Raw genomic sequence first — 52914 nt, forward strand, 5'->3', positions numbered from 1 at the left:
TCTAGTGACGATGGCGAAGAGGTCACACCCGTTCCCATGCCGAACACGGAAGTTAAGCTCTTCAGCGCCGATGGTAGTTGGGGGATCTCCCCCTGCAAGAGTAGGACGTCGCTGGGCAAAGAAGAAAGGCGAGAGACCAAACGGTTTCTCGCCTTTTTTGTATGGTTTTACGGATGCGGTTTTACTAGCTGAAAGCCCTCATTTAGCGCGTTCGCGGAATTAGTCATGAAAAGCGCGGAATAAATTCATCTTTCGCGGAATACTCCTCATACCTTCTCACGAATCCCTCAGCTTCAATATCTATTCCTATAAAATTTCTCTTTCTTTTCGTAAATCACAGACACGGGATAAGTTAGAGGCACATATCCTTAGAAAGAAGCGAAAAGTCAGCTTGAATTGAATGAAACTGGTATAGATCCACTATAATTGGGCAATGCTTTTACCATGGAGGTGGGAAGATGGAGAAGGCAATCAAGGAGATCTTTAGTGAGTGTTGTCTTGTTTGCGAGGAGCATAGTTTCAAAGGTATCCATATTTGTGAACGTTTTATCTGTTATGAATGTGAACGCAAGGTGATACAAACAGATACAAGTCATGAGAACTATCAATTTTATCTTGAAAAATTACGCAAACTACGACTAAGTCGATTAGCATAGGCAGATAGCTGCTCCATAAGCTACCTGCTTTTTTACATGTTCTAAAAAGGAATAGTTAAACGAATTAGCTTACCCCCTTTACTTCTCCGATAGTCTAGAAAATGATAGAATACGAGTATACGTAAATGAATCTTCGATAGATAGAAGTGGGTTTAATGAGCAAAATAGATCAAGCACCATTATATGAGGCTCTGACCGTGTGGAAGGATCAGAACCCTTTTTCTTTTCATGTTCCAGGGCATAAGAATGGAACGGTTTTTTCTTCTTATAAACGTGCCGATCATTTGTATAAAAAATTATTGAGAATAGATGCAACAGAGCTTCCGGGACTAGATGACCTTCATCATGCAGAAGGTCCCATTAAAGAGGCAGAACGGCTGACAGCAGATCTCTATGGAAGTGTTGAAACTCGCTTCTTGGTCGGTGGTTCCACAGCTGGTAATCTTGCGATGTTAATGGCAGTTTGTTCTGAAGGAGATGGTGTTCTCGTTCAGAAAAATTGTCACAAATCGATTTTGAATGGACTTCGCTTAGCGAAAGCACAACCTGTGTTTCTTACTCCATTTATTGATGAAGAAAGCCAGGTACCAACTGGAGTTTCGATTGAACTTATCAATCGAGCACTTTCGAGATATAGCAATATCAAAGCAGTTGTTCTGACAAATCCCAATTATTATGGAATGACTTTGGACTTAAGGCCAATTATCGATTACGCACATCAGCACGGAGTGGCGGTACTGGTTGATGAAGCGCACGGGGCGCATTTTATAAGAGAGCGTTTTTTCCCTGAGAGTGCTTTAAAGCAAGGAGCAGATGTCGTTGTTCAATCTGCTCATAAAACACTTCCCGCTATGACAATGGGCGCTTACTTGCATCTAGGGAATGAAGATCTTAAGAGTGCAATAGATGACTATTTACAAGTCTTTCAATCAAGTAGTCCGTCTTATCCAATTATGGCTTCCCTCGATTTAGCAAGACACTACCTCTCTTCTCTTACAGATCAGCAGCTAGGTCAAATTTTAGAAGAGATTCGTCAGTTTAAGAAACGATTGAGTGAAGTTCCTGGTATAAAAGTTATTGGAGATGTAAGTCGTGCGTATCATCACCTTGATCCGCTCAAAATAACGGTTCAGCTAGCTGGGCTATCAGGATATGAGTTAGCAAAGAAGCTTGAGAATGAAGGTATATTTGTGGAGCTAAGTGACCCGTTAAACGTCTTACTCGTTTGCCCAATTGCTTTTAATGAAGAGGTTTATACGCGAACGCTACAGGCATTTAAAAAGATTGCTCTTTATAGAAATGAAGTCAATTTTAATAAAATTCTATATGAAGTGGATCATGAAGATATGACTTCTCCTGCTTATTCCTTTGCGAAATTGGAGACGATGAATACAAAGAGGGTTAAGCTAACGGAGGCCACTGACATGATAGCTGCAAGAGGTTTGATTCCATATCCCCCAGGGATTCCTGTTGTGCTACCGGGTGAACGAATTCCATTAGAGAAGGTAAAACGTTTAGAATCGATTCTGCTTTCTGGGGGACATATACAGGGAATAAATGATGAGATGATTGAGATTGCAATAGAAGAGGAGTAGAGCATTGAAAGGATTATTTATCACATTTGAAGGACCGGATGGGGCGGGGAAATCGACCCAGGTTCAGAAATTAGCCGATTATTTAAATGAAGAAGGTATTCAATATATTCATACAAGGGAACCAGGGGGTACTGCGATCAGCGACCAAATTCGATCGCTTATTTTAAATCCGGAGCATAAAGAGATGGTGGATGAAACAGAGGTTCTTCTTTATGCTTCATCGCGTGCACAGCACGTAAGAGAGAAGATCATCCCGGCATTAAATGAAGGGTACCTTGTCATTTGTGATCGCTTTGTTGATGCATCGATTGCTTATCAAGGAGTGGGCTTAGGATTAGATGTTGAAACTGTAAAGGTGATTAATGACTTTGCAACAGGAGGTCTTACGCCAGATAGAAGCTATATGATTGATCTTCCTGTTTCCGTAGGAAAAGAAAGAATGATCGCTCGGAACCAATTGGATCGAATTGAACAGAAAGGCACGGCTTATCACGAAAAGGTAAGGGAAGCCTTTTTAGAATTATATAAAGAAAATAATGAACGAATTCATTTAATCAATGGTGAGAAAAAAGTTGATGAGATTTTTTCAGCAATAATAGAGGATTTTAAAGACCTTTGGGATAACTATTCTACTAATAACGAATAAACGGGTTTATGCGCCCCGGGGAGGATAATTATGAAGTTAGTTATGGCTGTCGTGCAGGATAAAGATAGCAATCGCTTATCCAATGCCCTGGTCGACTATAATTTTCAGGCAACCAAACTTGCGACGACGGGTGGATTTTTACGTGCTGGAAATACAACATTCTTAATTGGTACAGAAGATCATCGTGTACAAAAGCTTCTTGATATTATTAAAGACAATTGCCAGAGCAGAGAGCAGATGGTAGCACCGGTATCGCCAATGGGAGGCAATGCGGATTCTTATGTCCCTTATCCTGTTGAGGTGTCGGTAGGGGGAGCAACGGTGTTTGTTCTTCCTGTAGAGGCTTTCCATCATTTTTAAACTAGTAGGATGAGGGATAGAAATGACAGATTGGATTGAATTAAAAGAGCGCCAGCCTACAGTCGTTAGGATGGTCACCAACAGTTTTAAAAAAGAACGTCTGTCTCACGCTTACTTATTTGATGGTGGAGCAGGGACTGGAAAAAAAGACATCGCCGTTCATATGGCGAAAACTTATTTTTGCCAGGAGCGAACAGGAATGGATCCGTGCCAACAGTGTAAAGACTGTAAACGAATTGATTCAGGTAACCACCCGGATCTCCATCTTATCGAACCCGAGGGACAATCGATCAAAATTGACCAAATAAGAAAACTACAAAAGGAATTCTCCTACCTTGGAGTTGAGTCTCGTAAAAAAGTATATATCTTGAATCATTCTGATCGTATGACCACTCAGGCCGCAAATAGTTTACTTAAATTTCTAGAAGAGCCAGGGCAAATGACGATGGCCATATTATTAACAGAACAAAAGCAACATATTCTTTCGACGATTTATTCAAGATGTCAGGTGATCACCTTTCAACCTCTTTCAACAAGTGGAGTAGAAGAAGCACTTATAAACGAAGGGGTGGCGTCATACCTTGCTAAAACAGCTGCTCAGCTAACGAATGATCAGCGCGCAGCAAAGGAGCTTGCGCTTGATGAGTGGTTTGCACAGGCAAGAGCGATAGTGATACAATTGACTGAAGAGTTGAAGGAAAGACCTCATCAGGTTTTCCTAACGATCCATGACAAATGGCTAGCACATTTTAAGGAAAAAACGCAGCAGGATATGGGCCTTAATCTTATGCTTTTTTGGTATAAGGATTTAATGAAGATACAACTGCAGGATAATCGAATTGTCTATGCAGATCAGAAGGATAAGCTCGAACGTTATGCCCTTCAATTCGGAAGAAAGAAGATAAGTCAGCATATGATGGCGATACTCGATGCCAAAAGACGTCTGAGTGCAAACACAAACCCGCAGTTTGTGATGGAACAGCTAGTGCTCAGGTTACGGGAGGGATAAGTTTGTGTATGAAGTAGTTGGCGTTCGCTTTAAAAAAGCGGGGAAGATCTATTACTTTGATCCGAGTAGCCTCCAGGTGTCCGACAAGGAATTTGTTATCGTGGAGACTGCAAGAGGGGTTGAATTTGGGAAAGTTGTTTTAGCTAACAAGCAAGTTGATGAAGAAGATATTGTTCTTCCTCTTAAGAAAGTAATTCGTATAGCGGATGAGAAAGATCGTCTTGCGGTAGAAGATAATAAACATGCGGCTGAAGAAGCCTTTGATGTATGCGTTTCTAAAATTGAAGAGTACAAGCTTGATATGAAGCTTGTTGATGTTGAATATACATTTGATCGAAATAAAATCATTTTTTATTTTACAGCAGATGGAAGAGTAGATTTTCGCGAACTTGTGAAAGGGCTCGCATCCATTTTTCGGACAAGAATTGAGCTTCGTCAAATTGGAGTACGCGATGAAGCGAAAATGCTTGGCGGTATTGGACCTTGTGGCAGGATGCTTTGTTGTTCAACGTGGCTAGGCGATTTTGAACCTGTTTCGATTAAGATGGCGAAAGATCAAAACCTTTCATTAAATCCTGCTAAAATATCTGGATTATGCGGCAGGTTAATGTGCTGCTTGAAGTATGAAAACGATGCTTATGAATCCGGTAAGAAAGAGCTTCCAGACGTTGGGAAGACGATCCATACCGGACAGGGCAAAGGGAAAGTTGTTGGGTTGAATATATTGGAGCGTCTTGTTCAGGTCGAATTGTTCGAACTTAACCGCGTGACAGAATATACGCTTGATGAATTAATACAAGACGGCGCAGTATCTACGCAAGCCACAGATTGATTGAGGTGGAACGGAAGTGGAGAAAAAAGAAGTTTTTTCACGTGTAAGCTCAATGGAAGAACAGATTGGTGACTTATACAAACAATTAGGCGAACTAAAAGAACATCTTGCAGGACTTCTGGAAGAAAATCACCATCTCGAAATTGAGAATCACCACTTGCGAGAGCGGTTAGAACAAACTTCAGAGCCGAAGAGTCATTCATCTGGCAAGAAGAAGCGTGGTAAACCAGAAGTTGGAGAAGGTTATGATAACCTTGCCAGGTTGTACCAGGAAGGTTTTCATATTTGCAATCTCCACTATGGTAGTATTCGGACAGAAGGAGATTGTCTCTTCTGCCTGTCGTTCTTAAATAAGAAGTAGTGATCCGGTCTTTCCGCAAATGGAAAGACCTTTTTTACACTTTATAATGATATGATAACCAATTGATACAGATAGGAGCACAGTATCATGCAATTAAACGGTGATGAACGAATTGATTACATCATTGAAAATGAACTAAGTATTATTCAAAGTCCAACCGTTTTTTCCTTTTCCTTAGATGCAATCTTACTAGCGAGGTTTGCTTGGATTCCAATTAAGCGCGGAAAAATGATTGATCTATGCACAGGAAACGGGATTATTCCATTATTGCTCTCACGTCGAAGTGAAGTGCCAATTGAAGGGGTAGAAATACAAGATCGTCTTTTTAATATGGGACAAAGAAGTATTGAATTAAATCAACTTGGTGATCAATTAACACTTCATCATGCGGATATTCGAGAATTACCTTTAACAATTAAACAGGAATCATATGATGCTGTCACGTGCAATCCCCCTTATTTTAAAAGTCAGCGAAATGAGCAGCGTAACTTAAATGAGCACCTTACGATTGCTCGTCATGAAGTGATGTGTACTCTTGAAGATGTTATTCAATCGTGTAGTCGATTAGTTAAGCAGGGCGGAAAGGTATCCCTTGTCCATCGTCCTGAAAGATTACTGGATATTATGACGTTGATGCGAAAGTATCGAATCGAACCAAAAAGAATGCAGCTTGTTTATCCGAAAGCTGGTAAAGAAGCCAACACGCTTTTGATAGAAGGTATAAAAGATGGAAAACCTGATTTAAAAGTGTTGCCACCCTTCATTGTTTATCGAAACGATAATCAATACACCGATGAAATGAGCAGCGTATATGAAGAACTCTAATCACTTCGTGTATATATTGGAGTGTGGAGATGGAAGCTATTATACTGGTTATACGACGGATATAGCTCAACGGTTAGCACAACATGAATGTGGAAAAGGAGCTAAATATACAAGGGGAAGAGGGCCACTGACTCTCGTCTACCAGGTTGCCTTCGAGACGAAGCGTGAAGCGATGCAAGTAGAATATCAAATCAAACAATTGTCGCGCGAAAAAAAAGAAAAGATTATTAAAGAAGAGAGGCAAAATCATGTGGAGTCAACAGAGTTACAAAGAGAGCGAGACAGGAAAACTTTATCTCGTCCCGACCCCAATCGGCAATTTAAATGATATGACTTTTCGAGCGATTCAAACGTTAAAAGATGTTGATCTTATTGCTGCAGAAGATACGAGACAATCAAAAAAATTGACCAATCACTTCGATATTGAAACAAAGTTAATTAGCTATCATGAACACAATAAAGAGTCGAGTGGTTTTAAGTTACTGGAGCGGTTAAGAGAAGGGCAATCCATTGCTCTTATTAGTGATGCTGGGATGCCGGCTATTTCCGACCCAGGATATGAAATTGTATCATCTTGTCTCGCTGAAAATATTTCTGTTATCCCATTACCGGGTGCAAATGCTGCCATTACTGCACTCGTTGCATCAGGCTTACCGACACAGCATTTCTATTATTATGGTTTCCTTTCACGACAGAAAAAAGAGCGGAAGAAAGAACTATCTCAATTAAGAAGTATTCCTTCACCAATTATGTTCTATGAAGCTCCTCATCGCTTAAAGGAAATGATGAAAGCCATTCTAGAAGTACTTGGCAACAGAGAGATTGTTATAGCAAGAGAATTAACGAAGCGATATGAAGAGTTTATTCGCGGAACAGTAGAAGAAGTCCTTATCTGGTGTGAGCAGTCAGAGATTCGAGGCGAATTCTGTATCATCATTCAAGGTGGTACTGAAGAAGAGACCAGGGATGAAGAACAGTGGTGGACAAATTTTTCATTACAAGAACACGTGGAGCACTATGTTAATGAAGGCATGAAAAGCAAGGATGCAATTAAACAAGTGTCTTTAGAAAGAGAGCTTCCCAAAAGAGATGTGTATCAAGCGTATCATGTCGAATAACGATGTCGAAAAAAAGCTCCTGCCGCAGGCAGGAGCTTTTCTATTTGATCATTATTTTGCAAGAGCTTTTTGAATTTCTTCCAATACTTGTTCTGCGCCTTCTTTGCTAAGGATAAGCTTCCCGTTACCGATTGCTAAATTGTCATCGGATACTTCACCAGTTACCTGGCAAGTCATGTTAGGCTTATACTTTTTAAGAATGATACGCTCGTCGTCAACGTAGATTTCAAGAGCGTCCTTTTCTGCGATGCCAAGAGTACGGCGTAGTTCGATCGGAATAACAACACGGCCAAGCTCGTCAACTTTACGTACAATACCAGTAGATTTCATGTTTTATACTCCCCTATTCCCAATTTTTTATTAATTACGTCAGGATTCGACAAATTTCTCTATTTATGTTCTATATAATACCAGTGTTTCCCATTAGCGTCAATCCTTTTAAATGGGTAAATATTTCCTGAAAAAAGGTCCGTTAAGGGATTGATAGTACTATGAAATTGCCAAAACCTGACTTGCCTATATTAATAATTCGACAATTTTCTTGTAAATCCTTCGACAAGAATTGTAAATTTGTGTAGGTAAAAGGGATTTAAGCCTCGCTTCCTTGCAATTATTCCTTAAATTAGTTATATTTTGATGAAGAAGAATTGTGCTTAATGTACATAGCGGTACGCTATTGCGGGCTGTAGTTAAAGGTTGCTAACGTTCTCGTCCAAGGTGGGACGGGAGCTTTTTATCTAGTAGCCCCATCTCAAAACGTGAGTCCAGTTTGACGTTAAGGTGGGGAATTCATTATTTCTTAAAAAGGATCATGACGTTCCACTTATAACTGTTTTAATCAAGGAGGAAGCAACATGGGTGACAAGACGTTTTATATTACAACACCGATCTATTATCCTAGCGGTAAATTGCACATTGGCCACGCCTACACAACAGTAGCTGGCGATGCAATGGCTCGTTACAAGCGATTAAGAGGATTTGAAGTTCAATACTTAACTGGAACGGATGAGCATGGACAAAAAATCCAAAAGAAAGCACAGGAACAAGGCGTTACCCCTCAACAATATGTTGATGATATCGTTGCGGGTATTAAAGACTTGTGGGATAAATTAGACATTAGTTACGATGATTTTATCCGCACAACAGAGAAGCGACACGAAGAGATTGTGGAAACAATTTTTCAAAAGATGTACGAGAAAGGCGATATCTATCTTGACCAGTACGAAGGATGGTATTGTACTCAGTGCGAGTCTTTCTTTACTGAACGGCAGTTAGTTGATGGCAAATGCCCCGACTGTGGACGAGAAGTAGAAAAAGTAAAGGAAGAGTCTTACTTCTTTAAAATGGGTAAATACGCGGATCGTCTACTGAAATTCTACGAAGATAATCCTGAATTTATCCAACCGGAATCTAGAAAGAATGAAATGATTAACAACTTCATTAAGCCTGGTCTTGAAGATCTTGCTGTATCGCGAACTTCTTTCGACTGGGGCGTTAAAGTACCTGGCGATCCTAAACATGTCATTTACGTATGGATTGATGCATTATCCAATTACATCACCTCCCTGGGGTATGGAACTGAAAATGATCAACTATATAATAAGTTCTGGCCTGCAGATGTCCACCTTGTTGGAAAAGAAATCGTACGTTTCCATACGATTTACTGGCCAATTATGTTAATGTCACTTGATCTTCCACTTCCTAAGAAAGTTTTTGCCCATGGTTGGTTATTAATGAAAGATGGAAAAATGTCGAAATCAAAAGGTAACGTCGTTGATCCGGTAACATTAATAGATCGTTATGGTCTGGATGCTTTGCGCTATTACTTACTACGTGAAGTACCGTTTGGTTCCGATGGGGTCTTTACACCAGAGAGCTTTGTTGAACGAATTAACCACGACTTAGCAAACGATCTTGGTAACTTGTTAAATCGAACAGTAGCTATGATTGCGAAATACTTTGACGGTGAAGTGCCTGTTTATCAGGGTTCTGTTACTGCATTTGACAATACACTTGTTGATATGGTGAATTCCACCATTTCAAAAGTAGAAAGCTCTCTTGAAAACATGGAGTTTTCAGTAGCACTCGCATCCATTTGGCAGCTTATTAGTCGTACGAACAAGTACATTGATGAAACAGAACCATGGATTCTCGCGAAAGATGAGACGAATAAAGAGCAGCTTGGAGCGGTAATGGTTCATCTTGCTGAATCGTTAAGACAAGTTGGTATTCTGTTGCAGCCGTTCTTAACTCAAACGCCTAAAAAGATTTGGGCTCAATTAGGGATTGCAGAAGGTGAGCGAACAAATTGGGATTCATTAGGATTCAAACAAGGCTTTGGTGGCACAACTGTTCAAAAGGATGCACCACTTTTCCCACGACTTGATCGGGAGGAAGAGGTTGCTTATATCGTCGAACAGATGGGTGGCAATGTTGTGAAAGAAGCACCAGCAGTGGAAAAACCAGATTTAGATGAAATTACAATTGATGACTTTACAAAAGTAGATTTAAGAGTAGCTCAAGTACTTGAAGTAGAACCGGTTAAAAAAGCAAATAAGCTTCTGAAATTGAAGCTAGATCTCGGTTATGAAACAAGACAGGTTGTATCAGGGATCGCAAAACATTATAAAGCAGAGGATCTCATCGGCAAAAAGGTCGTATGTGTATCCAATCTTAAGCCAGTAACGCTTAGGGGAGAATTATCTGAAGGCATGATTCTAGCAGGTGAACACGATGGAGAATTGAAATTGTCGACCATTGCCGAAAGCTTGCCGAATGGAACTCAAATTAAATAATCTCTCAAGACTCGGTCTTAACAGATCGGGTCTTTTTTACTTTCTATCTCACAAAATATCCCTGTAAATAAACGGCGCATTTGTGAGTACCTGTCCATGTATTACGTAATAATAAAAGGGTTAAGAAAGCTAAAAACACTTTAATATACAGAATATTCTAACTTATTTTGTGTTCGTTGTAAACAAAATGTAATTGAAATGAAACTGTTTAGACTTAGAAAAAAACTAGGACGTTTGGTACACTAGCATCGTACTAGAGCGGAGAAGGAGTTTTGACATGTTATTCGACACGCACACCCATTTGAATGTTGAACAATTTTCCGAAGATCAGCAAGAAGTGATCGAACGCGCTCAGGCAGCAGGAGTGAGCAAGATGATTGTCGTTGGTTTTGATCGTGAAACGATTACACAGGCCATGGCACTTGTTGAGAAGTATGATTTCCTTTATGCAGCTGTAGGCTGGCATCCTGTTGACGCCATTGACATGAAAGAGGAAGACCTCGAGTGGATTGAAGAACTTGCTGGTCACCCAAAAGTAGTAGCCATTGGTGAGATGGGACTTGATTATCACTGGGACAAATCACCTCATGACATACAAAAAGACGTTTTTCGTAAGCAAATCGCGCTTGCGAAAAGAGTGAATTTACCGATCATCATACATAATCGTGAAGCGACGAGAGATGTCATTGATGTATTGAAGGAAGAAAACGCAGCAGAGGTAGGCGGTATTATGCACTGTTTCGCTGGAGGTGTAGAAGAGGCAAACGAGTGTCTTGACATGAATTTCTACATTTCTCTTGGAGGACCAGTGACATTTAAGAATGCGAAACTACCTAAAGAAGTTGCGAAAGAAATACCGATCGACCGTTTGCTAATTGAAACAGATTGCCCTTTCCTTGCACCACATCCAAACCGTGGTAAGCGAAATGAACCTGCGTACGTGAAACTAATCGCGGAGCAAATTGCAGAATTGAAGGAAATGGACTACGAAGATTTAGCAAAAAGAACATCTGAAAATGCGATGAACCTTTTCGGTATTAATCGCTAATCAAAACCGTTGTCGTTAAAAAGAATTGATCTTAAGCTTTTTTGAAAAAACATCTTCCCTATTAAAGATATAGTAGATCGTCTATCTACTAATCTTGCAAAAGGGATAAGTGAGAAGCTTTTCTTTAAGAAACACAGTCGGTTCAAGGAGGATCTATGACAATGAAATCGAACATGGAAAACTTTTTTACTCGTCTTAAAGGCGGAAAGAACGTATTCATGATTTGCTTAAGTGTAATTGTACTGGGTTTAGTCTCCGGCTTTATCGTGTTTGAAACTACAAAAGCTTCGGTAACACTTGTCCTTGATGGGGAAGAGAAGTTAGTAGATACACATGCAGATACAGTTGCGGAGTTATTAAGTGATGAAGATTTGAGTCCAAATGCACATGATTATTTAAGTCACGATTTATCAGCAGAGTTGAATGCTGGCGACGTGATTGAATGGAAACCTGCTACTCAAGTGACATTATCGGTTAATGGCAATGACAAAAAGGTATGGTCGACAGAAGATACAGTAGAAGACTTTCTGGAAGATCAGCGTATTGAACTAGGTGAGCATGATGAAATGTCTGTTTCACTCGATGATAAATTGAAAGAAAATATGACAATCACCGTCGATGAGGCTTTTAAAGTCGCTGTAACTGACGGTGGAAAGAAGAAAGATCTTTGGACAACTTCGACTACGGTCGCTGGCTTTTTAGAACAGCAGAACATTCAACTTGGAGAACTTGATCGCGTAGAACCAGGCAAAGATGAGGACGTGAAAGCGAACTCGAAAATTAACGTGATTCGAGTGGAAAAGGTCACCGATGTAGTGGAAGAACCTATTGACTATGCAACAATTAGGAAAAACGATAAATCGATGCAAAAAGGCACAGAGAAAGTGTTAGAAGGTGGAGAAGAAGGCAAGCAGGAGAAACATTACGAAGTTGTTTTAGAAAATGGTAAAGAGGTTTCTCGTGAGCTTGTGAAAACCGATGTAGTGAAGGAAAGCAGAGACGAAATCGTTGCAGTTGGAACACAAGTGATTACCCAAACGGCTGTCAAAACAAGTAGTGAGCCTTCGAAGCCTTCTAAATCAACAAAGTCTAGCAAATCTGCAACTGAAACAAAGAAAACCGAGTCAAAACCTAAAAGTGAACCGTCTGGTAAAGTCTTAAACGTATCAACAACAGCATATACAGCAAATTGTTCAGGTTGTTCAGGGATTACGTCGACTGGGTTTAATTTAAAATCCAATCCTAACGCGAAAGTAATTGCAGTGGATCCAAGCGTTATTCCACTTGGCTCAAAAGTGTTCGTTGAGGGATATGGAACGGCGATTGCTGCGGATACCGGTGGAGCAATCAAAGGCAACAAAATTGACGTCTTTTTCTCCTCGAAGTCAGCGGCTTATGCTTGGGGAAATAAGACCGTTCAAATAACGATTCTCGACTAGTGATCGATCTATGATATGCTATTAACACAGAGTGAGGCAAATCTCTCTCTGTGTTTTTTGTATGATAAAGAAAAGTTTAATGAGGAAACCTAAAAAAAATTAAAGCGTTATAAATAGATTCGGTTACGTCTTATGGAGGAAACAGAGTGAAAGTAAAAGAAGTTATTATCGTAGAGGGTAAGAACGATACACTGGCTGTGAAGCGAGCTGTAGATGCTGATACGCTTGAAACAAATGGATCAGAAATTAGTGAAGAAACGCTCAAACGAATTGAGCTGGCTTGGAAGAGAAGGGGCGTTATCGTGTTTACAGACCCTGACTACCCTGGGACGCGTATAAGACAGATCATAAGCGAACGTCTTCCTTCATGTAAGCATGCTTTCCTGAATAAAAAGCTTGCGATTTCTTCAAATGGGAAAAAGGTTGGAATTGAGCATGCTTCTATACAAGATATTCAGGAAGCCATTCTCTCCGTTAGAGAAGAGTTTGAAACACCAGATGTATTAATTGAATGGGAAGATCTCATCGCTGCAGGACTAGTGGTCGGGGATCGTGCTAAGGAGAGAAGAAAAGCCCTTGGTGAGCGGTTGCAGATGGGTTACATGAATGGAAAACAGCTGTTCAAGCGACTCCAAATGTTTCAAATATCAAAAGAAGAGTTTCGTCAGGCACTCGAAGAAGTGTTACAGGAGGAAGAGAAATGAATAAAGAAATATCCACACCCGTTAGAACAAAAGAAATATTAGCGAAATATGGATTTACTTTTAAGAAAAGCCTTGGCCAAAACTTTCTTATCGATTCAAATGTGCTAACTAAAATTGTCGATCAGGCTGGCCTAACGCCTGAATCCGGTGCCATTGAAATTGGTCCTGGAATTGGTGCATTAACAGAGAAACTTGCGAAACAAGCGAAGAAGGTAGTCGCCTTTGAAATAGACCAGCGCCTTCTCCCAATCCTGGATGATACGCTGTCCCCTTATCCACACGTTCATATTCGTCATAGTGATGTGTTAGAAGCAGATGTTCATCAAGTGATTGCCGAAGAATTTGAAGAGGGTCAGGATTTAATGGTGGTTGCCAACCTACCTTACTATGTGACAACTCCTATTCTGATGAAGTTATTAGAAGAGAAGCTCCCGGTTCGTGGGATTGTCGTTATGATTCAAAAAGAAGTAGCTGAGCGTATAGCTGCCAAACCTGGATCGAAGGAGTATGGATCACTTTCGCTGGCTATACAGTATCATGCAGTAGCAAAAACAGCTTTAACTGTACCAAAAACAGTTTTTGTCCCTAAACCAAATGTTGATTCAGCGGTTCTGCATTTAGAATTGCGTGATGAGCCCCCTGTTGACTTATTAGATGAAGCTTATTTCTTTGAAGTGATTCGAGCAAGTTTTGGTCAACGAAGAAAGACCTTATTGAATAACTTGCAGAATAATTTATTAAGCAAAGACGAGAAGCCAATGATTGAAGAAGTATTGATGGAAACAGGGATTGATGGAAGACGTCGCGGCGAAACGCTTTCGATGGAAGAGTTTGCGGCATTGAGTAATGCATTTTACAAGAGAAAAGACTAATGTAAAAAAACACCTGATCAGGTGTTTTTTTATTTCCAATTACATTTCTGCAGCGAAGACATTCTAGAGATTCGCAATCAATTCTAGAAAAATCATCTTTTCAAAAAGTTCTCATATAGTAGAAAAAGGAGCCAACGTTTCGTTTAAAGGTCAAGCGGCGTGGAGGGAAGAGATGACGATGAAAGAAGGAGATATCGTTGCCAGACGTTCATATGGCTGTGATTTAATCTTTCGAGTAACGAGGTTAAATGAGTCGAATAAGTCAGCAGAACTTGTGGGTGAAGATATGAGGCTTATTGCGGATGCCCCATTCGATGATCTTGTATTAATTGACTCGAGTGAACATAAAATGAGGAGAGAGCAGTCGAAAGAGAAAGAGGATTATTCATTTCGCTTATTTAGGCAAGATTATCAGCTATTACGAATGAAGCGTGAATATTCGGCTACCAGTCATTTTAAGAAAGAAACGAGTTTTTTTGAACTTCCAGGTAAAATTCTTCACATCGATGGCGATCCGCTTTACCTTAGCAAATGTCTGGAAATGTATAAACGTCTAGGGGTACCGGTCTATGGGCTGTATATGAAAGAAAGTGAAATTCCTGAGAATATTATTAAATTAGTTAACAATGTAAGGCCAGATATACTAGTGATTACAGGACATGATGCCTATATGAAACATAAAGGTGAAAAGAAAGATCTGCAGTCTTATCGCAATTCACGTTATTTTGTTCGTGCTGTGAAAGAAGTGAGAAGCGTTTTTCCAAACCTCGATCATCTTGTGATTTTCGCGGGAGCATGCCAATCTCACTTTGAATCATTAATTCGAGCTGGCGCTAATTTCGCAAGCTCGCCTTCACGTATAAACATTCACATGCTGGACCCCGTCTTTATTGTCTCCAAAATTGCCCTTACATCATTTACAGACCATGTGAACGTTTGGGATGCCCTAAGGAACACCTTAACTGGTGAAGATGGTCTTGGAGGCGTTGAAACAAAAGGGATACTGCGAACTGGTATGCCGATGAAAGATAATGAGGATTATTCAGAGTGAAAGAACGGATGGGAACGATACTCATCCGTTTTCTTTTTGTTAGAACTAAAAAAAGCGTCGTGCTTTTCCTATGGGAAACTCTTTTAAACAAACAGGTTTCATCGGTAATACATATTTTTCGACAAATTAAGAAATAATAAAAATGCACATCATTAGTAAATAACAATTGACATTGTTTTTGCTTCGTTGTTATAATTTAAGTTTTATTTGACAAGATGATGCAAAAGATGTTATAATTTGTCTAAGTGAGGTGGAGGTTCCGATGGCAAAAACGATTATTGAGATCAAACAAACGTTACAATCTCAGGTTGGCAAACGGTTGACCTTAAAGGCAAACGGAGGTCGCAGAAAGACAATTCAACGTTCAGGCATCCTTGAAGAAACCTACCCGGCAGTGTTCATAGTTAAGCTGGATCAGGACACCAACGCATTTGAGCGTGTGTCGTACAGCTACACAGATATTCTTACAGATACGGTACAAATTACATTTAATGAAGAACAAGCGGCAGTAAGCGGTTAAGGCAATCAGTCTAACTGCTTTTTTGCTTTCTTTAGAAAGATTTATTCCCTTTATTGGTTACATATTCATCGTATATAGCTTGCTTTCAATCCTCACACTAAGTGTGTCACAGGATAGAAAGGAGCTTGATTCGCATGGCGAGACGTAGAGGGATTATGTCTGATCACTTGAAAGAAGAAATTGCGAAAGAGCTTGGCTTTTATGATACGGTTCAGAAAGAAGGTTGGGGTGGAATAAAAGCTCGCGATGCAGGTAACATCGTGAAGCGTGCCATTCAACTAGCAGAAGAGCAACTTGGAAACCAACAAAAACACTGAACCCTGTGACTGAAGAACTCTGGTGAATAGCCGGGGTTCTTTTTTTGTGACGAGGACTGCTCTTAATCTGTTTCTTTCTTTTAGGCTTGTTGTGTTACAATAATTCACAGTAAGTTAAAATGTCGAACGGTAGGACGAAAATGTAGGTGAACGAGATGAGAAAAAAATTGAGTGTGAAAGCGCCGGCGAAAATCAATTTAGCACTTGATGTGCTTCATAAACGACCTGATGGCTTTCATGAAGTGGAAATGGTTATGACGAATGTGGATCTGGCGGATCGTCTTGAGTTAACGGAGCTAAGACGAAATGAAATAATAATTGAATCCACCAGTGGCTTTGTTCCAGATGATCAGAGAAATTTAGCATTTCAAGCGGCAGCCCTATTAAAAAAGAAATTTAACATTCGGCAAGGAATTGCGATAAAGATTGATAAGCAAATTCCTGTAGCTGCTGGTCTAGCTGGGGGAAGTAGCGATGCGGCCGCAACGTTAAGAGGTCTTAATGAACTTTGGGAATTGGGACTTACTTATGATCAACTTGCTGATATTGGTTCTGAGATTGGCTCAGACGTAGCGTTTTGCGTATATGGGGGTACAGCACTTGCGAAGGGAAGAGGCGAGATTATACAACCGATTGATGCCCCTCCTCCGTGCTGGGTTATTCTTGCAAAACCTTCAATAGGGGTATCGACAGCAGAGGTATATCGTCGTCTTCGAACAAATGAAATGAATCATCCTGATGTAAGAGGAATGATGCAGGCGATTGAAGAGAAAAATTATGAAGGCATTTGTGACCTACTTGGAAATGTTTTAGAAGATGTGACCTTAAAACTCCATCCAGAAGTGCGTCAAATAAAAGAAAAAATGGAAAGTCTAGGGGCGGATGGTGTCCTTATGAGTGGAAGTGGGCCAACTGTCTTTGGTCTTACACGTCATGAATCAAGAATGCAGCGAATTTATAATGGATTACGAGGCTTTTGTGGTCAAGTTTATGCAGTTCGACTGCTAGGTGAGAAGAACCCTTGAATAAATCCGTACATTAGTGATATATTATGAGTAATTATTCGGATTTTTTGGAGGTTCTTCTATGAAGATGAAACGGAGTTCTCGGCTGGTGGATATGACAAGATATTTGTTAGAGCATCCACACCGCTTAGTTTCACTAACTTATTTTTCAGAGCGCTATGGCGCAGCTAAATCATCGATTAGCGAAGATTTAGTTATTATTAAAGAGAATTTTGAACAGCAGGGTGTTGGCTCGTTATTGACGGTTCCAGGTGCAGCTGGGGGCGTTCGCTATATGCCGCTCATTAGCGATGAAGAAGCAGACCGCGTCGTTGGAGAGCTGTGTGATTTTCTAGAAAGCCCTGACCGCCTTCTTCCGGGAGGATATTTGTATTTAACCGACATCCTTGGTAATCCGGAGATTATGAATCAAGTCGGACGCCTCTTCGCATCTGTATTTGCTGATCGTAAAATTGATTGCGTGATGACTGTTGCAACGAAAGGAATCCCCCTTGCGTATGCGGCGGCTAGTCATCTTAACGTACCGGTAGTCATCGTTAGACGAGATAGCAAGGTAACAGAAGGATCGACGGTAAGCATCAACTATGTATCCGGCTCATCCAAACGCATCCAAACAATGGCGCTTGCTCGTAGAAGTTTAAAACCTGGCGCGAACGTTTTAATTGTTGACGATTTCATGAAAGCAGGTGGAACGATACAAGGAATGGTGAATCTCCTTGAAGAGTTCCAGGCTGACGTAGCCGGAATTGGCGTTCTTGTTGAAGCAGAAGGCGAAGGAGAAGAACGACTAGTTGAAGAGTATGTCTCAATGATGAACCTTGGTGGAGTCGATATGAAAGAGCGTTCGATTCAGGTAGCACCAGGCAATTATAAAGATTTTCTTACGCGATTAACTGAAGGAGTGGAGAACGAATGAAAACTGTCTACACGAAATCAGCACCAGAAGCCATTGGTCCCTATTCACAGGGGATGATCGTTAATAACCTGTTTTACAGCTCAGGCCAAATTCCATTGCGAGCAGATGGTACGTTCGTTGATGGGGCAATTGAAGAGCAGACACACCAAGTTTTTTCGAATGTAAAAGCGGTTCTTGAAGCTGCTGGAACATCACTCAATCGCGTTGTAAAAACCACCGTATATATTAAAGATATGAATCAATTTGGAGCGATTAATGAAATCTATGGTGAGTACTTTGATGCACACAAGCCAGCAAGATCCTGTGTTGAAGTAGCACGCCTTCCTAAAGATGCTCTTATTGAAATAGAAGTGATTGCCTTAGTTGGTTAATCAAGTAGACGTACTCATTCACTGAGTGCGTCTTTTTTTATATTCATTGTTTAAATTCTTCATTTTGTGTCGAACATGGATTTTGTGAACGGTTAACATCAAATTTTTATAACATTTTTTATATTTAGAAGAAGGAATTATTGACTATAAGTTGAATAGTGCATATATGCTCTAATTAATGGAAAAAGGTGGTGCACTCGAGTTGGAAATTACAGATGTTCGCCTACGTCGTGTGAATACGGAAGGACGCATGCGCGCAATCGCTTCCATCACAATGGATCATGAATTCGTCGTTCATGATATCCGTGTTATTGATGGGAATAACGGCATGTTTGTAGCGATGCCAAGCAAAAGAACTCCGGATGGAGAGTTTCGCGATATCGCTCATCCAATTTCCTCGAATACAAGGGAAAAGATTCAAACAGCTGTTTTGGCTGAATACCATCGTGTTGGTGAAATGGAAGCTGCTTATGAGGAAGCTGGCGCTTCTTGATTGAGAAAAGCCTGGTCAAATGACCGGGCTTTTTTTTGGTTTTGCAACTGGATAGGAGAATTATGAATGAAATGTTCACCAACCTATCTTTTCCAGCTTCATATGTTGCGTCGATTTTAGGAACTTCCTTGAAAATGAGGGGTTTTTGAGATATAGTCAAAGTGGAAAAATAGGATGCGATGGAGGAACCATATACATGAATAGATTTGCAGTTGTATTAGCAGCAGGTCAAGGAACAAGGATGAAATCAAAGCTTTATAAAGTACTGCATCCCGTTTGTGGGAAGCCTATGGTTGAACACGTTGTGGATCAGCTTGAGGAACTTAAGCTTGAGAACATTGTCACTGTTGTCGGTCATGGTGCTGAGAAAGTTCGTGATCAGCTTGGTAACCGAGTCAATTATGTCCTCCAAGAAGAACAATTAGGAACGGCGCATGCTGTCATGCAGACTCAAGGTACACTAGCGAATAACGAAGGCGTAACGCTTGTTGTTTGTGGGGATACTCCTCTTATCACAAAGGAAACAATGGATGCCCTTTTAACATATCATGAAGAGAAGGGTGCAAAAGCGACGATCTTAACGGCTGACGCTGACAATCCATTTGGTTATGGTCGGATTATTCGTGACGGAAATGGAAGTGTTCAGCGCATTGTTGAACAAAAAGATGCAAATGACGATGAACAGCAAGTGACAGAAATAAATACAGGTACATACTGTTTTGATAACAAAACTCTTTTTGAAACGCTTCAGTTAGTTAAAAATGAAAATGCTCAAGGAGAATATTATTTACCGGATGTTGTTGAAATTCTTCAAAAACAAGGTGAAATTGTAGCTGCTTATCAAACAGAAGATTTTGATGAAACGATGGGAGTAAACGATCGTGTAGCGCTTTCTAAAGCAGAAGGTGCTATGAAAAAGCGCATTAACGAGAAACATATGCGTAACGGTGTAACGCTCATTGATCCTGAAGCCACATACATTGGTCCAGATGCTGTGATTGGGCAAGACACCGTCATTTATCCTGGAACGACTATTAGTGGCACAACGACCATTGGTGAGGAAGCTAAAATCGGACCCAATACTGAAATCAAAGATAGTAAAGTTGGCAGTATGACTGTTGTGAAACAATCGGTTATTCATGATAGCGAAGTAGGAAATGCTGTGAATATTGGACCGTTTGCTCATATTCGACCTGCCTCACAAATTGGTGATGAAGTGAAAATCGGAAACTTCGTTGAAGTCAAGAAAGCCGTTATGGGTAATGGGAGTAAAGCATCCCACTTGAGCTATGTTGGTGATGCTGAAATCGGAAAAGATGTGAATCTTGGCTGTGGTTCCATTACTGTCAATTATGATGGTCAGAAAAAGTACTTAACGAAAGTTGAAGATGGAGCTTTCATTGGTTGTAATGTGAATTTGATCGCACCTGTAACGGTTGGAAAAGGCGCCACTGTAGCGGCCGGATCTACGATTACGGATGATGTTCCTGAACAGGCTCTATCAATTGCTCGCTCTCGTCAAACGAATAAAGAAGATTACGTAACAAAAAAGAAGGATAACTGATTTTTCAAAGGATAAGAAGGTATGAAAATTGTGACGTTTCTCCAGTTTTAAGGAGAAGATAAGACGATTGTGCTTTTCTTATTAATAAATGGAGGGGTACCGGCCGATGGCTAATTATTTAGATCCAAACTTGAAGGTGTTTAGTTTAAATTCAAATCCTGATCTTGCTGAAGAGATTGTAGAACATATTGGTGTTCCAATGGGTAAATGTTCTGTTGTACGTTTTAGTGATGGAGAAATCCAAATTAACATTGAAGAAAGTATCCGTGGCTGCGATGTGTATGTAATTCAATCAACATGTGCTCCTGTTAATGAAAATATTATGGAGCTTCTTATTATGATTGACGCATTAAAGAGGGCTTCTGCTAAAACAATCAACATTGTTCTACCATATTATGGATACGCTCGTCAGGATCGTAAAGCAAGATCTCGTGAACCGATTACGGCGAAGTTGGTAGCTAACCTTCTTGAAGTAGCTGGCGTTACTCGTCTTATTACGCTTGATCTACACGCATCTCAGATTCAAGGTTTCTTTGATATTCCAGTGGACCAGTTAATGGGTGTTCCAACACTTGCGAAACATTTTGAAGAAAAGAATCTTGAGGATATTGTCGTAGTATCACCAGACCACGGTGGTGTAACCCGTGCTCGTAAGCTTGCTGAGCGCCTCAAAGCACCAATTGCGATTATTGATAAACGTCGCCCGCGTCCTAACGTGGCTGAAGTGATGAATATTGTTGGTAACATCGAAGGCAAAACAGCGATTATTATTGACGATATCATTGATACGGCCGGTACGATTACGCTAGCAGCCAACGCGCTTATTGAGAATGGAGCAAAAGAAGTGTTCGCTTGCTGTACGCACCCTGTGTTATCAGGTCCTGCAATCGAACGGATTGATGATTCTAAAATTAAAGAACTTGCTATTACAAACACAATTCCGCTTCCAAATGAGAAGCAAATTGATAAAATCACACAGCTTTCTGTAGCCCCTCTTCTAGGAGAAGCAATCATCCGTGTTCATGAGCAGCTTTCGGTAAGTAAATTATTTGATTAAATGAAATACGTTTATTGCCGCCTGATTATGGGTATTCATAATAGTAGAGTAAAACCTAATCAGGAAGGTGATTAATAATGGCAGCAACATTGAAAGCATTAGATCGTAATACAACAAAAAGAAGCGAACTAAGAACACTGCGTGAAACTGAAGAAGGTCTTCCAGCCGTTCTTTATGGTAAAGACCGCAAAAGCGCACCGGTACAGGTTGACGCTCTTGAGTTCATTAAGGTATATCGTCAGGTCGGAAAAAATGGCGTTATTGAATTGAACTTCGAAGGACAGGGTACATATCCTGTTATGGTATATGACATGCAAGTTGACCCAATTAAAAATCATGTACTTCACGTTGACTTCTATTCTGTTGACCTTAACAAGGAAGTTGAAGCGGAAGTTCCGGTTCACTTAACGGGTGAAGCTGCAGGAAGTAAAGAAGGCGGCGTTGTTCAACAAATGCTTCATGAAATTCTTGTGAAAGCTAAGCCGAATGACTTCCCAGACAGCATTGACGTTGATATTTCAGAACTTAACATTGGTGACGCTGTTCAAGCGGGCGATCTTCCAAAAGGTGATAAATACGAAATCCTTCTGGATGCTGAAGAGCCAATTGCTTCCATCGTACCTCCAACCGAAGAACCTGCTGAAGACGAAGAAGAAGCTGATGAAGTGGCAGAAGAGCCACCAGCAGAGCAAGAAGAAACTGGAGACGAAACAACAAAAACCGAATAAACTTCAGGGACGTAACCGAACGGGTTACGTCTTTTTTTCAAGATAAAGAGACTACAGGTGAATAAGTACACGTTTTTTTGATACGATAGAAGAAAAGCAATGAAAGGTAGGGCGTCAGCCGTTGAAATTAATTGTTGGCCTTGGTAATCCGGGGAAGAAATTCGATAATACAAGACATAATGTAGGGTTTATGGCAATTGACCAGCTTGCAAAAGAGATGGGGATTGCGTTAGATCAAAAGAAGTTTCAAGGTATTTACGGTAAAGGAGTGGTGAATGGAGAATCTGTTTATCTTCTGAAACCTCAAACCTTTATGAACTTATCAGGAGAATCAGTGCGTCCTTTGATGGAGTATTTTAATATTGATGTGGAGGATTTGCTCGTCATTTATGATGATCTGGATCTTCCGACTGGTAAAGTGCGAATTCGTCAAAAAGGTAGCGCTGGCGGACACAATGGAATGAAGTCGATTATCACTCACCTTCATACTCAGGAATTTAAGAGAGTAAGAATCGGGATTGATCGGTCAGCACGCCAGACGGTAATTGACTACGTGTTAAAGCCTTTTTCAAAAGAAGAAGCAGAGCCGATTCAGCTTGCTATCGAACAGACAGTAAAAGCTTGTGAAGCGTGGACAACATCATCTTTTCCAGAAGTGATGAATCAGTATAACGCTTGAATATCCTCTCATTCTCCCGTCCATACTAGTAAAAGATAAGGGACAGGGAGGATTCTTATGGATATTCATTACGTATGTCGTCACTGTGGAACGGAGATTGGAAGATTGTCACAACAAAACCACACAGCAGACGAACTAGGATTTCAACAGCTCACTGAGAAGGAGCGCCAGGCGATGGTTCATTATCATCATGATGGAACAATTGAAGTGAAAGCCATTTGTGAAGATTGTCATGAAGCCATGGAACGAACGCCATCTTTTCATGAGCTTGATACATTTATTCAGTAAGAAGCTTTGGGAGTGCGTCCAAAGCATTTTTGCGTTAAAAAAGGAACCGACCGATTTATAGAAAAATAGGATTTAGAGAAGGGTAGCTTCTGTAACGCGTCCGTTATGAACCTCCATCGTTTTAATTGTAAAACGGTGCTAGTGTTTTCAGACGTTGTACGACACGCTTGCACTTTTCATAGTGAGAGGGGAGAATAACTTACCGATGTTAGGCTTAAGAGAATATTTTAGTAAGGGCGATGAATTTCAGTCCGTTTTTACAGGGGTGAAAGAGGGGCTTAAAGAACAACTTGTTGCAGGGCTAGCTGGTTCTGCTCGGATGCTTCTAATGGCCTCTCTCTATCATGAAACAAAGCGCCCTCAACTTATTATTACCCACAATTTATATCAAGCTCAGAAGCTCTATGAAGATATGTGTGAGCTTGTATCTCAAGAGGAAGTTTACCTATATCCGGTGAATGAGCTCATTTCTTCGGAAATTGCCATTGCGAGTCCTGAATTAAGAGGGCAACGAATGGAAGCTTTAAATTATTGGATGAAAAATAAAAATGGTATTGTTATTGCCCCGATTTCGGGCGTTAGAAGATACCTTCCGCCCAAAGACATCTGGGAAAAAAGCCAGATCTCCTTTACTGTGGGTGACGATATCCCTCTAGAGGAAACGCTCTCGACTTTTGTAGCTATGGGCTATGAACGTGTGCCAATGGTATCTTCACCAGGCGAGTTCAGTGTTAGAGGCGGTATTGTTGATATTTATCCGTTAACGGAAAATAGTCCAATTCGAATTGAATTATTTGATACAGAAGTAGATTCGATTCGTTTTTTTGATATTGAGTCTCAACGATCTGCAAATAAAACAGACCGCATTACAATTGGACCTGCAGACGAAGTAGTGTTATTCCCTGAGAACTATAAAAAAGGGGCAGAGCGTCTTCAAAAAGAATTGCAGGCTTCTCTAAAAAAAGTGAAAGATCAGAAAGTAAAAGAAGCGATGCATGAAAACATTACGCATGAAATTGATCAGCTGAAAAATGAGCAAAATTTCCAGGGTATGATCAAGTATATGGATTATTATTATGATCAGCCTGCAAGTTTACTAGATTATTTACCAAAAGATGGCCTTGTCGTTTTTGATGAAGTGAGTCGAATTCAAGAAATGTCATCTGATCTGGACAAGGAAGAAGCAGAGTGGCAAACCGCTCTCCTTAATCAGGGAGAAATTGTTTCATCTGTTTCCTTATCGAGATCTTACGATACGTTATTTGCGAAGCCAGTTCATTCCACCATATACTTATCGATTTTTTTACGACACGTTCCATATACAAATCCACAAAATATCATCAATGTTTCAAGTAAAGCGATGCAGAATTTCCATGGGCAAATGAAAGTATTAAGCAGTGAAATTGAACGGTGGAAAAAAAGCGGCATAGCGATCGTGTTTCTTGCAGCAACTGAAGAGCGAAGGAAGCGACTTGAGCGGGTCTTAGAAGATTATGAAATCAATGCAATGATGGTGGAACAGGATACGCCGATCTCCCATCAGCAGCCTCAGATATTAATCGGTAGCTTGAACGGTGGGTTTGAACTTCCGATGCAGAAGCTTGCTGTGCTAACAGAAGCAGAAGTGTTCACTAAACAATCAAAAAAACCAAGACGTTCTCAAAAGATGTCGAACGCTGAGCGAATAAAAAGCTATTCCGAATTAAAAGTAGGGGATTACATTGTTCATGTGAATCACGGAATAGGCAAATATCTAGGTATACGCACATTAGAAGTAAGCGGCATTCATAAAGATTACCTTTATGTGAGCTATGCAGGTAATGACAATTTGTACGTACCAGTGGAGCAAATTGATCAGGTCATGAAATACGTTGGTTCTGAAGGGAAAGAACCGAAGCTCTACAAGCTTGGCGGAACAGAATGGAAGAAAGTGAAGCGTAAAGTACAGTCTTCTGTTGAAGACATTGCGGATGACTTAATTAAGCTATATGCCGAACGTGAAGCAAGCGTTGGCCATAGCTTTGAAAAAGATACAGAAGAACAGAGAGAGTTTGAAGCCGCCTTCCCCTATCAGGAAACGGATGATCAGCTAAGAGCAATACAAGAAATTAAAGAAGATATGGAAAAAACGCGTCCAATGGATCGACTGCTGTGCGGTGATGTTGGTTATGGAAAAACCGAGGTTAGTATTCGAGCAGCATTTAAAGCCATTATGGATGGCAAACAGGTGGCTTTTCTCGTACCGACGACGATTCTTGCTCAACAGCATTTTGCAACGATACAGGAGCGCTTTGCGGACCACCCGATTAACATTGGTTTATTAAGCCGTTTCCGCTCAAGGAAGGAGCAGAATGAGACGTTAAAAGGTGTGAAGAATGGTACAGTGGATATTGTAATTGGCACACACCGACTTTTATCGAAAGACGTTGCGTATAAGGATCTGGGCTTGCTTATTGTCGATGAAGAACAGCGGTTTGGCGTAACGCATAAAGAGAAAATAAAGAAATTAAAAGCGAACGTAGATGTGTTAACTCTTACAGCAACGCCAATTCCTAGAACGCTTCATATGTCGATGTTAGGCGTTCGGGATCTTTCTGTTATCGAGACTCCACCAGAGAATCGCTTCCCCGTACAAACGTATGTTGTAGAATATAGCGGTACACTCGTACGAGAAGCCATTGAAAGGGAACTTGCCCGGGGAGGACAGGTCTACTTCCTTTATAATCGTGTAGAGTCCATTGAGTACATGACAGATCAAATTCGAACACTTGTCCCTGAAGCGAGAGTTAGCTTTGCTCATGGGCAAATGAGTGAAACTGAGCTTGAATCAGTGATGATTGATTTTCTTGACGGGAATTATGATGTGCTCGTTAGTACAACGATTATTGAGACTGGAGTCGATATTCCAAACGTAAATACACTTCTTGTGTATGATGGAGATAAAATGGGACTTTCTCAACTCTACCAACTTCGTGGACGTGTTGGTCGTTCGAATCGTGTCGCTTATGCTTATATCACTTATCAACGAGATAAAGTCTTAACCGAAGTGGCGGAGAAACGTCTTCAAGCAATTAAAGAATTTACTGAGCTAGGCTCAGGATTTAAAATTGCGATGCGAGATCTTTCCATCCGAGGCGCGGGTAACCTTCTAGGTGCAGAGCAACATGGATTTATTGATTCAGTTGGCTTTGATTTGTACTCGCAAATGTTGAAAGACGCGATTGAAGAAAGGAAAGGCGATGCACCAAAAGAGAAGGCGTTCAACGTTGAGATCGATCTTGAGGTAGATGCTTATATTCCCGGTACGTATATTAACGATGAAAAGCAGAAAATTGATATGTACAAACGTTTCCGCTCAATCGAATCACTGAAAGATATCATGGATTTACAAGACGAAATGATGGATCGATTTGGAGACTTCCCAGAGGAGGTCGAATATCTCTTCCAAGTTTCTCGAATGAAAGAACTGGCTAAAGAAGTAAAGGTTGAAAAAGTAGGGCGAAGTAAGAAAGACATCCAGCTACTATTCCATGAATCGGCGCGAGAAGCAATTGGAGGAGAAACGATCTTTGAGGTTGCCAATGAATTTGGGAATAAGCTTTCCTTGGGGGCAGACGGTAATAAAGTAAAGGTAGTTGTAAAGGGAAGAGGTCTTGAAACAAAGGGCCATCTTCAGCTTGTTGAAAAAGTCTTAAAGAAAGTAAAGGGAGCAAAAAAGCAGCCAATGAATGCGAATTAAAGCCGATTTTGGAGGAAACTCATAATTTTGACAGGTTTGTGAATAGAACTCATACGTCGAAACGATACTAATGGAAACATATTGTAGAACATGCAATAGAAGAAGTGATTGGAGCAATCACCTACAACTTCCAGAAAGCGAGGCAACTTAGATGAAAGCAACAGGTATCGTGCGTCGTATTGATGATTTGGGGCGTGTTGTCATCCCGAAAGAAATTCGCAGAACACTTAGGATTAGAGAAGGCGATCCACTGGAAATTTTTGTTGATCGTGAAGGTGAGGTTATTCTCAAAAAGTACTCCCCAATCAGTGAACTTGGCGATTTTGCAAGAGAATATGCAGAGTCTCTCGCAGAACATTCTGGCCATATTGCCCTTATCTCTGATCGAGACGTTTACATTACAGCTGCGGGTGGTCCAAAGAAAGAGTACTTAAATAAAAGTATTGGCGACTCTGTCGAAAAAGCGATGAATGAACGAAGATGTTTACTGAATGAAAGTAAGTCTGAACTCATTGAAGGAGTTCCTGTTGAAACAGGACATGTGATTGCTCCAATAATAGCGAATGGCGACCCAATTGGCACGGTCATCTTACTTGCAAAAGAAGATGAAAAGGTGACGGAATTGGAACAGAAGCTATCCGAAACGGCAGCAGGGTTTCTTGCAAGGCAAATGGAACAGTAGAGAAGAATGGAGGCGGCAGCCTCCATTTTCTCTGTTTAAAATAAAATACTTACTTAAACCATCTATACAATCGAAGTCCTCAGTTTGTCCTAAGGAAACAAGTTGCTTACGCTTCTTCTACCGTACTTCAAAAGTTTCCCATCTTTCTTCATATGATATAATTCGTACATAAATAGGTATTGATATTTGGCAGGTGTGTATGAAAAAAAAAGAAAATCAAAAAGGATTCTGGCACGGCGCGCTCTTACTTACTGCAGTCGCTCTTTTTATGAAGGTGCTGAGCGTTGGGTACCGAATTCCTTATCAGAATATTACCGGTGACATTGGTTTTTATGTCTATCAACAAATTTACCCGTTTTACTCGATTGCCATTATTCTCGCTACATATGGTTTTCCCGTTGTTATTTCAAGACTTATCTCTGAACAGCTTGCCAAAAACGATTATGATCAAGCGAAAGAGCTTTCTCGTTATAGTTTTTACGTACTCGCCCTACTTGGTTTAACTGGCTTTCTTTTTCTCTATACAGTAGCTCCCTTACTTGGAACGCTAATGGAGGATCGCCAATTAGTTGGGCCGCTGCGAACCACAGCATTTTCTTTTCTAATTATGCCAGGAATTGCGTCAATTAGAGGTTATTTTCAAGGGCAAGAAAATGTTGTTCCTACGGCATGGTCACAAGTTACCGAACAATCTGTTCGCGTGCTTGCTATTCTTATCATATCCATCAGTCTTGTTGCAGGTGGAGCAGACGCATACGCTGCAGGTACTGGGGCTGCACTGGGTTCATTAGTAGGGGGGGTTTCAGCGTTTATTTTACTGGTGCTCCTTCGCTATCGACATGAGCCAATCCATTTACGCTCTGTGAAAACCCACTCCTTTCGTTTTTTTGGCGTAGCGCGCAGAATCTTAACGGAAGGGACGTTGATTTGCGTCAGCGCCCTTGTAATGGTGCTTTTTCAGTTAATGGACGCTTTAACAATCGTACCTGGATTAATGGAGCATGGGCTTTCTTCAATAACGGCTCGCGAGACAAAAGGAGTATTTGATCGCGGCCAGCCACTCATGCAAGTTGGAACGGTGCTTGCCACCTCGCTTTCGTTGTCAATCGTACCTGTAATTTCGAAAGCATCAGCTGCAAAACAAAAGAATTTCATTCGAGATAAGGCTGGCCTTTCTCTAAAAATTAGTTTTGTTATTGGGCTTGCAGCTTCCGCCGGACTTGCTATCATTATGAAGGAAACAAATGTCATGTTATTTAAAGATCAGTCCCTTTCATCTACGCTTAGTGTTCTTGCGTTTGCAATATTTTTTAGTTCGCTTTCAATGACGGCAGCAGGTGTATTGCAGGGAATTGGTTTAGCAAGAAATGCTGCTCGTTATGCAGTGATTGGGATCCTGGTGAAGGGTTTATTAAATCTAATTCTAATTCCGCTCGTAGGCATTAATGGCGCTGCAGTTGCTACAGTCGTTGGCTTTGCAGTCGTTGCAGGGCTTACTATTTTTGTTGTGCATATTAAAGTCGAATTGATGCAATATCCTTTCTATTTAAGACGCGCTGTAGCGGCTGTTTTAGTTATGAGTACCGCTGTCATGCTTCTGCAAATGTCCATTCCATCTTTTCTCTCAAGAGGGTTGTCGAGCATCTCTGCTCTTACCGGAGCAATTGCAGGAGGGCTTATGTTCGGTTTAGCAACAGTCTTTCTTGAGGTCTTTACAGAGAAAGAGTTATTGCAATTACCTAAAGGAGAAAAGATCTCGTTATTTCAAACTAAATTAAAGAAAGGAGCTTGAGTGATGACAAAAATTACGATTATTGGAACAGGTGCAGGTGACCTTACTCAGCTCTCTCTCGGTAGCTATCGTACACTTCAGTCAGCTGAACGAATTTTTGCCAGAACGATTGATCACCCCGTCCTTCGGGAGTTAATCAATGATGGACTTGTCGTGACGGGCTTTGATGATATTTATGAAAAGAATGATTCTTTTGAGGAGACGTACCGCACGATAGTGGATCGTCTCTTCGAGGAGGCGCAGAATGGCTCTCTCATTTATGCTGTGCCAGGTCATCCTATGATGGCTGAAGCGACTGTGCAGCTCCTGCTAGAAGAGCAAGCAAAGCATGGCGTCGAAGTGCATGTCGCGGGAGGACAAAGTTTTCTGGATGCTCTATTTACTGCCGTCCGAATTGATCCGATTGAAGGATGTCAGATTCTCGATGCTACGCGTTTTGTAAAATCCGAAGTTCAAGTACGCAATCATTTAATTTTTGTACAAGTATATGATCAGTTCACTGCTTCAAGTGTTAAATTAACCTTAATGGATCTTCTGCCTGATGATTACAAGGTGACTGTACTGCAAGCGGCGGGAAGTCAGGATGAGAAAATAATGACTGTCCCTTTATTTGAATTAGATCGTTCCATGGAAGTCAATAATTTGACGGCAGTGTATGTTCCGCCTGTAAAAGATGCAAAACTTTTATATCAGGATTTTGAATGGTTGCGACATGTAGTAGCAAGACTGCGCGGTCCAGGAGGCTGTCCGTGGGATCAAAAGCAAACACACGAATCGCTTAAAAAATATTTAATTGAAGAGGCGTATGAAGTGTTAGAAGCAATTGACGATCAGGACGATGAGCACCTTGCTGATGAGTTAGGGGATGTCTTGCTTCAAGTCCTCTTACATGCTCAAATCGGTGAGGATGAAGGAATGTTTACAGTTGATGACGTAATCGAGAAGTTAAGCGATAAATTAATTCGGCGGCATCCACACGTATTTGGTGATGAAGAAGCAAATACGGCTGAAGAGGTAGTCGGACATTGGGATCAAGTGAAAAAGCAGGAAAAGGATGCTGCACCATCACAGTTTGACGCGATTCAGAAAGGCCTTCCTGGTCTTATGCGTGCCAATGAATTGCAAAAAGCTGCTGCAAAAGTAGGCTTTGATTGGGATGAAGTTGATCCCATTTGGGAGAAGATTCAAGAAGAACTTGGTGAGTTTAGAGAAGCTGTCAAGGATAAGTCGTTTCATGATCAGGAAGATGAGCTTGGAGATTTATTATTTGCCCTTGTTAATTTAGCTCGCTACTATAAAGTTGATCCAGAAGTAGCCATACACCGAACAAACCATAAATTTATTTCTCGATTTCAATATATTGAAAAACGAGTAAAGGAAAAAGAGCTTGATATCGAGAAGTTATCTCTTGAAGAACTCGATTCATTCTGGGATGAGGCAAAGAAAAAAGGAATCAAATAGGGAGCGTTGAAACAAATGAGATTAGATAAATTTCTAAAAGTATCACGATTAATTAAGCGTCGATCTATCGCGAAAGAAATTTGCGACAAAGGTCGTATTGAAGTAAACGGTAATAAAGCGAAAGCAGGGACAAATGTTAAAGCGGGTGATGAGCTAGTGATTTCATTCGGACATAAAAAAGTAACGGCTCGCGTAGATGAGATAAAGGAAACGACAAAGAAAGAAGAAGCCAACAATATGTTTACGATCATAAAGGAAGAAGCAGCCGGTGAATAAAAAAGACCCATTTGGGTCTTTTTTTGTTAGGAAAAGGAGTCTCCTGTTTGAGCTTCTTCCTATAGCATAGCTTGTTCTAAAAGACACCTCCTCTTCATAGACATGTATCGAGAAGAGGGGGAGAGCGATGGATAATTATTATGAGTACGGCACCTATGATAAAGCTTCAAACACACCCGAACACGATTTAGTGATGAAGTCACGTAAGTCGCTTGAAATTACAGGAGTAAAGCATGTCGATAGTTTCGATAATGAAGAGTTTCTTCTTGAGACCACCATGGGATTTCTGGCAATACGTGGACAGCACTTGAAAATGAAAAACTTAAATGTCGAGCAAGGGCGCGTCTCAATTGAAGGGAAAATTTTTGATCTTAGCTACCTCGACCATCACGAAGGGGAAAAAGCTAAAGGGTTCTTTAGCAAATTATTCAAATGACGTTATCGGTGCAATTCTATACGATGGTTGCCATGGTGGCTATGGGAGTGTGGCTTGGTATAGCCATGGATACCTATAGCCGTTTTCTTCATCCCAATAGGAAAAAAAACTGGTGGCTTTATGCGAATGATGTTGTTTTCTGGTTATTACAGGGACTTCTGATTTTTTATGTTCTTTATCTTGTTAATGAAGGTGCAATACGATTTTATGTCTTTTTAGCCATATTATGTGGCTATTCAGCCTATCGGGCTCTTTTTCAACCGTTATATCGTGGATTGCTAGAACGAATCATTTTAGTGATTCTGGCAGTTAGTCGAATGGTTCGATCGCTGTTTTTTTATCTGATCTACAAGCCTCTAAGGTTCATATTGAAAGTTTTATTTAGCTTATGTATGATGATAGTAAGTATGATGACAACCATTTTTTGGTTTATCTTTAACGTTTTTTGGGTACCGTTAAAGTGGGTATTTTCGTTGATGTGGCGATTATTACCACAACAGGTGCAGACACCACTAACAAAAATAGCAGGAGTTGCCGATACAATAAAGAACTACATATACCAATGGTTAACTAAAATACGAAAGTGAGGAGGGAAAAGCTTGGTTACTGCGAATAAGCACAAGCCTAAAGTAACAGAAGTTCATTCGGAATACCATCAAGAGAAACAGCTACAGGATAAAGTGAAGGAACGTAGAAAAAGAGGTCTTGTTCGACGTCTTACTGCATTCGCGGTAGCTGCTTTAGCCATAGCTATTCTATTTATCTCCGTATTCACTTCACAGGCAGCAACGATCGAAGAAAAAAACTTACAGCAGAAGCAGGCTGAAGAAGAATTAACGAAATTGAAGGAGCAAGAAAAATATTTATCGGAAGAAATCGAGAAACTTAATGACCTTGATTATATCGGTGAATTGGCAAGAAGGGACTACTTTATGTCAAAACCCGGCGAGACAATCTTTAAGCTTCCTTCTTCCTCAAATTGACACGTTGTTTTTTGAAGGGGTATAATTAGCGTACGACTGATCTTTTAAAGATTTTAAGGAGGAGCTTTTTTTACATGGCAATCGAAGTAGGCAGCAAGTTACAGGGAAAGGTAACAGGTATTACAAATTTTGGCGCGTTTGTTGAACTACCAGACGGCAAAACAGGTCTCGTTCACATCAGTGAAGTTGCAGACAATTACGTAAAGGATATTAATGATTTTCTTTCAGTTGGCGATCAGGTTGAGGTAAAAGTCATCCAGGTTGAAAACGACGGTAAAATTGGTTTATCGATTAAGAAAGCAAAAGATCGACCAGCATCTGAGCGTCCGCAAGGTCGTCCTCAAGGTCGCCCACAGGGTGGAGGCCGTCCGCAAGGCGGTGGCAGACCTGGTGGTGGCGGTTACAAAGGTAAGCCTCGCGGAGGTGGACGTCCACAGGTAGAGTCATTTGAGGATAAAATGAGCAAGTTCCTTAAAGACAGTGAAGACCGCCTTTCAACTTTGAAGAAACAAACAGAGTCAAAACGAGGTGGTCGCGGCGCTCGTCGCGGCTAGAGCTTGTTGTCTACTAATTATAGTTATAAACAAAACCAGCGTATGCACGCTGGTTTTGTTTATGATGAGGTAAGCAAGTCATGCTACTCACTTTGAAATTTTTTAACATATCCAGTTTTGCATGTTTATATGCAAAAAATATAAAAAAGAAGTTGACACATACTTTTCTGCAATGTATTATATAACTTGTGCTTAAGAAAGCAACAGTCTAATGGCGGTGTAGCTCAGCTGGCTAGAGCGTACGGTTCATACCCGTGAGGTCGGGGGTTCGATCCCCTCCGCCGCTACCATTTTTATAAGTTGGCCCGTTGGTCAAGTGGTTAAGACACCGCCCTTTCACGGCGGTATCACGGGTTCGAATCCCGTACGGGTCACCAACTTATTCAAGAAGATTGTACGGTCTTCTCACCCAAGGGTTCCCCTGCAGAAGTTATTCAAAATGATGAACAGCAGGACTAGCTACGCGTCGGAATCCCGTACGGGTCACCAACTTATTCTTTAATAACTATACATAAAAATGCTTAAAATATACAAAGTTTGCTAAAAAGGTCCGACATGATCTAAAATGTCGGGCTTTTTTTGTTTGTTCATCCAAAATTGGAAAGTGATGCTTCTCTTATGTGATCAAAAAGAAGAGAGAAAGATGCTTTTATATGTTTAATCGCATTTCTTTTCTTTTTTATCTTTAACATTTCGACCTTTTTATCTTAAAGGACTGAATGAGTTGGGGAAAGTGGACGAAGCTATATTATGCTTATGCTAACTCAGCAATCTTGATAAATGGAATCACTAACTTCCTTACAGATTTCTTCTTCTGTCTACAAGTGATTGACAAGCTTCCCTGAAAGAAGTCGAGAAATTTTTAACATATCTCTTCTTTTTTTTGACAAAAAGCGAAATTTGATTATGGTTTAATAATTTACACAAACTGCTTCAAGCAGATCGGTGAAAAAATAGAATCAATGAAAGCAGGTGGGGGAATGCAAAGCGAATTAGTCATGGAAAGGTCAAAATCGAGGGTGGGAAAATGGATTCATGGGACAAAAATTCGGTTAGAAACGATTCTTTTTCAACGTGGGCTACTCCTGTTTGTCATAGGATTTTTGCTTGGACGAGCCGTCATTCTTACACAAGTCACCCCTTTTGCTATTCCTTTCTTTGGAGCTGTGTTTTTTCTGAGACGTGAACGTGCACCTATGATTATTGCGGCATTGCTTGCCGGCGCCATTTCTACTTCCAATCTGCAGAACACCGCATTTATTATGTGTGGCATACTTGTTTTTCTTATCATTAATCGGTTTGTGAAATTATCATCTCTTTCTCTCGTTAAGACGCTACCCGTTCTTGTCTTTATGACTAGTATGCTTGGAAGATTGATTTTAAGTTTACTAACAGAGCGAACCCTGGCCAATACAAATTGGATTTTAGCGGCTGTTGAAGGTGCGCTTGGAATGATTCTAACCATTATTTTTATTCAAAGTATACCGGTGCTTTCCATTAAGAAAAGAACGCAGGCGCTTAAAAATGAGGAGATTATTAGCTTTATCATATTACTTGCAACGATGTTAACTGGAACGATTGGTTGGGTTGTTTATGGGTTTTCGATTGAGAATATTCTTTCTCGCTACCTCGTATTAATATTTGCCTATGTTGGGGGAGCGGCGATCGGTTCTACGGTTGGGGTTGTCACGGGATTAATCCTGGCACTCGCTAATGTAGCTAGCCTTTATCAAATGAGTATGCTTGCTTTTTCAGGATTGCTAGGAGGTTTACTGAAGGATGGGAGAAAAGTTGGCGTAGGGATGGGATTACTTATTGGGACGTTATTAATTGCGTTATACGGGAGCGGTCCTGAATTTTTGTATCCAAATCTAATGGAATCTGTGATTGCTGTACTGCTCTTTTTCTTTACCCCATCTAAAGTAACTTCTCAACTTTCAAAATACATTCCAGGCACTGTTGAACACGCCAATGAACAACAACAGTACCTACGAAAAGTACGTGATGTTACAGCCAATCGAGTCGAGCAGTTTTCAAGTTTATTTCAAGCCCTTTCGAGTAGTTTTACAGATTCAGACTTACAAGCAGATGATCAGTCTGAACGCGAGGTTGATTATTTTCTCAGTCACGTTACAGAAAAAACATGTCAAAATTGTTTTAAGAAAGAAACGTGCTGGGCCAAGAATTTTGATGCAACTTACGGGTATATGACTGGAATTATGGAGGAGCTTGAGCAAACGACTGAATTAACAAACTATAGTTTGAAAAGAGATTTTGATAAACACTGTATTAAGGCCAATAAAGTGATTGAAATTATCGGAAAGGAGATGAGTCATTATCACGCAAACCGCTTGTTAAAAAAGCAAGTACGTGAGAGTAGAAAAATCGTTGCAGATCAGTTGCGCGGTGTATCGCATGTGATGGGCGATTTTGCTAGAGAAATTCAAAAAGAGCGTGATAACCTCCATCAACAAGAAGAGCAAATTATGGATGCGATTCAAAGTATGGGTTTAGAAGTAGGACAGGTAGAAATCTATAGTCTTGATGAAGGTAATGTCGACATTGAGATGAAGATTCCAGCATGTGGCGGAAGGGGAGAAGGAGAAAAAGTAATCGCGCCAATGCTATCGGACATTTTAAAGGAGAACATCATTGTTAAAAGGGAAGTTTGTGCCGAGCACGAACACGATACTTGTCACCTTTACTTTGGATCTGCAAAAGATTTTGTCATTGAAACAGGTGTAGCAAATGCTGCAAAAGGAGGAGCTTGGATTTCAGGAGATAGCCATTCGACCATCGAATTAGGTGCAGGTAAGTATGCCATTGCAATTAGTGATGGAATGGGGAATGGAGAGAGAGCACATCAAGAAAGTACGGAAACGATTCAACTTCTCCAAAAGATTCTTCATTCCGGAATTGATGAAACAGTTGCGATTAAATCAGTTAACTCAGTTCTTTCTTTACGGAATACCGATGAAATTTTTTCTACACTGGATTTAGCGATGATTGATTTACAAGATGCATCGGCTAAGTTTCTTAAGATCGGCTCCATTCCGAGTTTTATCAAGCGAGGCGATCGCGTGATGATGGTGGAATCAGGCAATCTACCAATGGGGATTATTCCTGAATTTGATGTTGAGGTTGTAAGTGAGCAATTAAAAGCCGGTGACTTACTAATTATGATGAGCGACGGTATTTACGAAGGAGTCAAAAATATAGAGAATCCTGAATTCTGGATGAAACGTAAGATTCGAGAGCTTGACACTGATAAGCCACAGGAAATTGCGGACCTTATTATGGAAGAGGTGATCCGAACAGAATATGGCAGAATTGATGACGATATGACGATTGTTGTTGCGAGAATAAAGCGAAATGTGCCTAAATGGTCAACGATTCCAATTTATTCTGCCCCATCTTTTAGAAAGAAAAAGGCGCAGTAGGTAAGTATAAACTCTCCTCCTAAAGGCGATGCTTGTAACAGCAAAAAAGGAGGAGTCCAGATGAAGAAAGGAACACTACGGCAAATACTTTTAATCACAGATGGATGTTCGAATCAGGGGGAAGATCCAGTTGCTATGGCAGCTCTTGCAAGAGAACATGGAATGACAGTTAATGTAATAGGCGTACTTGATGAAAATGAGCGGACAGATGGTTTGAAAGAAATTGAAAATATTGCTTTATCTGGCGGGGGCATCCACCAGCTAGTTTATGCGAAACAGCTATCGCATACGGTGCAAATGGTAACACGTAAAGCAATGACCCAGACGATTCAGGGATTTATTCACAAAGAACTGCAATCGATTTTGGGTCATGATAAAGAGATAGAAGACTTACCACCTGACAAACGGGGGCAGGTAGTCGAAGTGGTTGACGAACTGGGGGAAACCATGGACTTAGAAGTGTTAATTATGATTGATACAAGTGCGAGTATGCAGCATAAGCTTCCAACGGTAGAAGATGCCCTGCTCGATCTTTCGATTAGTCTACATTCAAGAATTGGTGAAAATGAGTATGCTCTTTATGCATTTCCCGGGAAACGAAAGCAAGTAGAACGCCTGATGGATTGGACACCAATACTTAAGGATATTCATACCATTTTCCCGAAATTAACCACTGGTGGTATTACGCCGACTGGTCCAGCTTTAAAAGAAGCCATTGATGCTTATCAGAAAAAACGTTCAAAGAGAGGGCTATTAAATGACGGGTACATCGAAGAATCCAGTAGCTGATGTTCCCCGTGGAACAACCATTAGAGGAAAGTGGAACAAGCAAACCTATCAGATTATGAAAAAATTAGGAAGCGGAGCGCTTGGTACTGTCTATTTAGCAGACTCCGTCAAAGGGCGAGTCGCTTTAAAGGTAGGTACTGATAGTATGTCCATTACGTCAGAGGTAAATGTTCTAAAACAGCTTTCGATGGTCCAGGGAACAGTTCTTGGGCCGTTTTTCTATGAGATCGATGACTGGGAACGGAATGGAAAGAAATTTCCTTTCTATGTGATGGAATATATTGATGGGGAACCACTTTTTACTTTTATCAATCGAAGAGGGAAAGAATGGATTGGAATCCTAATGCTTCAATTGCTTCGCGATCTTTCCGTCCTCCATCGAGAAGGGTGGGTTTTCGGCGATTTAAAGCCTGACAACCTATTAGTTGAAGGCTCGCCTCCAACAATGAGGTGGCTGGATGTGGGCGGAACGACGCCAATGGGAAGGTCTGTTAAGGAATTTACGGAGTTTTTTGATAGAGGCTATTGGGGGCTAGGTAATCGCGTAGCAGAGCCTTCCTATGATTTGTTTTCAGTAGCAATGATTGTTCTAAATGCAGGCTATCCGAAGCGCTTTGATCGTCCCAAAAAAGACTCAGAACACTATTTAATGAATAAGATTGAGGGTAGTCAACTATTAAGAGAATATAAACCAATTCTTAGAAAGGCTTTGCTTGGAAAATATAATTATGCTTCGGAAATGAGACAGGAACTATTTGCTCTCCTACAAGGAGAGCAAATAAATGTGCGCAAAAATAAGAATGTCGCTGGCCATTCTCGAGTTGCTGCACGTCAAACTCGTCCGACAGTAAAGAAAAAACGTTCGGGCTGGATTGAAACCGTTCTTCTCGTTGCTTTCCTTCTATTCTTCTATACTTTATACTTAGTTGGTCACATTTTTTAGAAAAGAAATGTTTGAAATCGTACGGGTTAGGTTAATAGTACTAAAATGAAAAACTGTTTAATTCAAGCAGGAAGTGAGAGGAAGACAGAGGTTGTTGCAAGATGTCGACCATTTTATCCAAAAGCATGAACTAATCAACTATGGGGATACAATTGTTGTGGGAGTTTCTGGAGGACCAGACTCAATGGCGTTGCTTCACTATTTGGGCACGATGGTGACTTCTTTTCAGCTGAGAATTGTTGCTGCGCACGTAGATCATAATCTCCGGGGTGAGGAATCAGCTCAAGATTTAGCGTTCGTGAAGCACTTCTGCCAGCAGGAAGGCATCACCTTTGAAGCTTCAACGATCGATGTAAACCACTATAAAGAGCATCATCAGGTATCAACACAAGTTGCGGCTAGAGAATGTCGCTATCACTTTTTTGAAGACGTGATGAGCAACTATCAGGCAAATGCTCTTGCACTTGCTCATCACGGAGACGACCAAATTGAAACAATGCTTATGAGACAAGTTCATGGAAGTACCGGTTCAGGACTTGCAGGCATTCCTGCGAGACGTCCTTTCTCAACTGGTCATATCATTCGACCATTTTTAGGTGTAACGAAAGAACAGCTATTGAAATACTGTCGTGATTACGCGTTGAATTATAGAACTGACCCTTCCAATGAGAGTGATGATTATATGAGGAATCGCTTTCGTCATCATGTACTTCCCTTTCTTAAAGAAGAGAACCCAAATGTTCACAAAAGATACCAACTATATAGTGAAAGAACGCAAGATGATGAGCGTTTTTTAGTGGAGTTAGCTAAGCAACATTTAAATAAAGTAATCCTTGCTCAAAATGACAAATTTGTGAAGATAGACAACAAGGCGTATCAATGCCTCCCTATTCCTTTACAAAGAAGAGTGATTCATCTAATATTAAACTATCTTTATACAGGCAATGCTCCTTTTTCTTCTATACATATTGAGGATTTGCGGTTAATGCTCGATTCTGAGCACCCTTCTGCTTCCCTTAATTTACCCCTGGAATTGAGGGCGGTAAAATCTTATACCACCTGTTATTTTTCTTTTGAAACCTTTTTGCCACCAGAACCGTATACGTATCATCTCCCTTTGCGGGGGTCTGTGGCTACGCCAATTGGAACGATTACGGCCGTTCCAATTAAGCACGTACCACAATCACTCACGGGAAATGATCTTATTATTGAGGAACAGCTGCTTCCTGTAGTGGTGCGCTCAAGGCGTCCTGGTGATCGAATTCAGCCAAAAGGCATGATAGGGACCAAAAAGGTAAAAGATATTTTTATCGACCGTAAAATAGACCGTTCAGAACGTGATGTCTGGCCAATCGTTGAGGATGTAACGGGTCAAATCATCTGGGTCGCTGGAGTAACCCGTTCTGAAAAGGCAACACTGTCTGCAAGAAAGAATCAGCTTGTGCATCTGCACTATGAGAAAAAAACACTTACATAGGTTGGGAGGGCAATACTACTGATGTTAAACGAAATTCAAGAAACATTAATTAGTGAAGAACAAATTCAAGAGAAATGCCGCGAGTTAGGGAAACGGCTTTCGGATGAATATGAGGATCGCTTTCCGCTTGTGATTGGCGTCCTAAAAGGTGCAATGCCTTTCATGGGTGACTTAACAAAGCGCATGACTTGTCACCTTGAGATGGACTTTATGGACGTTTCAAGTTATGGGAACTCAACTGTTTCTTCTGGAGAAGTAAAGATCATTAAAGATCTTGATACTTCAGTAGAAGGACGTGACGTTCTTATTCTCGAAGATATTATTGATAGCGGGTTAACGCTAAGTTATCTAATTGATCTTCTAAAGTACCGCAAAGCAAAGTCAATTAAGATTGTAACGCTTCTGGACAAACCAACTGGAAGAAAAGTTGATCTTAAGCCTGATGTAGCAGGGTTTATTGTTCCTGATGAGTTTGTTGTTGGGTACGGTCTTGACTTCGCTGAGAGGTACCGTAATCTTCCGTTTATCGGGATTCTTAAACCCGAGATTTATCAAGGTTAATTTGTTGTAGTCAGTTGTGCCAGTATGGTAAGATAATCTATGGTTTCCTGTTCGTGGGAGGAGGTAAGGAATGAATCGTATCTTCCGAAATACAATATTTTATTTGTTAATTTTCCTCGTCGTAGTGGGTGTTGTCAGCTTCTTTAATGGAACAAACAATGAAGCAAATGTCCTTGATTACGGCGAATTTCAGTCCAAATTGAATAATGGTGAAATTCAAGAATTAACGTTACAACCTGAGCGTGGGGTTTACACGGTTACTGGTAAGTTAGCTGGTGGCGGTGAAGATAGCGAAGATGCTAATACATTCGTTACGAATGTACCTGACTCAGAAAGAGCTGTGGAGAATATCTTAACCGCAGCTGATGAAGGAAATGTAGAGTTAACAACAGAACCAGCTCCTGAACAAAGCGGTTGGGTTACATTTCTAACAAGTATCATTCCTTTCGTAATTATCTTCATTCTGTTCTTCTTCCTTCTTAACCAGGCTCAAGGCGGCGGTGGCCGTGTCATGAATTTTGGTAAGAGTAAAGCGAAGTTATACAGCGAAGAGAAAAAGAAAGTTACATTTAAAGACGTTGCAGGTGCTGATGAAGAGAAGCAAGAGCTTGTTGAGGTCGTTGAATTCCTAAAGGATCCTCGTAAGTTCGCTGCAGTCGGTGCTCGTATTCCGAAGGGTGTTCTACTTGTAGGACCGCCTGGTACAGGTAAAACGTTGCTTGCACGAGCGGTTGCTGGTGAGGCAGGCGTGCCGTTCTTCTCAATCTCTGGTTCTGATTTCGTAGAAATGTTCGTAGGTGTCGGTGCTTCTCGAGTACGTGACCTATTCGAAAATGCGAAGAAGAACGCACCGTGTATTATCTTTATCGATGAAATTGATGCAGTTGGTCGTCAACGTGGCGCAGGTCTTGGTGGCGGTCATGATGAGCGTGAACAAACGCTTAACCAACTTCTAGTTGAAATGGATGGCTTTAGTGCAAATGAAGGTATTATCATCGTTGCAGCTACAAACCGTCCTGATATTCTTGATCCGGCGCTTCTTCGTCCAGGCCGTTTTGACCGTCAAATCCCGGTAAACCGTCCGGATGTAAATGGTCGTGAAGCTGTCCTTCGCGTCCATGCACGCAACAAGCCACTAAGTGATGAAGTTGATTTGAAAACGATCGCGATGCGCACACCAGGATTCTCTGGTGCTGACCTTGAGAACTTATTGAATGAAGCTGCTCTAGTGGCTGCTCGTCATAATAAGAAAAAGGTCGATATGAATGATATTGATGAAGCGACAGACCGCGTTATTGCTGGTCCTGCTAAGAAAAGCCGCGTGATTTCCGAAAAAGAGAAAAACATCGTTGCTTATCATGAAGCGGGTCACACGATTATCGGTACTCAGCTTGATAATGCCGATATCGTTCATAAAGTTACAATTGTTCCTCGAGGACAGGCTGGTGGTTATGCTGTCACACTTCCTAAGGAAGATCGTTACTTAATGACGAAACCAGAGCTAATTGATAAAATTATTGGTTTACTCGGTGGACGCGTTGCAGAAGAAATTACATTCGGTGAAGCAAGTACTGGAGCAAGTAATGACTTCCAACGTGCGACAGCCATTGCCCGTAGCATGGTTACGGAATATGGGATGAGTGAAAAACTAGGTCCGATGCAGTTTGGTTCAGGTCAGGGAGGTAATGTATTCCTTGGTCGTGATATTCAAAATGATCAGAACTATAGTGATTCATTTGCCAATGAAATTGATTTAGAAGTTCAAAGCATCATCAAATCAGCGTATGCTCGCTGTCGTGAAATTCTTTTAGAAAATCAGGATAAGTTAAATCTTGTCGCTGAAACCCTAAAAGATATTGAAACGCTTGATGCTGAACAGATTCGCTCTCTTGTTGAAGATGGAAAACTTCCAGAGGGTCACCATGCAAGTGGTAGCTCTGAAGATGTGAAAGTAAACATCTCTAAAAAGGAAGAAAATCCTGAAACAAATGAAGAGCAAGAGTAATGGAATAGTAAAACAGGATGTCATTCATGACATCCTGTTTTTTTTGATCTCATTAAGGGGGGGAGTTCAAATCAGATTCCCAACAACACTAAACAGTAACCGTTTTCAAAAAAGATCTTCGTGTTTGATTCCAATGTGTGGTATAACTATAGAGAGCATGACTGAAGTTAAATTTTTAAATAAGGTGATAATATGATACTTGTGCTTGATGTAGGAAATACGAATATTGTTCTCGGTGTATATGAAGGTGAAGAGTTAAAGCATCACTGGCGAATGGGGACAAGCCGGAAGCAGACAGAAGATGAATACGCAATGGTCATTAAAGGTCTCTTTTCTCATGAAGAACTTTCATTTGATGATGTAGAAGGCATTATCATTTCATCCGTGGTGCCTCCTATCATGTTCGCTCTTGAGCGCATGTGCCAGAAATATTTCCATCACAAACCATTAGTGATTGGTCCTGGAATTAAGACAGGCCTCAATATAAAATATGATAATCCAAAAGAAGTGGGAGCCGATCGGATCGTCAACGCAGTAGCTGGCATTCATCTCTATGGTGCGCCGCTTATTATTGTAGATTTTGGTACGGCCACAACTTACTGCTATATTGATGAGCAAAAACAGTACGTTGGTGGAGCGATCGCGCCGGGCATTAATATCTCAACAGAAGCGCTTTACATGCATGCCGCTAAGCTCCCACGTATTGAAATTGCAAAACCAAACCATATCGTTGGGAAAAATACAGTCAGTGCAATGCAGAGTGGGACGCTGTATGGGTATGTTGGTCAGGTAGAAGGAATTGTTTCTCGTATGAAAAAACATTCTCCTAAAGAACCGACAGTTATTGCCACAGGAGGACTGGCATCCCTCATTGCAGAGGAATGTGATCTTATTGATGTTGTTGATCCGTTCTTAACGTTGAAAGGTTTGCATTTCATTTACAATAAGAACAAAGAAGAGCTAAACGCATACCGATAAAAAGGGATGCGTTTTTCATTTTGATTTTTTGGGGAAGTTATAAATGGTACGTAGTTAGAATGAATACCTTTCCGAAGGGTTTTAGCGATTTAAATATCGTGCACGCAAGTTTTTTGAAGATTAAGGATGAGGTAAAGAAATCGTGTTCTATCGCACAATACTTCTCCTTCAATCCTTACACAGTTTCTCATAATGGAAGTTCTTGAAAAAATGATGTATCGTGTAAGTGGGCAATGCCCACTAGTGAAAGGAGCTATAAAGTAATGAATGATTATTTAATTAAAGCACTTGCATTCGATGGCAATGTAAGAGCTTATGCGATATCTAGTACCGAAATGGTTTCAGAGGCACAGCGCCGTCATAACACCTGGCCAACTGCATCGGCTGCGCTTGGTCGAGCTATGACAGCGTCGACAATGATCGCTACTGGATTAAAAGGGGAAGAAAAAATCACCGTAAAAATAGAAGGTGGCGGCCCGATTGGCGCCATAATCGTAGATGCTAATGCTAAAGGTGAAACGCGCGGATATGTGAGTAATCCACATGTTCACTTTGATTTAAATGAGCATGGAAAGTTGGATGTGGCTCAAGCCGTAGGACGGGATGGTTTTCTATCTGTAGTAAAAGACATTGGCATGCGCGAGAAATTTACAGGGCAAGTTCCCATTGTATCCGGTGAATTAGGGGAAGACTTTACCTATTATCTAGTTACGTCAGAACAAGTGCCTTCTGCGGTTGGTGTTGGTGTACTTGTTAATCCAGATAATACAATTCTTGCAGCTGGAGGATTTATGATTCAATTGCTTCCTGGTGCAGGTGAGGAAACCATTCGCTTTATCGAGAAGCGCATTGAAGCCATTCCGCCGATTTCCAAATTGATTGAATCTGGGAAAACCCCAGAAGAGATCTTAAACGCCCTTCTTGGAGAAGAAAACATTAAAATTATCGACAACATGCCTGTTCAATTTGAATGTAGTTGTTCGAAAGAGCGTTTTTCTAATGGGATTATTGGACTTGGAAAAGAAGAAATCAGCAATATGATTGAAGAAGATGGAGAAGCGGAAACCGCTTGTCACTTTTGTAATGCGCACTACCACTTCTCAAAAGAAGAGCTTCAAGAATTATATGCTGAAAGCAAGGTATAAAAGGTTCAAATTGACAGTTAAGTTCAGTGGTGATATTCTTTTAGTAAGATAATCCCTATAAAAACACTCGGGTTTGAGGAGGCGCGATGATGAGAGTAGCAAATTCAATTACAGATCTAATCGGTCAAACACCTATTGTGAAACTTAACCGCATCACTGATGAGGACCATGCAGAGGTATATCTAAAGCTTGAGTTTATGAATCCTGGAAGCAGTGTGAAGGATCGCATTGCACTTGCAATGATTGAAGCAGCTGAAGAAAAAGGCGAATTAAAGCCGGGAGATACTTTTGTTGAGCCTACAAGTGGTAATACGGGAATTGGTCTTGCAATGGTTGCAGCAGCAAAAGGCTACCAGGCTGTTCTTGTTATGCCAGATACAATGAGTATGGAGCGACGCAACTTATTAAAAGCTTACGGAGCAAAGCTTGTTCTTACTCCTGGATCTGAAGGAATGGGCGGAGCGATTCGCAAATCCGAGGAACTAGCGAAAGAACATGGTTATTTCATGCCCCAACAATTCAAAAATGAAGCAAATCCTGAAGTTCACCGCCGTACAACGGGTCAAGAAATTGTTGAGCAGATGGATCAGCTTGATGGATTTGTTGCAGGTATTGGAACTGGGGGAACGATTACCGGTGCAGGTGAAGTGTTGAAAAAGCACTTTCCATCAGTCAAGCTTTATGCAGTAGAACCAACGGACTCGCCTATTTTATCTGGCGGTAAGCCAGGGCCTCACAAAATTCAAGGGATTGGTGCCGGTTTTGTGCCAGCCGTTCTGAATACGGATGTCTATGATGAAGTGATTCAAGTTCAAAACGAGCAAGCTTTTGAGTGGGCAAGAAAGGCAGCGAGAGAAGAAGGGATTCTTGGCGGTATTTCTTCAGGTGCTGCAATCTTTGCAGCGCTCGAAGTGGCTAAAAAACTTGGTAAAGGTAAGAAAGTTCTTGCTGTGATTCCAAGCAACGGAGAACGTTACCTAAGTACACCACTGTTTCAATTTGACGATGAATAAGAACGCGTAAAAAGCAGTCCTACAATGGGCTGCTTTTCTATTTTTAGGAAGAGAGAAGGGAAGAATTTCTAATTGGGTATTCTAAAATGTTTGGGGAGCATAAAAAAGATGAAGCGTTTGTTAACTTCATGTAGAATAGAGGCATAAACTGAGCGGTAGCTTATGCTTAAGCTTTTGATAGGGTGTGAAAAGTTTGCCAGAACAACTAGAGAAAATCGCGCGTCATTCGATTTATGAAAACATGAATGTAAAGGCAGATGAGTGGTTTTTACGATACAAATCATTCGCCGAACAACGCGAAGAGCATATTTTATTAGATAGTACGCGTGGTGGCCGTTATAGTATGTTTGGAATTAAGCCAATTGCCTCGCTGATTGGATCCGGTACTTCTCTTACTATAAGAGAGGAAGGTAAGGAGCCTGAATCGTTAGAAGGTAACTTGCTTGAGTTGATGGAAGCATGGATGCAACGACATGTGGCAGTTAATGATGACTCTTTGCCAGACTTTCAAGGTGGTGCGATGGGGTATCTTAGTTATGATATCGTTCGTCAAATTGAAAATATACCTCGGCTAGCTGCTGATGATCTAAAGCTTCCAGAACTTTTCTTTATTGTGTATGAAGATGTTGGGGTCTATGATCATTCATTAGAAACGCTCTGGTTCATTTCTCAGGTTAAAGAAGGTGAGGAAAAACAAGCAGAGCAGCGCCTTAAAAAGTATAAGCAGCAGTGGATGGCCCCTGGTGGAGTTGAACCATTCCAATCTTGTTCTATTTCTAAAGAAGACAGGCAGCTGTTTTCAATGGACCAGCATGCTTTTTCAGAAGCCGTTAAAAAGATACAAACCTATATTTCCGCTGGAGATGTTTTTCAGGTAAACCTGTCACTTAGAGAATCCAGAACACTTCATTCTGAGCCTATTTCTATATACGAAACGCTTAGAACCATTAACCCCTCCCCGTACATGTCTTTTATTCATACAGCGACATTCGATCTTGTCAGTGCATCTCCTGAGCTTCTGATCAAGAAGAAGGATGTAGAATTAAGTACCCGTCCAATTGCAGGTACGCGCTCACGCGGAAAAAATGATGAAGAAGATCGGGAACTTGCGCGCACGCTTATCGAAAATGAAAAAGAACGTGCTGAACATGTCATGCTTGTGGATCTTGAGCGTAACGATCTTGGCCGAGTTTGCGAATACGGTACGGTTGAAGTTGATGAATTTATGGTGATTGAGAAGTACTCACACGTACAGCATATTGTTTCAAATGTACGCGGCATCTCTTCAAAGCAGGCAACCGCTTTTGACGCAATTAAAGCTACTTTTCCAGGCGGGACGATCACGGGGGCTCCAAAGATTAGAACGATGGAAATCATTGAAGAACTTGAGCCTGTGCGCCGTGGGGTTTACACTGGTTCTATTGGATGGATTGGCTTTAATGATGATATGGAATTGAACATTGCGATCCGTACAATGGTGATACAAGATAACGTGGCACATGTACAAGCGGGTGCTGGTATTGTCATTGACTCTAATCCAGAAGCTGAGTACAAAGAGTCATTAAAGAAAGCAAGAGCTTTATGGAAAGCAAAAGAGTTAAGTGAAGAAAAAGAGACTAGCAGAGATTAGCTTAGAGGAGGAGAAAGAATGATTTTAATGATTGATAATTACGATTCATTTACGTATAACTTGGTGCAGTATCTTGGAGAAATGGGTGAAGAGCTTGTCGTAAAACGAAACGATGAAATAACCATTTCAGAAATTGAGGAGCTCAATCCTTCCTTTATTATGGTTTCTCCTGGTCCGTGCAGTCCTAATGAAGCGGGAATTAGCATGGCGGTTATTAACCATTTTGCGGGGAGCATTCCTATATTCGGAGTATGCCTTGGTCATCAGTCAATTGCCCAAGTTTTTGGTGGAGATGTTATAAAAGCCGATCGACTCATGCATGGAAAAACGTCTCCAATGCATCATGATGGGAGAACGATTTTTAAAGGCCTTGAGAATCCCTTTACTGCAACGAGGTATCATTCATTGATTGTTAAAAAAGAGACGCTGCCAGAATGCTTTGAGATTAGTGCATGGACAGTTGAGGGTGAAATTATGGCGATTCGTCACAAAGACCTTGCAATTGAAGGCGTACAATTCCATCCTGAATCCATTATGACCGACACGGGTAAAACACTTTTGAAAAACTTTATTGATACACATCGAAGAGAACCATGTTTCTAACGATTAATGGGAAGCTAGTTGACGAAAATGAGGCAGTTATCTCGGCATATGATCATGGTTATTTATACGGTGTTGGCGTGTTTGAAACCTTTCGAACTTATGAAGGTCATCCTTTTTTGTTCAGCGATCACTACAAGCGCTTGTGTGAATCGCTTGAAATGCTTCAAATTCAGTTTCCATATACGTATGATGAACTTCTTTGTCAGGTAAAGCAGACCATTCAAGCAAATGAAATGAAGGACGCGTATGTGCGACTGAACGTTTCAGCCGGAGCGGGAGAAATTGGTCTTAAAACTGATGCTTACGTCGAACCAACTGTTATTGTTTATGTGAAAGCAATTGGCAGCCCCTCTCGTAAGGAGAAGCGGGGTGTGATTCTATCGCATAAGCGTAACTCACCTGAGGGGGAGTATAGGTTAAAGTCACATCATTATTTAAATAATATCCTTGCCAAAAGAGAAGTTGGCAGCGACCCTTCAGTGGAAGGACTTTTTCTAACACAGAACGGCCTACTTGCTGAAGGAATTGTCTCGAATCTATTTTGGTTTAAAAACGGCACGCTTTTTACGCCGGACCTGTCGACGGGAATTTTAAATGGTGTTACGAGACAGTTTGTTGTGCATGTTGCAAAGAAAATGGGGATTACTGTTCAAATAGGTAGCTTTAAGGAAAAAGCACTTCTCGAAGCAGATGAAGCGTTTGTGACAAACTCCGTTCAAGAAATCGTTCCGTTGTTTCAAATTGAACAAAAACCATTGCCCGGCCTTCAAGGCCCTGCGACGAACGAGCTCATCCTTCAATATGAACAACATCGGACATCGTTAATGAGTCGAGAGGAATACTAACTAAGATCATATGTACGAAAAGGAGTGAGCCGCGTGGTAACGGTAATTGATAAGCATAAAGCCCATCCGATGACGATGAAATGGCGAGACAAGCTCATTAACTGGAATGAGAAAACCTGGGTTATGGGTATCCTGAATACAACTCCAGATTCATTTTCCGACGGTGGAGAATACAATTCGACGGTACAGGCAGTTGCTCATGCTATCCAACTCGTTGAAGATGGAGCGGATATCATTGATATTGGCGGAGAATCAACTCGTCCGGGCGCCATACCTGTCTCATTGGAGGAGGAGCTTCGACGCGTTATACCGGTTATTAAAGCGGTTCGTCACGCTGTGGATGTTCCTATTTCTGTAGATACGTATAAAGCGGAGGTAGCTAATCAGGCGATTCTAGCTGGGGCTGATCTTATTAATGATGTTTGGGGAGCAAAGGCAGATCCTCATATGGCTCAAGTAGCTGCAGAACATAAGGTCCCTATCATTTTAATGCATAATCGTGATGACACAAATTATAGTGATATTATGATTGATATTAAGGCTGATATGGAAGAAAGTATAGCGATTGCTCGTTTAGCAGGCGTAAAAGACGAAAATATCATTCTTGATCCTGGCATCGGGTTTGCAAAAACACATGAGCAGAACCTTGAAGTCATGAGAAGATTAGATGAATTTACTGCATTAGGATACCCGGTGTTACTTGGTACCTCACGAAAGTCTATCGTAGCAAAAACGTTAAACACGCCACCAGATGATCGGGTCGAAGGTACTGGAGCAACGATTTGTCTCGGAATTGAGAGAGGCACACAAATCATTAGAGTTCATGACGTGAAGCAGATGGCGAGAATGGCTCGGATGATGGATGCAATGCTTAAACCACATCTCAATTGACAGGAGAGTGAATAAAATGGATAAAATCTACCTGAACGGAATGAAATTCTATGGCTACCACGGTGTATTCCCGGAAGAAAACAAGCTTGGTCAACGTTTCTACGTAGATCTGACGCTAGAGGCAGATCTCTCGAAGGCTAGCCAATCAGATGACTTAAACTCTACAGTAAATTATGCAGATGCCTACAATGCCATTAAAGAAATTGTAGAAGGAACACCTCGAAAATTAGTTGAAACAGTATCTGAGGAAATCGCAGGTAAGATGTTTCAACAATTTGAAATCGTCCGAGCGTGTACAGTTAAGGTGATTAAGCCAGATCCCCCAATAGATGGTCATTATGACTCTGTTGCGATCGAAATGAAGAGGGAACGAAATGAATAGTGTATATATTGGAATTGGTTCCAACATCGGAGATAGAGAGAGTTATATCCAAACCTCATTGTTAAGGCTGCAAGAGTACCCAGGAGTACAGATTACTTCAACATCCTCTTTATATGAAACCGCCCCTGTTGGCGTAACAGAGCAAGGTCCATTTCTAAATATGGTAGCTTTGCTAGAAACAGAGATGAATGCTTTTCAGCTACTTGAGATTCTTCAGGGAATTGAACAATCTCTTGGAAGAGAGCGTGATATCAGGTGGGGGCCAAGAACCATAGACCTTGATATTTTGCTCTTTAATCATGAAAATATTGTAGCAGAGGGGCTGGTAGTCCCACATCCTCGGCTTCTTCAAAGAGGATTCGTCCTCATTCCTCTTCATGAACTGAGTCCGGATATTATTATTCCGACGACGAATAAAAGAATTGATTCCTATTTTAATCATATAGAAGATAAAGAAGGTGTACGTCTATGGAAGCGGAAATCTACGGGAGACGTATTCGCGCTTTTCGAAAGTTAAAAGGTTACACTCAAGAACAGCTTGCAAGAGAATTAGGTGTATCGGTTTCTGTTCTAGGAGAAATTGAACGGGGAAACCGAAAGCCTACCACTGAATTTATGCAATCAGTGGCAGAGAAGCTTAAGGTATCACTAGAAGAGCTCTTTCCCTTAGCCAAATAAGAAATAGGGGTAAGATATGTTGAATAAATGTACTTGCCCCAATGTCGTTTGTAATCTAGTGTTTCGTTTTATTGAACTAGAATTAAGGGTGAGTAAACGATGGATACGCTTTTTTAGCTGATCGTAAGAAGCCGACCAAATCATTGATCGTATGGTTTGGTTTGATCTATTCCAACAGAAGTATTTAAAATGTGTACTGATTGGAATAAAGACCATTTAGTTGACGAAATGAACGGAGAGGCACATTATAGTATCTTTGGTACTATACGCTACGGTATTTTGAAACGGGCGGTTTGACTTTCTAACTAGCATTTCCTATACTACATCTAGGAAATATTGGGCTGTCAGTAATGGTTACTGGCAGTTTTCTTCATATTTGTCATGATACACCCGGCGCATTTGTCATACACTTTTCTATACGGGAATGCTTGCTATTCATAGTGCTTTCCGATAAAGTTATAGCGGGATAAACATAGATTTGACAGGAGTGATAGAGATGAGTCAGGAGCTTGAATTAAATGACCTTCTAAGAGTAAGAAGAGAAAAGCTTGACGTTCTAAAAGAGAACAATATTGATCCGTTCGGAAATCGTTTTGATCGTTCTCATACTGCTAGCAAAATGCTAGAAGAATTTGATTCTTTTACTAAAGAAGAACTAGCCGAAAAGAAGAAGACTGTTTCGTTAGCTGGTAGAATTATGACTAAGCGGGGAAAAGGAAAAGCAGGCTTTACACATATTCAGGATTTAACTGGTCAAATCCAGCTTTATATCCGAAAAGATACTGTTGGTGATGAGCAGTACGATCTTTTTGATTCCATGGATATTGGTGATATCATCGGAGTTAGCGGTGAGGCTTTTAAAACAAAAGTTGGAGAACTTTCTGTGAAGGTTAGTGATCTACATTTGCTTTCTAAGTCACTACGTCCACTACCAGATAAATTTCATGGTTTAAAAGATGTTGAACAGCGCTATCGTCAGCGTTATCTTGATTTAATTATGAGCCCGGAATCAAAAGAAACGTTTATTGCAAGAAGTCGTATCATCCAATCAATGAGACGTTACCTGGATGATCAAGGTTTTCTTGAAGTGGAAACTCCAATGATGCATTCTATTCCGGGTGGGGCTTCGGCACGTCCTTTCGTTACTCACCATAATGCTCTTGATATGGAACTATACATGCGCATTGCTATCGAGCTTCATCTTAAGCGTTTAATTGTAGGCGGCATGGAACGCGTTTATGAAATCGGGCGCGTGTTTAGAAATGAAGGCGTATCGACAAGACATAACCCAGAGTTCACAATGCTTGAACTTTATGAAGCTTACGCAGACTATAAAGATGTCATGACGTTAACCGAGGAAATGGTTGCTCATATTGCGAAAGAAGTAACGGGTTCTACAACAATCCAGTATGGTGATGAGGAAATCAATCTTGAACCAGAGTGGAAGAGAGTGCATATGGTCGATGCAGTTAAAGAAGTAACAGGTGTCGACTTCTGGAAAGAAATGACGGATGAAGAAGCACGTAGCCTTGCTAAAGAGCACGGAGTAGATGTGAAAGAAACAATGGAGTTTGGTCACGTAGTAAATGAATTCTTTGAACAGAAAGTAGAAGATACGTTGATTCAACCTACTTTTGTTTATGGTCACCCGGTAGCAATTTCTCCACTTGCTAAGAAAAACCCTGAAGATGGCCGTTTCACCGATCGTTTTGAGTTATTTATTGTAGCTCGTGAACACGCTAATGCATTTACAGAGCTCAATGATCCAATTGATCAAAGAGAACGATTTGAAGCACAGCTTGTAGAGCGGGAGCAAGGTAATGACGAGGCCCATATGATGGACCACGACTTTATCGAAGCGCTCGAATATGGACTACCACCAACCGGCGGTCTTGGTATTGGGATTGATCGTCTCGTAATGCTTCTTACTAACTCCCCTTCTATTAGAGACGTTCTTCTGTTCCCACAGATGAGAAATACGGAACGATAGAAGATTTGGAATGAAGTTCGTTAATCGAACTTCATTCTTTTTTTATTTATTTCTCGTCCAGGCGCCTTATGGGAATGCTGTATTAGTGAGGGGTTCGAGTAAGTAAAGAAGAGATTGGAGTTAAAAGCGATTATTTGTGGATTAAAAAGCTTAAAAACAGAAATAATGGATGGTATATCTTTTTTAAAAAAAGATTAAAAAAGGGTTGCATAACAATTAAGACCCTGATATAGTTATATAGGTCGCCGCAACAACGCGGTTGACACGAAAAACAATTTCAAAAAAGTTGTTGACGCCAACTGAGTTAATATGGTATATTAATAAAGTCGCTGAAAACGACATTGAAAGAAAC

The 52914-nt window shown here is 40.8% G+C and carries 54 protein-coding genes, 2 tRNA genes and 1 rRNA gene; 56 read left to right on the top strand and 1 reads right to left on the bottom strand.

Annotated features, from left to right (window positions below; genetic code table 11):
* From rrf to rsmI, 11 genes are all read left to right on the top strand, one after another.
* Positions 1 to 117 (top strand): 5S ribosomal RNA (rrf, locus tag LC090_RS21175).
* A 341-nt stretch (positions 118 to 458) separates the two neighbouring features.
* Entirely contained in the window at positions 459 to 656 is a 198-nt protein-coding gene (locus LC090_RS21180; protein WP_226660086.1) for a sigma factor G inhibitor Gin, read from the top strand.
* Between the two features lie 155 nt (positions 657 to 811).
* Complete coding sequence (locus LC090_RS21185) at positions 812 to 2251, top strand: aminotransferase class I/II-fold pyridoxal phosphate-dependent enzyme (RefSeq protein WP_226660087.1); 1440 nt, start codon at positions 812 to 814, stop codon at positions 2249 to 2251.
* A 4-nt stretch (positions 2252 to 2255) separates the two neighbouring features.
* Positions 2256 to 2897 carry a dTMP kinase gene (gene tmk / locus LC090_RS21190; RefSeq protein WP_226660088.1) on the top strand — a complete coding sequence of 214 codons (642 nt, stop codon included), beginning with the start codon at positions 2256 to 2258 and terminating at the stop codon, positions 2895 to 2897.
* Between the two features lie 30 nt (positions 2898 to 2927).
* A complete protein-coding gene (locus LC090_RS21195; RefSeq protein ID WP_224591280.1) occupies positions 2928 to 3257 on the top strand; it encodes a cyclic-di-AMP receptor in 330 nt (109 codons plus the stop codon).
* Between the two features lie 22 nt (positions 3258 to 3279).
* Positions 3280 to 4266 carry a DNA polymerase III subunit delta' gene (gene holB, locus LC090_RS21200; RefSeq protein WP_226660089.1) on the top strand — a complete coding sequence of 329 codons (987 nt, stop codon included), beginning with the start codon at positions 3280 to 3282 and terminating at the stop codon, positions 4264 to 4266.
* A 4-nt stretch (positions 4267 to 4270) separates the two neighbouring features.
* Positions 4271 to 5098, top strand: a complete 828-nt coding sequence (locus LC090_RS21205; protein ID WP_098445897.1) for a PSP1 domain-containing protein — start codon at positions 4271 to 4273, stop codon at positions 5096 to 5098.
* A gap of 16 nt (positions 5099 to 5114) precedes the next feature.
* Positions 5115 to 5459, top strand: a complete 345-nt coding sequence (gene yabA / locus LC090_RS21210) for a DNA replication initiation control protein YabA (RefSeq protein ID WP_098445898.1) — start codon at positions 5115 to 5117, stop codon at positions 5457 to 5459.
* A gap of 87 nt (positions 5460 to 5546) precedes the next feature.
* A complete protein-coding gene (locus LC090_RS21215; RefSeq protein ID WP_226660090.1) occupies positions 5547 to 6284 on the top strand; it encodes a tRNA1(Val) (adenine(37)-N6)-methyltransferase in 738 nt (245 codons plus the stop codon).
* The gene (locus tag LC090_RS21220) at positions 6271 to 6612 is read left to right on the top strand and encodes a GIY-YIG nuclease family protein (RefSeq protein ID WP_226660091.1); all 342 of its coding nucleotides are present in this window, start codon (positions 6271 to 6273) and stop codon (positions 6610 to 6612) included. Before LC090_RS21215 ends, LC090_RS21220 begins: the two co-directional genes overlap by 14 nt.
* Positions 6533 to 7402: a 16S rRNA (cytidine(1402)-2'-O)-methyltransferase gene (gene rsmI, locus LC090_RS21225; protein WP_226660092.1), complete on the top strand. Its 870-nt coding sequence runs from the start codon at positions 6533 to 6535 to the stop codon at positions 7400 to 7402. Before LC090_RS21220 ends, rsmI begins: the two co-directional genes overlap by 80 nt.
* 51 nt (positions 7403 to 7453) lie before the next feature.
* Here the strand turns inward: rsmI and LC090_RS21230 are convergent, their stop codons facing one another.
* On the bottom strand, positions 7454 to 7732 hold the full coding sequence (locus tag LC090_RS21230) for an AbrB/MazE/SpoVT family DNA-binding domain-containing protein (protein WP_098445902.1): 279 nt from the start codon (positions 7730 to 7732) through the stop codon (positions 7454 to 7456).
* 524 nt (positions 7733 to 8256) lie between these two features.
* On the opposite strand from LC090_RS21230, the gene metG reads away from it, so the two are divergent.
* The 45 genes from metG to lysS all read left to right on the top strand — a co-directional run bounded on the left by metG (position 8257) and on the right by lysS (position 52562).
* On the top strand, positions 8257 to 10197 hold the full coding sequence (gene metG / locus LC090_RS21235; RefSeq protein WP_226660093.1) for a methionine--tRNA ligase: 1941 nt from the start codon (positions 8257 to 8259) through the stop codon (positions 10195 to 10197).
* 277 nt (positions 10198 to 10474) lie between these two features.
* Complete coding sequence (locus LC090_RS21240) at positions 10475 to 11245, top strand: TatD family hydrolase (protein WP_226660094.1); 771 nt, start codon at positions 10475 to 10477, stop codon at positions 11243 to 11245.
* A gap of 161 nt (positions 11246 to 11406) precedes the next feature.
* Complete coding sequence (locus LC090_RS21245) at positions 11407 to 12684, top strand: G5 and 3D domain-containing protein (protein WP_226660095.1); 1278 nt, start codon at positions 11407 to 11409, stop codon at positions 12682 to 12684.
* A 146-nt stretch (positions 12685 to 12830) separates the two neighbouring features.
* Entirely contained in the window at positions 12831 to 13388 is a 558-nt protein-coding gene (rnmV, locus tag LC090_RS21250; protein ID WP_226660096.1) for a ribonuclease M5, read from the top strand.
* On the top strand, positions 13385 to 14260 hold the full coding sequence (gene rsmA, locus LC090_RS21255; protein WP_226660097.1) for a 16S rRNA (adenine(1518)-N(6)/adenine(1519)-N(6))-dimethyltransferase RsmA: 876 nt from the start codon (positions 13385 to 13387) through the stop codon (positions 14258 to 14260). The genes rnmV and rsmA overlap by 4 nt, the downstream gene beginning before the upstream one ends.
* Positions 14261 to 14432: 172 nt before the next feature.
* Positions 14433 to 15311 (top strand): sporulation peptidase YabG, encoded by an 879-nt coding sequence (yabG, locus tag LC090_RS21260; protein WP_226660098.1) that lies wholly within the window; start codon positions 14433 to 14435, stop codon positions 15309 to 15311.
* A 262-nt stretch (positions 15312 to 15573) separates the two neighbouring features.
* Positions 15574 to 15831: a biofilm formation stimulator Veg gene (gene veg, locus LC090_RS21265; protein ID WP_098445908.1), complete on the top strand. Its 258-nt coding sequence runs from the start codon at positions 15574 to 15576 to the stop codon at positions 15829 to 15831.
* Between the two features lie 134 nt (positions 15832 to 15965).
* Positions 15966 to 16148 carry a small, acid-soluble spore protein, alpha/beta type gene (locus LC090_RS21270; protein WP_098445909.1) on the top strand — a complete coding sequence of 61 codons (183 nt, stop codon included), beginning with the start codon at positions 15966 to 15968 and terminating at the stop codon, positions 16146 to 16148.
* Positions 16149 to 16303: 155 nt separating this feature from the next.
* On the top strand, positions 16304 to 17173 hold the full coding sequence (ispE, locus tag LC090_RS21275; protein ID WP_226660099.1) for a 4-(cytidine 5'-diphospho)-2-C-methyl-D-erythritol kinase: 870 nt from the start codon (positions 16304 to 16306) through the stop codon (positions 17171 to 17173).
* A 61-nt stretch (positions 17174 to 17234) separates the two neighbouring features.
* On the top strand, positions 17235 to 18089 hold the full coding sequence (gene purR, locus LC090_RS21280) for a pur operon repressor (protein WP_224591299.1): 855 nt from the start codon (positions 17235 to 17237) through the stop codon (positions 18087 to 18089).
* Positions 18086 to 18460 (top strand): RidA family protein, encoded by a 375-nt coding sequence (locus LC090_RS21285; protein ID WP_226660100.1) that lies wholly within the window; start codon positions 18086 to 18088, stop codon positions 18458 to 18460. The genes purR and LC090_RS21285 overlap by 4 nt, the downstream gene beginning before the upstream one ends.
* 202 nt (positions 18461 to 18662) lie before the next feature.
* Positions 18663 to 18953: a septation regulator SpoVG gene (spoVG, locus tag LC090_RS21290; RefSeq protein ID WP_098445913.1), complete on the top strand. Its 291-nt coding sequence runs from the start codon at positions 18663 to 18665 to the stop codon at positions 18951 to 18953.
* Positions 18954 to 19149: 196 nt separating this feature from the next.
* Positions 19150 to 20517, top strand: a complete 1368-nt coding sequence (glmU, locus tag LC090_RS21295) for a bifunctional UDP-N-acetylglucosamine diphosphorylase/glucosamine-1-phosphate N-acetyltransferase GlmU (protein WP_226660101.1) — start codon at positions 19150 to 19152, stop codon at positions 20515 to 20517.
* 106 nt (positions 20518 to 20623) lie between these two features.
* Positions 20624 to 21574 (top strand): ribose-phosphate diphosphokinase, encoded by a 951-nt coding sequence (locus tag LC090_RS21300; RefSeq protein WP_226660102.1) that lies wholly within the window; start codon positions 20624 to 20626, stop codon positions 21572 to 21574.
* Between the two features lie 77 nt (positions 21575 to 21651).
* A complete protein-coding gene (locus LC090_RS21305; RefSeq protein WP_226660103.1) occupies positions 21652 to 22302 on the top strand; it encodes a 50S ribosomal protein L25/general stress protein Ctc in 651 nt (216 codons plus the stop codon).
* 121 nt (positions 22303 to 22423) lie between these two features.
* Complete coding sequence (gene pth, locus LC090_RS21310; protein ID WP_226660104.1) at positions 22424 to 22981, top strand: aminoacyl-tRNA hydrolase; 558 nt, start codon at positions 22424 to 22426, stop codon at positions 22979 to 22981.
* Between the two features lie 57 nt (positions 22982 to 23038).
* Positions 23039 to 23269, top strand: coding sequence for an anti-sigma-F factor Fin family protein (locus tag LC090_RS21315; RefSeq protein ID WP_226660105.1), 231 nt, complete (start codon positions 23039 to 23041; stop codon positions 23267 to 23269).
* Between the two features lie 205 nt (positions 23270 to 23474).
* A complete protein-coding gene (gene mfd, locus LC090_RS21320) occupies positions 23475 to 27008 on the top strand; it encodes a transcription-repair coupling factor (protein ID WP_226660106.1) in 3534 nt (1177 codons plus the stop codon).
* 151 nt (positions 27009 to 27159) lie between these two features.
* Positions 27160 to 27690 carry a stage V sporulation protein T gene (spoVT, locus tag LC090_RS21325; RefSeq protein WP_226660107.1) on the top strand — a complete coding sequence of 177 codons (531 nt, stop codon included), beginning with the start codon at positions 27160 to 27162 and terminating at the stop codon, positions 27688 to 27690.
* A 199-nt stretch (positions 27691 to 27889) separates the two neighbouring features.
* Positions 27890 to 29482, top strand: a complete 1593-nt coding sequence (locus tag LC090_RS21330) for a putative polysaccharide biosynthesis protein (RefSeq protein ID WP_226660108.1) — start codon at positions 27890 to 27892, stop codon at positions 29480 to 29482.
* A gap of 3 nt (positions 29483 to 29485) precedes the next feature.
* Positions 29486 to 30943 (top strand): nucleoside triphosphate pyrophosphohydrolase, encoded by a 1458-nt coding sequence (gene mazG, locus LC090_RS21335; RefSeq protein ID WP_226660109.1) that lies wholly within the window; start codon positions 29486 to 29488, stop codon positions 30941 to 30943.
* A gap of 15 nt (positions 30944 to 30958) precedes the next feature.
* Positions 30959 to 31219 (top strand): RNA-binding S4 domain-containing protein, encoded by a 261-nt coding sequence (locus LC090_RS21340; protein WP_226660110.1) that lies wholly within the window; start codon positions 30959 to 30961, stop codon positions 31217 to 31219.
* A gap of 127 nt (positions 31220 to 31346) precedes the next feature.
* On the top strand, positions 31347 to 31655 hold the full coding sequence (yabP, locus tag LC090_RS21345; protein ID WP_159780784.1) for a sporulation protein YabP: 309 nt from the start codon (positions 31347 to 31349) through the stop codon (positions 31653 to 31655).
* Entirely contained in the window at positions 31652 to 32242 is a 591-nt protein-coding gene (gene yabQ, locus LC090_RS21350; protein WP_226660111.1) for a spore cortex biosynthesis protein YabQ, read from the top strand. The genes yabP and yabQ overlap by 4 nt, the downstream gene beginning before the upstream one ends.
* A gap of 12 nt (positions 32243 to 32254) precedes the next feature.
* On the top strand, positions 32255 to 32638 hold the full coding sequence (locus tag LC090_RS21355; RefSeq protein WP_226660112.1) for an FtsB family cell division protein: 384 nt from the start codon (positions 32255 to 32257) through the stop codon (positions 32636 to 32638).
* A gap of 74 nt (positions 32639 to 32712) precedes the next feature.
* Positions 32713 to 33192, top strand: a complete 480-nt coding sequence (locus tag LC090_RS21360; protein WP_224591321.1) for a S1 domain-containing RNA-binding protein — start codon at positions 32713 to 32715, stop codon at positions 33190 to 33192.
* A 213-nt stretch (positions 33193 to 33405) separates the two neighbouring features.
* Positions 33406 to 33482, top strand: a tRNA-Met gene (locus LC090_RS21365).
* A gap of 12 nt (positions 33483 to 33494) precedes the next feature.
* Positions 33495 to 33569, top strand: a tRNA-Glu gene (locus LC090_RS21370).
* A 603-nt stretch (positions 33570 to 34172) separates the two neighbouring features.
* Entirely contained in the window at positions 34173 to 36632 is a 2460-nt protein-coding gene (spoIIE, locus tag LC090_RS21375; RefSeq protein WP_226660113.1) for a stage II sporulation protein E, read from the top strand.
* Between the two features lie 60 nt (positions 36633 to 36692).
* Entirely contained in the window at positions 36693 to 37421 is a 729-nt protein-coding gene (locus tag LC090_RS21380; protein ID WP_226660114.1) for a VWA domain-containing protein, read from the top strand.
* Positions 37390 to 38364, top strand: a complete 975-nt coding sequence (locus LC090_RS21385) for a protein kinase domain-containing protein (protein WP_226660115.1) — start codon at positions 37390 to 37392, stop codon at positions 38362 to 38364. Before LC090_RS21380 ends, LC090_RS21385 begins: the two co-directional genes overlap by 32 nt.
* A 91-nt stretch (positions 38365 to 38455) precedes the next feature.
* On the top strand, positions 38456 to 39841 hold the full coding sequence (gene tilS, locus LC090_RS21390) for a tRNA lysidine(34) synthetase TilS (protein ID WP_226660116.1): 1386 nt from the start codon (positions 38456 to 38458) through the stop codon (positions 39839 to 39841).
* 21 nt (positions 39842 to 39862) lie between these two features.
* Positions 39863 to 40402, top strand: coding sequence for a hypoxanthine phosphoribosyltransferase (gene hpt / locus LC090_RS21395; protein WP_098445932.1), 540 nt, complete (start codon positions 39863 to 39865; stop codon positions 40400 to 40402).
* A 70-nt stretch (positions 40403 to 40472) separates the two neighbouring features.
* Positions 40473 to 42407, top strand: a complete 1935-nt coding sequence (gene ftsH / locus LC090_RS21400; RefSeq protein WP_226660117.1) for an ATP-dependent zinc metalloprotease FtsH — start codon at positions 40473 to 40475, stop codon at positions 42405 to 42407.
* Between the two features lie 192 nt (positions 42408 to 42599).
* A complete protein-coding gene (locus LC090_RS21405) occupies positions 42600 to 43385 on the top strand; it encodes a type III pantothenate kinase (protein WP_226660118.1) in 786 nt (261 codons plus the stop codon).
* 263 nt (positions 43386 to 43648) lie between these two features.
* A complete protein-coding gene (hslO, locus tag LC090_RS21410; RefSeq protein WP_226660119.1) occupies positions 43649 to 44530 on the top strand; it encodes an Hsp33 family molecular chaperone HslO in 882 nt (293 codons plus the stop codon).
* Positions 44531 to 44616: 86 nt separating this feature from the next.
* Positions 44617 to 45543: a cysteine synthase A gene (gene cysK, locus LC090_RS21415; protein WP_224591335.1), complete on the top strand. Its 927-nt coding sequence runs from the start codon at positions 44617 to 44619 to the stop codon at positions 45541 to 45543.
* 241 nt (positions 45544 to 45784) lie between these two features.
* Positions 45785 to 47173, top strand: a complete 1389-nt coding sequence (locus LC090_RS21420; RefSeq protein ID WP_226660126.1) for an anthranilate synthase component I family protein — start codon at positions 45785 to 45787, stop codon at positions 47171 to 47173.
* 18 nt (positions 47174 to 47191) lie between these two features.
* Complete coding sequence (gene pabA / locus LC090_RS21425) at positions 47192 to 47776, top strand: aminodeoxychorismate/anthranilate synthase component II (RefSeq protein ID WP_226660120.1); 585 nt, start codon at positions 47192 to 47194, stop codon at positions 47774 to 47776.
* Entirely contained in the window at positions 47767 to 48621 is an 855-nt protein-coding gene (gene pabC, locus LC090_RS21430) for an aminodeoxychorismate lyase (protein WP_226660121.1), read from the top strand. Before pabA ends, pabC begins: the two co-directional genes overlap by 10 nt.
* 75 nt (positions 48622 to 48696) lie before the next feature.
* Positions 48697 to 49512 (top strand): dihydropteroate synthase, encoded by an 816-nt coding sequence (gene folP / locus LC090_RS21435; protein WP_425590684.1) that lies wholly within the window; start codon positions 48697 to 48699, stop codon positions 49510 to 49512.
* A 16-nt stretch (positions 49513 to 49528) separates the two neighbouring features.
* Positions 49529 to 49894: a dihydroneopterin aldolase gene (gene folB, locus LC090_RS21440; protein WP_226660122.1), complete on the top strand. Its 366-nt coding sequence runs from the start codon at positions 49529 to 49531 to the stop codon at positions 49892 to 49894.
* Complete coding sequence (gene folK, locus LC090_RS21445) at positions 49887 to 50411, top strand: 2-amino-4-hydroxy-6-hydroxymethyldihydropteridine diphosphokinase (protein WP_226660123.1); 525 nt, start codon at positions 49887 to 49889, stop codon at positions 50409 to 50411. The genes folB and folK overlap by 8 nt, the downstream gene beginning before the upstream one ends.
* Complete coding sequence (locus tag LC090_RS21450; protein ID WP_226660124.1) at positions 50363 to 50572, top strand: helix-turn-helix domain-containing protein; 210 nt, start codon at positions 50363 to 50365, stop codon at positions 50570 to 50572. Before folK ends, LC090_RS21450 begins: the two co-directional genes overlap by 49 nt.
* A gap of 496 nt (positions 50573 to 51068) precedes the next feature.
* On the top strand, positions 51069 to 52562 hold the full coding sequence (lysS, locus tag LC090_RS21455; RefSeq protein WP_226660125.1) for a lysine--tRNA ligase: 1494 nt from the start codon (positions 51069 to 51071) through the stop codon (positions 52560 to 52562).
* Positions 52563 to 52914: the final 352 nt, after the last annotated feature.

Source organism: Guptibacillus hwajinpoensis, from assembly GCF_020524165.1.
GTDB classification, from domain to species: Bacteria; Bacillota; Bacilli; order Bacillales; family Guptibacillaceae; genus Guptibacillus; species Guptibacillus hwajinpoensis_D.

Excerpts from the sequence above, each read along its gene's own strand:
- purR (WP_224591299.1), top strand. The coding sequence starts at position 17,235 with ATGAAGATGAAACGGAGTTCTCGGCTGGTGGATATGACAAGATATTTG.
- yabP (WP_159780784.1), top strand. The coding sequence starts at position 31,347 with ATGGATAATTATTATGAGTACGGCACCTATGATAAAGCTTCAAACACA.
- LC090_RS21385 (WP_226660115.1), top strand. The coding sequence starts at position 37,390 with ATGACGGGTACATCGAAGAATCCAGTAGCTGATGTTCCCCGTGGAACA.
- veg (WP_098445908.1), top strand. The coding sequence starts at position 15,574 with ATGGCAAAAACGATTATTGAGATCAAACAAACGTTACAATCTCAGGTT.
- LC090_RS21245 (WP_226660095.1), top strand. The coding sequence starts at position 11,407 with ATGAAATCGAACATGGAAAACTTTTTTACTCGTCTTAAAGGCGGAAAG.
- hslO (WP_226660119.1), top strand. The coding sequence starts at position 43,649 with ATGAATGATTATTTAATTAAAGCACTTGCATTCGATGGCAATGTAAGA.
- mfd (WP_226660106.1), top strand. The coding sequence starts at position 23,475 with ATGTTAGGCTTAAGAGAATATTTTAGTAAGGGCGATGAATTTCAGTCC.
- LC090_RS21220 (WP_226660091.1), top strand. The coding sequence starts at position 6,271 with ATGAAGAACTCTAATCACTTCGTGTATATATTGGAGTGTGGAGATGGA.
- LC090_RS21305 (WP_226660103.1), top strand. The coding sequence starts at position 21,652 with ATGGCAGCAACATTGAAAGCATTAGATCGTAATACAACAAAAAGAAGC.
- yabQ (WP_226660111.1), top strand. The coding sequence starts at position 31,652 with ATGACGTTATCGGTGCAATTCTATACGATGGTTGCCATGGTGGCTATG.
- LC090_RS21380 (WP_226660114.1), top strand. The coding sequence starts at position 36,693 with ATGAAGAAAGGAACACTACGGCAAATACTTTTAATCACAGATGGATGT.
- folP (WP_425590684.1), top strand. The coding sequence starts at position 48,697 with ATGAAATGGCGAGACAAGCTCATTAACTGGAATGAGAAAACCTGGGTT.
- LC090_RS21315 (WP_226660105.1), top strand. The coding sequence starts at position 23,039 with ATGGATATTCATTACGTATGTCGTCACTGTGGAACGGAGATTGGAAGA.
- rsmA (WP_226660097.1), top strand. The coding sequence starts at position 13,385 with ATGAATAAAGAAATATCCACACCCGTTAGAACAAAAGAAATATTAGCG.
- LC090_RS21360 (WP_224591321.1), top strand. The coding sequence starts at position 32,713 with ATGGCAATCGAAGTAGGCAGCAAGTTACAGGGAAAGGTAACAGGTATT.
- LC090_RS21240 (WP_226660094.1), top strand. The coding sequence starts at position 10,475 with ATGTTATTCGACACGCACACCCATTTGAATGTTGAACAATTTTCCGAA.
- LC090_RS21230 (WP_098445902.1), bottom strand. The coding sequence starts at position 7,732 with ATGAAATCTACTGGTATTGTACGTAAAGTTGACGAGCTTGGCCGTGTT.
- hpt (WP_098445932.1), top strand. The coding sequence starts at position 39,863 with ATGTTAAACGAAATTCAAGAAACATTAATTAGTGAAGAACAAATTCAA.
- LC090_RS21405 (WP_226660118.1), top strand. The coding sequence starts at position 42,600 with ATGATACTTGTGCTTGATGTAGGAAATACGAATATTGTTCTCGGTGTA.
- LC090_RS21450 (WP_226660124.1), top strand. The coding sequence starts at position 50,363 with ATGGAAGCGGAAATCTACGGGAGACGTATTCGCGCTTTTCGAAAGTTA.
- lysS (WP_226660125.1), top strand. The coding sequence starts at position 51,069 with ATGAGTCAGGAGCTTGAATTAAATGACCTTCTAAGAGTAAGAAGAGAA.
- LC090_RS21300 (WP_226660102.1), top strand. The coding sequence starts at position 20,624 with ATGGCTAATTATTTAGATCCAAACTTGAAGGTGTTTAGTTTAAATTCA.
- spoVT (WP_226660107.1), top strand. The coding sequence starts at position 27,160 with ATGAAAGCAACAGGTATCGTGCGTCGTATTGATGATTTGGGGCGTGTT.
- mazG (WP_226660109.1), top strand. The coding sequence starts at position 29,486 with ATGACAAAAATTACGATTATTGGAACAGGTGCAGGTGACCTTACTCAG.
- yabG (WP_226660098.1), top strand. The coding sequence starts at position 14,433 with ATGACGATGAAAGAAGGAGATATCGTTGCCAGACGTTCATATGGCTGT.
- ispE (WP_226660099.1), top strand. The coding sequence starts at position 16,304 with ATGAGAAAAAAATTGAGTGTGAAAGCGCCGGCGAAAATCAATTTAGCA.
- glmU (WP_226660101.1), top strand. The coding sequence starts at position 19,150 with ATGAATAGATTTGCAGTTGTATTAGCAGCAGGTCAAGGAACAAGGATG.
- ftsH (WP_226660117.1), top strand. The coding sequence starts at position 40,473 with ATGAATCGTATCTTCCGAAATACAATATTTTATTTGTTAATTTTCCTC.
- LC090_RS21340 (WP_226660110.1), top strand. The coding sequence starts at position 30,959 with ATGAGATTAGATAAATTTCTAAAAGTATCACGATTAATTAAGCGTCGA.
- LC090_RS21185 (WP_226660087.1), top strand. The coding sequence starts at position 812 with ATGAGCAAAATAGATCAAGCACCATTATATGAGGCTCTGACCGTGTGG.
- pabA (WP_226660120.1), top strand. The coding sequence starts at position 47,192 with ATGATTTTAATGATTGATAATTACGATTCATTTACGTATAACTTGGTG.
- LC090_RS21215 (WP_226660090.1), top strand. The coding sequence starts at position 5,547 with ATGCAATTAAACGGTGATGAACGAATTGATTACATCATTGAAAATGAA.
- folB (WP_226660122.1), top strand. The coding sequence starts at position 49,529 with ATGGATAAAATCTACCTGAACGGAATGAAATTCTATGGCTACCACGGT.
- LC090_RS21285 (WP_226660100.1), top strand. The coding sequence starts at position 18,086 with ATGAAAACTGTCTACACGAAATCAGCACCAGAAGCCATTGGTCCCTAT.
- LC090_RS21270 (WP_098445909.1), top strand. The coding sequence starts at position 15,966 with ATGGCGAGACGTAGAGGGATTATGTCTGATCACTTGAAAGAAGAAATT.
- cysK (WP_224591335.1), top strand. The coding sequence starts at position 44,617 with ATGATGAGAGTAGCAAATTCAATTACAGATCTAATCGGTCAAACACCT.
- holB (WP_226660089.1), top strand. The coding sequence starts at position 3,280 with ATGACAGATTGGATTGAATTAAAAGAGCGCCAGCCTACAGTCGTTAGG.
- LC090_RS21180 (WP_226660086.1), top strand. The coding sequence starts at position 459 with ATGGAGAAGGCAATCAAGGAGATCTTTAGTGAGTGTTGTCTTGTTTGC.
- LC090_RS21195 (WP_224591280.1), top strand. The coding sequence starts at position 2,928 with ATGAAGTTAGTTATGGCTGTCGTGCAGGATAAAGATAGCAATCGCTTA.
- rsmI (WP_226660092.1), top strand. The coding sequence starts at position 6,533 with ATGTGGAGTCAACAGAGTTACAAAGAGAGCGAGACAGGAAAACTTTAT.
- LC090_RS21420 (WP_226660126.1), top strand. The coding sequence starts at position 45,785 with ATGAATGTAAAGGCAGATGAGTGGTTTTTACGATACAAATCATTCGCC.
- metG (WP_226660093.1), top strand. The coding sequence starts at position 8,257 with ATGGGTGACAAGACGTTTTATATTACAACACCGATCTATTATCCTAGC.
- pabC (WP_226660121.1), top strand. The coding sequence starts at position 47,767 with ATGTTTCTAACGATTAATGGGAAGCTAGTTGACGAAAATGAGGCAGTT.
- LC090_RS21330 (WP_226660108.1), top strand. The coding sequence starts at position 27,890 with ATGAAAAAAAAAGAAAATCAAAAAGGATTCTGGCACGGCGCGCTCTTA.
- spoIIE (WP_226660113.1), top strand. The coding sequence starts at position 34,173 with ATGCAAAGCGAATTAGTCATGGAAAGGTCAAAATCGAGGGTGGGAAAA.
- folK (WP_226660123.1), top strand. The coding sequence starts at position 49,887 with ATGAATAGTGTATATATTGGAATTGGTTCCAACATCGGAGATAGAGAG.